The sequence below is a fragment of the Clostridium sp. genome, from assembly GCF_051654825.1.
Taxonomy (GTDB): Bacteria; Bacillota; Clostridia; order Clostridiales; family Clostridiaceae; genus Clostridium.
Genome location: NZ_JBOFYU010000221.1, coordinates 1 through 57,671 on the forward strand (window position 1 = coordinate 1; position 57,671 = coordinate 57,671).

The window sequence follows — 57,671 nt, forward strand, 5'->3', positions numbered from 1 at the left end:
TCTCTTTCAAAATACTTTGGAGTAACAGGTTGGAGATTAGGAACTATTATGCTTCATGAAAAAAATATATTTAATAAGCTCATAGCAGATTTACCAAAGGATAAAAAGGATATAGTAAATGATAGATATAAGCATATGGCATACAATCCTGAAGATATATCTTTTATAGATCGATTAGTCGCAGATAGTAGACAAGTTGCTTTAAACCATACTGCTGGCCTTTCTACACCACAGCAAGTTCAAATGGCATTTTTCTGTGGATTTGCATTAATAGATGAAAAAGATAGCTATAAACATTTAACTATGGATATATGTAAAAAGCGTAAATCTTTACTTTTCGAAGGCTTAAATATGGAGCTTATAGACAATCCTAATGATGCTTCTTACTATACTGAAATAAATATTATAGAATGGGCAAAACATAAATATGGTGAAGACTTTGCAAACTTCATTCACGAAAACTATACCCCATTTGATATAATGTATGATTTAGCTAAAAATTACTCACTAATCCTTCTTAATGGTGATGGATTCGCTTCTTCAAGATGGGCTTTAAGAGTATCTTTAGCTAACTTAAATGACAATGCTTATTATATTATTGGAAGAGTTCTTAATAACATGTTAACAGGCCTTGTAAATGCATGGGAATATTCAACTATAGTAGATATGAAAGTTTCTATTTAAAATATATTAAAATAGAAGCCACTAATAAGTGGCTTCTATTTTTTATACTATTTATATAATCTATTTATTGCACTAAATACAGCTTTTATAGATGCTACAGTAATATTACTATCTACTCCAACACCAAAGGTTTCTATACTATTATCACATCTTGTCATTTGTACATATGCAGCTGCCTTTGCTTCTGATCCTTTTCCTAATGAATGCTCTGCATAATCAATTATATTAGTTTTAACTAACTCGCTTTTTATTAATCCCTTCTTTAAAGAATCTATAGGTCCATTACCACTAGCTTCAAAGTATTTTTGCTCCCCATTATATGAGAAGTTAACTTCAATAACTGTTTCATTATTATCTTCACTATTATCACTGACCTTAAACTTAACTAATTCAAAAGGTCCTTTAGCATTTAAATATTCTTCTTGGAACTTGTCCATTATTATTTTAGGAGATATTTCCCCAACTTTTTCTGTTACACCTTGAATAATTTCACCAAATTCTTTATGCATAGCCTTTGGCATCTTATATCCAAAATGATTTTCTAAAACAAATGCTATTCCACCCTTTCCTGATTGACTGTTTATTCTTACTAATGCTTCATATTCTCTTCCTAAATCACTAGGATCTATTGGTAAATATGGAACTTGCCATATTTGATTTTCTCTTTCTCTATATTTATTCATTCCCTTATTTATAGCATCTTGATGTGACCCAGAAAATGCTGTAAATACAAGCTCCCCTGCATAAGGATGTCTAATATGAACAGGAATCTTACAACATTTTTCATATACACTTATTATTTTATTTACATTATCTAATTTAAGCTCTGGATTAACTCCATGTGAAAACATATTATAAGCTAAATTTAATATATCTACATTACCAGTTCTTTCACCATTACCAAATAATGTTCCCTCAATTCTATCAGCTCCTGCTAATAATGATAACTCTGCTGCTGCTACCCCTGTTCCTCTATCATTATGAGGATGGATACTTACTATAACTCTTTCCCTATCTTTAAAATTTCTTATTACCCACTCTATTTGATCTGCAAATATATTTGGAGTATCCATTTCAACTGTTGAAGGCAAATTAATTATAACCTTATTATTCTTGGATGCTTCCCATGTATCTAATACAGCTTCACAAACCTCTAGAGCATATTCAACTTCAGTACCTGTAAAACTTTCTGGTGAATATTCTAATGTAATTTCTCCTTTAAAATCATCTGCATATCTTTTTACTAACTTTGTTCCTTCAACTGCTATTTCTTTAATTTCATCCTTACTCATATTAAACACAACATCTCTTTGTAAAATAGATGTCGAATTATATATATGAACAACTGCTTTTTCTACACCCTTTAAAGCTTCAAAGGTTCTTTCTATTAAATGGGCTCTAGCTTGAGTAAGTACTTGAACCTTAACATCGCTAGGAATTAACTCCCTTTCAACTAATGTTCTTAAAAAATCAAATTCTATTTGAGATGCTGATGGAAATCCTATTTCAATTTCCTTGAAACCTAATTCTACAAGCATATTGAACATTTCTATTTTTTCTTCTACTGTCATTGGATTTATAAGAGATTGATTTCCATCCCTTAAATCTACACTACACCATAAAGGTGCCTTTTCAATTGTGTTATTTGGCCAAGTTCTATCACTTAACCTAATTGTTTCAAATTTTTTGTACTTCTTATAATTCATTTATGTTGCCCCCTTCTATTAATTCCCCAATTAAATATTTAAGAGTAAAAAAAAACGTAGGTCTGCTCCTTATTGGAGCAAATCTACGCGGTACCATCCAAAACCTTACTTAATTTAAATAACGGAATATTATTATACTCCGGTAAAGCCTACTTAGTTTCGGCAATACGGCTCCTGAGCTAGTTCAAAAGCGATAATCTGCGAGCTTTCACCAAACACTCTACTCTCTTTAAGATCTCATACAATCTAATACTCTCATTCATAGCCTTTCATTATTAACTTATTAGTAATATTACTATATATTACATTTATTGTCAATCGAATTTATAATTAAATTCTTCTATTATTTATATACATAAAAACTAATCAATATGATTAAAATATAAGGTAATATGATTAATATGGAATAGGTGATAAAATGATTAAACTTATAGCTACCGATTTAGATGGAACTTTATTAAAAGAAGACTGTACAATACCTCATGATTTTGGAAATGTTCTTAAGGAATTACTTAAGAAAAATATTAAATTTATAGCTGCATCTGGAAGACCTTATTATACATTAAAAAAGGATTTCGGTTCACTTTCAAACCACATTACCTTTGTTGCTGATAACGGAGCAACTATAGTAGAAAACGAACATATTATTTATTGTGACATAATCGAAAAACCTTTAGTTAAAAGAGTAATTTCACAATATAGAAAGGCTAAGGATGCTCATATAATACTATGCTGCAAGGAATGTGCTTATATTGAAAGTGATGATCCTGAATTTATACAAGAAGTAGATAAATACTATTACAATAAAGAAATTATTTCAAACATAGAGGATGTAGAAGATGATGTAATTAAGGTTACATTATGTCATTTTAAGAACGTAAAAAAACTCTCTGAAGATTTTTTTGAAAACTGCTTTAGTGATGAACTTCAAATAGTAGTTTCAGGGAAAATATGGCTTGATATAATGGATAATGGTATAAATAAAGGTAAGGGACTTCAAAAGATACAAGATAAGTATGCAATAACTAATGGTGAAACCATGGTTTTTGGAGATTATTATAATGATATACCAATGTTTGAAAGAGCTTACTATAGCTATGCTATGGATAATGCCCCTGAAGATATAAAGAAAAAAGCTCATAAAATTGCTCCTAGTAATTCTGAAGAAGGAGTAATTACTATTTTAAAAGAAAAGTTTTGCGAAAAAATTCAAGGGTAATAAACACCCTTGAATTTTTATTATAATTCTACTCTTCCTCTTTTTTCTCTATTATAAAAACCTTTAATATTTTCTATAACTTCTCCAAATAATCTTTCTCTTGCTTCAATACTTGCCCATGCTATATGAGGTGTTAAAATAACCTTTTCCTCTTTTTGAATCTTTGTTATAGGGCTATTTTCTTTTATCGGTTCAACTTCAAATACATCTAATGCTGCTCCAGCTATTATATCTTCATCTATAGCCTTTGCTAAGTCCTCTTCAACCACTATAGGACCTCTTCCCATATTTGCTAATATAGCAGTATTTTTCATTTTCTTTAATGCATCTAAATTTATTAGTCCCATTGTATTTTCATTTAATGGTGCATGTATAGTGATTATATCTGAATATGAAAGTAATTCATCAAAGGTAACTTGCTTATATTCAGAATTATTGTTTTTACCTGATGTTGAATAATAAACTACATTTGTTCCAAAAGCTTCAGCTATTTTAGCTACCTTTCTTCCTATTTCACCTAGTCCTATAATACCCCAAGTTTTCCCATGAAGTTCATTAAAAGGCTTTCCTAAATCAGTAAATAATCCTGATGAAGCATATTCTCCTGATTTAACATAATTATCATAATAAGATAATTTATCGCATAATGTTAAAACCGTTGCAAATGTATGTTGAACTACTGTGTTAGTAGAATATCCAGCTACATTAGTTACTGCAATTCCATTTTCCTTACAATATTTTATATCTATATTATTAAATCCTGTTGCAGTTTCACATATTAATTCTAAATCTTTAGCAACACTTAAATTTTCTTCCTTTAAAACTACCTTATTAGTTAATATAATATTTGCATCTTTTATTCTATCTTTTACTTCATCTGCTGACGTTGTTTCATAAAATTCTACTGTTCCAAACTCATTAAGCTTATTAAATTCTAACTTACCTAAAGTTTTTCCATCTAATACTACTATCTTTTTCATTTTGTATCCCTCCATTAGTCTTAAATTAATAACTATTTAAAAATATTATACCATTTAATAGAAAAACAAAAAAGGCTACCTTAAATAAGGTAACCTTTTATATCTTCTAATGTCCTATTAATCCACTATCATTTAATTTATCTTTAAGCTTTTTAGTAGCTTTATTTATAGGACCCTTTAATAATATTCCTACTACAATAAATACTACAGCATAAATTACAAGAGTTGTAATATCTCTATATAAGTTTTCTACTACAACTCCACCTACAGCTTCTCTCATAGCTGAAATAGCATAAGTAAATGGTAAAAATGGATGAACAAATTGGAAGAATGGACTCATTACTTCCACAGGGAATGTTCCTCCTGCTGCAGCTACTTGTATAACTAAAAGAATTACAGAAATAGCCTTTCCTACATTGCCAAATATAGATACTAGAGTATATACCATTGTAATAAATACTACACTTGTAAATACGCTAATTCCTACAAATAATGCTGGGTTAACCACATAACAATTTAAAATTAGCATATCTCCTATACTAAGTATTAATGCTTGACAAATACCTATAAATGCGAATGTTAAGAACTTTCCAAAATACTGTTCATAAGTCTTAAGCTTCTTACCATCTTCCATAGAATGAGCATTAGTCGTTAATAATGAAACTAAAATTAATGCACCAACCCACAATGAAAGAGTTGAGTAAAATGGTGACATTGCTGAACCATAGTTAGGTATAGGATATAATACTTCCTCATCTATTTTTACTGGGCTTCCTAAGAATGTACTTGTTTCTTCCCAGTTATTTTTTAATAAGCTTAGTAAAGTATTTATTTTTTCTTCATCATCTAATCCTTCAACCTTACCAGCAATGGATGATAATTTTTCCTTAAACTCTGGAAGATCAGCTTTAATTTTTTCTAATTCTTCCTTTCCTAAGTCTACTCCTTTTATTAATTTACTTAATAAATCCGTTGCCTTAGGTATTGAATCTTGAGCTCCTGATACTAATCCTAATGTATTATCAGTAATAGTAGTCATTTGATCTATAGCCTTATTTATTTCAGGAACATATTTAGAATCATAATTATCTAAAATATTAGCTACAACTGCTTTATTTGCTTCGATTAAAGCTTTAATATTTTCTAACTTACTTTTATCTATAGGCTCACCATTTATTATTTTATCTTTAGCATCACCTATTACTGTAATAACATCATCTAACTTATAATTAATATTATTTAATTCTTCTATTAGGTTTCTTATTTCAGGATTTAATTTTCCTAAAGGACCTAATAATTTAACCATACCATCTATTTTACTTTTAATATCTGTTATTTTTATAATAATACCGTCTAAAGCTTCTAGTATTGCATCCTTATTAACATTTACGTCTAAATTTAATAAGTCTCCTATTACAGAATCTGCAAAACCTAATGTTTCATTTACAAATTCTAAATCTCCTTTTACGACAGGTGCTACATCCACAACTCCTTCTTTTGCCTTTTGTAAATATCCACTTACATCTGTTAATAAACTATTGCTAGTATCTAATGTTTCTTGTATTACAGGTATATTAGCATTAATTTTATTAGTAAGATCCTCTGCTGTTATTACTCCATCATAAGCTTGATTTATTAGATTTTCGATTTCTGGCATATTATTATTAATTTCTATAATTCCGTTTACTAATCTTACAAGCTTTGGTCTTACTTCTTCTAAGCTTACACCTGTTTCATTTAGTACTTTAAATAATACTCCATTAACAGTTTCTACTATAGTTGTGTCTATTTCAGTTTTAATAGTACTTACTCCCTTATCAGTTATCTTAGGAGCAATTGCATTACTTTTTTGGTTTACCTTATAAATTAAGGTAGGTCTTTTGATATCATGAGATATTATTGACAATGTTTCCTTAGTGAAATCTTCAGGTATTATAATAGTTGCATAATACTCTCCTGTATTTACCCCTTTATTCCCCTCTTCTTCACTAACAAACTGCCAACCTAAATTAGTATTTTCCTTAAGCTTATCTATTAACTGATCTCCTACATTAATATTTTTATCACCTAAACTATCACCAGAATCCTTATTTACAATTCCAACCTGTATTCCTTTGGTATTTCCATAAGGGTCCCATCCAGCACTAATATTAAACCATGCATATAACGATGGTAAAATCATTAATCCTAGAATTATTACTAGAGCTACCCAATTAGTTACTATACTTTTTAAATCTCTAGTAAATATTCTTAAAATATTTTTCACATTATCGCCTCCATAACTTTAGCCTACTTTATAAAGTTAGTAATCTTTTTCTCTTAATATTCTTATCATTTAATATTAAATTTATTTATAAGGAATCTCGTGATAGCTTAAACGTCAAAAGTAGAGTCAAAACGACTCTACTTTTATATATGTGAATAATTTTACTATATTTTAATCCAATCAAATACATTCTTCAATATCTTTTGAAAAATTTACTAATTGTTCTAAAGATAACGATATCTTTCTAAACTTTATTAAAAAATTGTCCAAGTTATAAAAAATAATAAGGTGAATCTCCTAATTCTCTTCCAATTTTACTTTTTTAAAGGCTAAAAGAGCATTTAAATTATCATAAGAATAAACTTCCATGGTTTTCTCGTTTCCAAAACCCCCATAAATATTAGATTTTTTATTCTTCACTTGGAAGCTAATCATTTTTTTCATTCCCAATGCTTCTAACTCTTTATCACCTATAACCTTTGCTATTTGTACTATAATAGCATATATTGATGTAGATTCTATCTTTCCACCTTTTAATGAATTAATGTCATAAACTGAAGCTATATATCCATCCTTCTTTAGCCTTTCTTTAATCCAATTTATACTTTCCCCTATATCCTCTCCTATTTCAGCCTTATTTAAAATTACGCTCATAGATAATAATGTTTCTATATCATCAAAGCTATACTCATTTTTAGTAGTATAATATGTATTCTTATATAATGGCAATTCCTTTGAAATATATCCATCATTAATAACTTCCAATGTTTTATCAAACTTGGATATCCATCTTGAATCTATTTCAGACAGAACTTTAATAGATTGTAAATCTAAATAGCACAATGTAGAATTATTACTTATTCCATATTCATCTTTAAAATCTATTAAGTAATTATCTTTTAGTAAATTATCGTAAATACCATTTGATATTTTTAAAGCTAATTCCTTATATTTAATATTGCCAAATTCCTTATATCCAAGTAATAATGCCTTTATAATTCTTAAATCATCTATTGTAGCTGATACCTTTGATGGTATATTTTCATCTATTCTCCAACTTATTAATCCATTATCTAAAAGCATATTATCATTTATGTAATTATACATTTCATCAAATAAACTATCCTCTCTAGAATATAAGTAATACATCATCATCATTCCTTGTGATTCTGATAATATACTATGTCCTCTAGTAATATCACCATCACTTTTTTCATCAATTAAATTAGTATATATTCCTTTTTTACTATCCATCATATTATTTTCTATAAACCCTAAAAGAATTTCTTCTTCCTTTAAATATTCTTCACTTTCAACTGCCTCTAAGGTTTGAATAGTTATATTTTCATTACAAGAAATTTGGAAAACAGATAGTCCAATTAAAGAAACCATAATAACTTTTTTTATTTTTCTATTCATTTTACTCCCCTTTATTTTCTTTTGTGTACATTAATTTTATTCCCCAAAATTCTTAATAGTATTATAAATTTAATTATTTTAATGATTTTAATATTTTATAAATCTCATCTATTTCTTCACTAGATAATTCATCGAAATTATCTAACTTATATTTTATATGTTCAATAGTTTCCTGCTTAAATCCTATACTACGCCTTCTCTTCCCACCATTTATTATATATGCTGCAATTGTACTTGTTGTTATCCCTATAAATCCTATTCCAAATATCATTAACAAAACCCCTACTACCCTAGCTAATGGCGTAGTTAATAATACATCTCCATACCCAACTGTAGTAAATGTTACAAAGCTCCACCAAAGTGCATCTCCAAGACTTAACCCTTCTACTTGAGAAATTATTACAGCCCCAATTACAATAACTATAGTTGTTAAAACAAGCATATAATTAAACTTATTAACCCGCCTAGATTCTTTTATCTTCTTTTTAAACTTGAATGATAATAAAATTAATCTGATTATTTTAGACCATATAACTATTAGGTTAAAATGAATTTGAATATTTAAAATTAAAAATATTCTTGTAAATCCCTTTACTGTAATTAAAGATAATAAATCTATTACATTATCTTTTATAAATACTATTTTTTTCTTAGAAAATAAAAGCCTTATTACATAATCAAAAATAAATATAAAATTAACTATTATATTAATATAATAAAATGTTAATTCCACATCATGAGGCAAGCTAATTGTAAGCTCTAAAATCAACATCATTGAAAGCATTAATGCTAACAAACCTATAAAAATCTCATAAAGCATTTTTTTACTCATCTATACCTCCAAAATAAATTGGTATCTATATAGTTTATAAGCTACTTATTAAAATAATGAAGAGTTTATAAAAAATACCTTATTAATTTTATATAAAGCAAAAAGCAATCAGCCATTAGCTGATTGCTCCTTATTATCTAATTGAAAACTTATATATAGTTTCTTGATTATATTCTTCACCCATTTCTAACACTGAGTGATTTATAAATGCATTTCCTCTTCCTATAGGTGGACTTTGTGTTTCTATAGCAATTGAATGTCTTCTTTCACACTTTTTCCCACCTTCTAATAGCTCTTCATCTGGGAAGTTTTGTGAATATAATACTACTGCTTTTTGTGTAGTATATACATCCATAACTCTTCCTGAAGGCTTATGATAAAGCTTTAACTTAATTTGATCTCCACCATTTAATATCCATGGATGGTCATATCCGCATCCAACCTTTAGCTGCTCATCATCCTCTTCAATATCTCTACCTATTGTCTTAGGTGTTGTAAAATCAAATGCTGATCCATTAATATTTAATATCTTTCCAGTAGGAACTTGTGTTGAATCAAGCTGTACTAAAAAGTCACTATCAATATATAAATGATGATTTAATATACTATCATTATAAGAACCACTTAAATTAAAGTAACTATGATTAGTTAAGTTAACTAATGTAGTTTCATCACTTATTCCCTTATAATTTATCTTAAGCTCATTATTTTCCGTTAAGGTATATCTAACTGTTAAATCAAAGTTCCCAGGATATCCTTCTTCGTTGTCAGTGCTTAAGTAACTAAGTTCTACATAAGCTTCATCAGTACCTCTAAATGTCTTTACATCCATAACTTTTTTATCAAACCCAATATCTCCACCATGACCTTGATGTAATCCATAGTTTTTATTAAAAGTTAAAGTCTTTCCATTTAATTCAACTGTTCCTTCACATACTCTACCTGAAGTTCTTCCAATTAAAGCACCATAATACGATGGATTCTCCTTGTACGTATTCATATCATTATATTTCATAACAACATTTTCTAGCTTACCGTCTTTATCAGGAACTATAATATCAGTAATTATGCCGCCATAATTCAATACATTTATTTTTAAGCCATTTGAGTTTTCTAAACTATAGCTTATTATTTCCTTATTATGAAATTCACCTATAATTTTACTTTCAATATTCATGTATTCACCTACAATCCTAAAATAAACTTATCAAAGGCATTTTGGCCTTTTTCATCTCTTTTAAATACTCCTGCATCCTTTAATACTGCTAAAAACTTAAGTCCTACTTCTTCTTGCAGAATTCCTTCTACATTCTCTTCACTAATATCTGTATATTTATCAAGAATTGAAATTACCCATTCTTTATGCTTCTTTAGCTCTTCATTTTTATCTATTTCAAGAACTAATCCAGGAGTTAAAAGATATCTTTCAATTTCTTTAAGCTCTTTCTTTAATCTTGATGGAAGTATAGCTAGTCCCATAACTTCTATTAGACCTATATTCTCCTTTTTTATATGATGTAATTCTTCATGTGGATGGAAAATTCCATATTGGAATTCTTCAGTTGTTCTATTATTTCTTAAAGCTAAATCAACCTCAAAATTTTCTCCCCTTTTTCTAGCTATAGGTGTAACAGTATTATGTTCTGTTCCATCTGTATGAGAAATAATATCAACAGTTTTGTCTGAATATTTTTTCCACTGTTCATATATATATATTGCAGCTTCTAAAATAGATTCCTTATTTTTTCCTTCTAATCTTATTACAGACATAGGCCATTTAACTTTTCCTATTTTAACATCTTTAAACTTATCTAAAGAAAATTCCTTCTCTACTGGTGCCTTTGCCATTGAGAACTCATAATTTCCACCTTGGAAATGATCATGTGATAATATTGATCCACCAACTATAGGTAAATCAGCATTAGTACCAACAAAATAATGTGGGAACTTATCTATAAAATCTAGCAATCTTTTAAATGTCCCATTTGTTATCTTCATTGGGTCATGACTTCCTTTTAAAATAATGCAGTGCTCATTATAATAAACATATGGTGAGTATTGTAAAAACCACTTTTCATTATTTAATTCTAAAGGAATAATTCTATGATTTTCTCTAGCTGGATATCCTATTCTACCTTTATGCCCTTCATTTTCTACACATAATAAACATTTAGGATAATTAGTTGATACAGTATTTTTCTTTGCAGCTATATCTCTAGGATCCTTTTCAGGCTTAGATAAATTTATAGTAATATCTATATCTCCATATTCAGTAGAAGTTTTCCACTTAACATCTTTTTTAACTCTATCAGTTCTTATATAATTTGAAGCCTTACTAACTCCATAATAATAATCAGTAGCCTTTCTTTCATCGTCAGAATATAATTTGTTAAATTCATTTATTATACTTGAAGGTGGCTTAATTAAACACCCCATTAATTGTGTGTCTAATAAGTCTCTTGACTCTACCCCATTACTTTCTAAAATACCATTTTCAAATGCCCAATCAAGAATATTTTCTAGACATGGAGTTGGAGAAACAAGATTTTCTTCTTCAACTTCAACAAATTCTATATCATTTAATTGTAGTACATCCATTATTTTATTTGTAACATAAACCTTATCTAGTTCATCTACTAATCCATTTTTAATACCATATTCTAATAATCTCTCTATTTCATATGAAATGTTTATACTCATAACTATTCCACCCTCGTATCTTTATTTTTAATTAAACTAATTTTCTTGCTCCATCTCCAACGTTAACTACGTAGAAGTCAGCTTTGTGACCTATTTTTTCTTCATATGCTTTTCCTACATTTTCAATAAAGCTATCAATGCAGTCATTTTTAACTAAGCTTACTGTACATCCACCAAATCCAGCTCCTGTCATTCTTGATCCTATTACACCTTCTTGATTCCATGCAAGTTCCACTAGCGTATCAAGCTCTATTCCTGTTACTTCATAATCATCTTTTAATGAAGTATGAGATGCATTCATAAGTTTTCCAAATAAATCTATTTCATTATTTTTTAAAGCTTCAACAGCTTTTAAAGTTCTTCTATTTTCATAAACTGCATGTTTTGCACGCTTAGCATGAGTTTCATTAGCTATTAAATGCTTATTAGCTTCAAATTCCTCTTCACTTAATTCACCTAATGCTTTTATATTAAGTTCTTTTTGTAAATCAGCTAAAGCAGTTTCACATTCACTTCTTCTTTCATTATATTTTGAATCAGCAAGTCCTCTTCTCTTATTAGTATTTGAAATTACTATTGAAGCATTATCAAGTACAACTGGTGCATACTCATACTTTAATGTATTAGTATCTAATAATGTTGCACAGTTTTCCTTACCCATTCCTATAGCAAATTGATCCATTATTCCACAGTTTACACCGATGAATTTATTTTCTGCTAATTGACCAAACTTAACTAAGCTAATCATATCAACATCTAAGTTAAATAAATCTTTTAATACAACTCCTGTAACTAATTCTAATGAAGCTGAAGAAGATAAACCTGCTCCATTTGGAATATTACCATAAACATATCCTTCAAATCCTGAATCAATAGTATGTCCATTTTCTCTTAAAGCACAAATAACACCTTTACAGTAGTTAGTCCAATCATGCGCTTTTTCATTTTTTAAATCATCAACATCAAATTCAATTACTCCAAGACTTTCAAAGTTCTTTGAATATAATCTTACTAACTTATCTTCTCTTTTTCTAGCAATCATATATGTTCCAATTGTTAATGCACAAGGAAAAACATTTCCTCCATTATAATCAGTATGCTCACCTATTAAATTAACTCTACCCGGTGCGAAATATTCTCCATCTGGGTTTCCTCCAAAAATCTCACTAAACTCTCTCACTAATTCCTTTACCATAGTTATCCCTCCACATTTAATTATATACTATTTATATCTATTTTTGTAATCCTTTAACATTATATACTAATATTTTATTAAATCGACCTTTTATTGTCAATTGAATTTAGTAAATATTCTAAATATATTTACTAATTTTATACTATAAAGTTACTAGTATTTTTCATTTCAAAAGGGATATTAGCTCGTATACTAATATCCCCTTATGCAAATTAAATTTAGTTCTTTTTAAGATACTTTCTAATATCAACTGCTACTGCAAATACTATAATTAAACCTTTAATTATAAATTGCATATATGGGCTTACTCCTATAAACGCTAGTCCATAGTTTATTACAGTGAATATTAACACCCCTGTAACTATACCAGGAACAGTTCCTACTCCTCCCCAAGTTGAAACTCCACCAACAACACAGGCTGCGATAGCATCAAGTTCATACATATTACCAGTATTATTAGTTGCACTGGCAACACGCCCTGCTTCTAATACTCCTCCAAATCCATATAATGCTCCTGCTAACATATATATTAAGATTAGATATTTCACTACGTTTACACCTGAAACTTTAGCTGCTTCTGGATTTCCTCCAATTGCATACATGTTCTTTCCGAAACGAGTTTTATTCCATAATATCCATATAAATACTATTGCAATTAATGCATATACTATTAAATATGGAACTGCAAATTTTCCTGTTCCAAAACTACCTTGAACAGCTTTAGTAAATGCTTTATCAAGTCCCCCAATTGGTTGAGCACCATATGGTGGTCTATCAAAGTAAGTTGAACTTAATCCATAAACTATGATCATCATACCTAACGTTGCTATAAAAGGTGGTACCTTTAATATAGACACTACAACCCCATTACAAAGACCAACAATAGCACAAACTGCAACTGCAATTAATATTGGCACTATCATAGGCATTTCTGGAAGGTTAGGGTACATCTTATAAGCATAATCAGTAGCCTGTAGCATTGATGCTGATACAACAGCTGCTAACCCAACTTGACGACCTGCTGAAAGGTCTGTTCCTTGAGCTATAAGAATTCCACCAACCCCTAAAGCTATAATGATACGTGATGATGATTGTGATAATATATTTCTAAAGTTATTTATTGATAAGAAATTAGAGTCTATACTTACAATAACTATTAATAATACTACAAGAACTATATATATAGCATTATTCATTAAAAAGCTACCTAATTTCTTCTTGTCGAATTTTGCTGCACTCTTTTCCATTTTCAATCCCCCTTATAGGTACTTAGCTGACAGTCTCATTATCTCTTCTTGAGATGTAGTCTTTGTATCAACTATTCCTGCTAATTTACCGTTACTCATTACTAAAATTCTGTCTGTTGTACCTAATAATTCAGCCATTTCTGAAGAAACCATTATAATTCCTTTCCCTTCTTTAGCTAAATCATTCATTAATTGATATATTTCATATTTTGCTCCTACATCAATACCTCTAGTAGGCTCATCTAATAAAAGCACTTCTGGTTTCCTAAGTAACCATCTTCCAATAATTACTTTTTGTTGATTTCCTCCTGAAAGGTTACCTATATGAGCTTTTTGATTAGGTGTTTTTACCTTCATTGAATCTATAACCCACTTAGTATCCTTTTCTATTTGCTTATTAGATAAGAACCCAAACTTTGTAACATAGTTATCAATATTTGCAATTACTGAATTAAAATCTATTCCTAGTTTTTCAAATATTCCCGTTACACGTCTTTCTTCAGTTACAAGAGCAAAACCATTTTTCATAGCCTTTTGTGGTGTTGAATTATCAATTTCTTTCCCATGTAATGTCAACGTTCCACGTTCTACTTTTCTCATTCCAAATATAGTTTCAACTAGTTCTGTACGTCTTGCACCAACTAGCCCTGCAACTCCAAGAATCTCACCCTTTCTCAATTCAAAGGTAACTTCCTTAGCATTAGTCTTTCCTTCTCCAGTGAAGTCTTTACATTCAAAAATAACTTCTCCAACTTTATGATCCTTAGGCGGAAAACGATTAGTTAAATCTCTTCCTACCATTAAACTAATAATACTATCTGTAGTTAAGTCCTTTGCTAACTTAGTAGCAATCCATTGTCCATCTCTCATAATAGTAACATCATCAGATATTTGTAATATTTCTTCCATTTTATGAGATATATAAATAATTCCTACGCCTCTTTTTTTAAGCTTCTCTACTATTTTAAATAAATGACTTACTTCTTTTTCTGTTAATGAAGATGTTGGTTCATCTAGAACTAATACCTTTGAGTCATAAGATACTGCTTTCGCTATTTCAACCATCTGCATTTGAGATACAGATAAGTCATCAATTTTCCCTCTTGGATCTACATCAATATCTAGTTCATCAAAGAATTTTTTAGTTTCATCATACATCTTCTTTTCATTAATAAATAAACCTCTTCTTGGATATTTCCCAAGCCAAATGTTGTCCATAACATTTCTTTGTCTAACTTGATTTAACTCTTGATGCACCATGGCAACACCACGGTCTAAAGCTTGCTTAGAGTTTTCAAAATTTATTTCTTCCCCATTTAATTTAATAGTTCCTTCATCCTTACGGTATATACCAAATAAACACTTCATTAAGGTTGATTTTCCAGCTCCATTTTCCCCCATTAGTGCATGAACTGTACCAGGTCTAACTGCTAAATTAACGCCTGCTAAAGCTTTAACTCCAGGGAATTCTTTCACTATATTCGTCATCTCAAGTAAATACTTTTCATTTACTTTATTTTTATTATTACTCATGATACCACCTCCCTGCAAATTTGTAAGAAAATTCTTAATATTTTATAGATAGGTACTTTATTTTGCACAACTGCTCTATACAGCACCTATCTTTTTTCTATTTCTTACTTATAAGCATCTTGCGCTACTGTTATATTGTCCTTTGTTATCTTAACATAAGGTACACGCACAGCTTTTTTATCATCTAACTTCCATTCAGTTCCTTCTAACGGATCATTTCCATTAGCTGCATTAACTGCTACTTGAACTGTTGCTAAACCTTGGTTCTTTGCATCATTTAATATTGATCCTAGCATTTCTCCTGCTTCAATCTTTGTTAATGCTTCTGGTATAGCATCTACTCCTACTAATGGAATATACTTATCTCCACCATTGTTATATCCTTCTTTTTGGATTGAAGCTAAAGCTCCTAATGCCATTGAGTCATTGTTTGATATAATTAACTCAATTCCATCTCCAAATTTAGATATCCATGCATCCATTTTTTCTGTTGCTTTTGCAGTATCCCACATAGCAGCATCCATAGCTAATTCTTCTACTTCTATTCCCTTTTCAGTAATAGTTTGTACTGAATACTTTGTACGAGCTTCTGCATCTGGATGACCAGGTTCACCCTTTATTAAAACATATTGAATTTTTCCATCTTTATTTTTGTCCCATGCATCCTTGTTCTTTTCCCATTGTTCTGCTATTAATTCACCTTGAAGAACTCCTGATTCACTTGAATCTGTTCCTACATACCATGCTTTATCGTATTCATCCATAGCTCCTGCTTCTGGCTCTTTATTAAAGAATACTACTGGTATATCAGCTTGCTTAGCTTTTTCAATTACTGTTGGAGCTGACTTAGGATCAACTAAGTTTACTGCTAAAGCCTTAACTCCTTTTGAAATTAATGTATCTATTTGCTCTATTTGTTTAGCTTGGTCATTTTGTGAATCATTCATATTTACAATTGCATTTCCTTCTGCTGCAGCTGTAATAGCTTGTCTTACGAATGACATAAAGTTATCATCATATTTGTAAATTGTTACCCCTATATTAGGTAAGTTGGCATCAGTTGTACCTCCTTCACCTTCTGTTGATGAGTTTCCACATCCAACGAAAGCTAATGATGATACTGCTAAAACACTAGTAAGTAAAAGTGATAAAACCTTTCTCTTCATAATAAATTCCTCCCAAATAATCTCAAATAAGTATAAACTTCCTAAAAACCTTTACAAGTATTATTTTAGTAAACTTTCTAATTTCTGTCAATTATTTTTTCCAATTTTTTTAATTTATTTTTAATAAAAAAAAGGTTTACAATTCAATAAATCATATAAAAGACCTATTGAACTGCAAACCTTTAACTTATAACTTTTTGCAACTTTCTCTAATTTTTAAATCTGTATCAATTATTATTTTCTTTCTATAATTTCTTTCAGAAGTTAAATTTTCAACCATTAAATCTACAGCTGCCATCCCCATATATTCTGTATAAATCCTAGTTGTAGTTAAAGATGGTACTAAATATCTAGCCGATGGTAAATCATTAAAGGCTACAATACTTATATCTTCTGGTATTTTTAACCCCTTTTCCGCAACTGCCTTATATGCACCTACAGCCATAGTATCACTGGCAATAAAACAAGCTGTTGGAAGCTCTTTATTTTGAAGTATCTTTTTCATTAATTCATATCCACCCCTTAAGGTAAATCTACCTACTTCAACAAAGGCCTCATTAAATATATCCTTTTTCTTCATATATTCAACATAACTTATATATCTAGGATCTATATCATAAGCCTCACCATCTCTACAGTACTCTCTTCCTCCAAGTAAAGCTATCTTTCTATGCCCTAAATTATATATATAATCTAATGAAGCATTCATAGCTCCATTAAAATCAACTACTATAGAATCAAATTCCTTACTATTTGGAGATGAATCAACAAATATTATATTATCTGTTACTTTTTTTATTTTTTCAATTTCATTTCTACTAAATTTACCTATACATATTATTCCATCTATAGATTTTAAATCTTCAATTGCATCTTTAGAATATACTCTTTCAATATTTATAGATCTTTCCGTACATTTCTTTTCTATTGCTAATCTGATTGATAGGTAATACGGATCACCTAACTCTTCTTCTGCTGTATACCAATGTACTATCCCTATTGTTTGAACCTTTCCCTTTTTTCTATTTCTTACTGATACATATTCAAGTTCATCTGCTACTTGAAATATCTTCATCTTTGTTTCATCTGCTACATTTAATGATTCATCAAAGTTTAAAACTCTTGAAACAGTTGATGGAGATACTCCTACTAACTTAGCTATATCTTTTATAGTAGCCATTATACCCTCCTAGATTCCCTTAGTTATTTACTTTATTACTTCTATGATAAACCTTACTTTATATTTTAGTCAATATTTACCAAGAATAAATTTACTATATTTTTAGTAAATTTATACATATTAACAGACTATACTTCATAAAATTCAATTAATTATTAAAAGTTTTAGATAAAAAGAAAAACACTAGGCGTTAACCTAGTGTTTTTCATGGTACGAGATAATCCATAAGCGGAGTTCTGTATTAAGCAATCATCTATCTAGGCTTATTGTTGCCAATAAGCTCAAGCGACACACCCGGAAGCGGGACGGGCAATCCCATAATGCTTCACTCTCGGTCTTGCTCCAAGTGGGGTTTACATAGCCATGATGTCACCACCATGCTGGTAAGCTCTTACCTCACCTTTCCACCCTTACCTAGTAAACTAGGCGGTATCTCTCTGTTGCACTTTCCTTCAAGTCACCTTGACTGGACGTTATCCAGCACCCTGCCCTGTGGAGCTCCGACTTTCCTCTCCTAGATCTAGTCTAGCAGCGATTGCATGTATTACTCGCAAGACTTATATTAACATAAAGATACATATAATTCAACATATTTTTTATTTAAATAAATTGTAAAATTATTATTAGCATACCTAATATAATCCATGTATAAAAACCTATTCCTGAAAAAAGTAAAGTAATCAATATTAATCCATATACTACTAACCTAGCGATTGGGTTAAAAAAAACTGGCACACAGTTATTACAATTTCTTTTAAAGTTATTTATGATAGTTTCACTTGCATCCCTAAAAGTTTCTTGGAAAACCTTACTCCAATTACTACTCTTTTTTTTATGGTATTTATTTCCCACTTAAACCTCCACCTTAATTAATTGCTATTATCCTATATAATTAATATGATTTTATTTTTTAAATATACATACTTTGACAAAAAAAATAAGTATAGCAAATACTATACTTATTTTTATTAAACAAAATCATAAGGATCCTTCATTGATTTAGATATAATAAATTCTACATTATCTATTTCCTTTGTAACTTTTTCCATAACTTTTAAAAATACTAACCATTCTGAAGAAAAATGTCCAACATCAATTATTGTTATACCCATTTCTTTATAATCTAAGGCAAAGTGGTAAGTAGTATCTCCAGTTATAATGCAATCTGCTCCCTTAGAAACAGCTTTGCTTATAAAATCTTGCCCACTACCATTTATAACAGCAATATTCTTTATAGTGCTATTACCTTCTACAACTCTTATCTTTTCCACACTTAATTTTTTCTTTACTAGACTTACAAATTCATCAAGATTTATTTCACTGTCTAATCTTATTATTCTCCCTAAACCATCATTCCCCTTAGAAGTCTTTTTATTAACTTCTAAAAGTTCATCTGATTTATATCCTAGTAATTCTACAATAGTTTGGTTTAATCCATTTTCTACTGAATCTAAATTAGTATGACTTGAATATAAACTAATATCATTTTTTATTAGCTCTATAATCTTTTTACCTTGTAAAGTATCTGTAGTAATACTATTTGGCTTTCTAAATATAAGAGGATGATGTGTAATAATTAAATCTACCTCTTCATTTTTAGCTTCTTCTAGAGCCTCTAAAGTGCAATCTAAAGCAATTAGTACTTTTCTAACACCTTTTTCTCTATCTCCTACCATTAACCCTACATTATCAAAATCCTCTTTTAAATATGTTGGAGCCATATTTTCCATTGTTTTAATAATATCTTTAACTTTTTTCACTATTTTTCACCCTTATAAAAAATTAAGCATATTATTCATTACTTCCAGCTTTTCTTTAATTTCTTTTCTTCTTTCAGTAGCTGAAACTGTGCTTTCTGTAATAAATGATACTATCTTATTATAATTATCAACCTTATAAGTTAAATATTCCTTCATTAATGGATGTTTACCCATTAATAATTGAGGACTTACTTCATAATATATAGAATCTAATATCGTATTTTCGCCCTCTTTTCTTCTTACTTTAAATAATTCGTAATACTTATCTTCATCTAAACACAAATCTTCTTTTATTATTTCATAGTCGTTGTTATATAAATATTCTCTTAACACTTCAGGGTTTTGAGCTGGAAGAAGAATTAAATAATCTAAATTATTTACTATTTCTATTTTTTCTTCTAGTATGTCTCTTATTAAATTCCCTCCCATACCAGCTATTACAACAGCTTGAACTTCTTTATTCTTTATTGTTTTAAGTCCATCACCTAATCTAAACTCTAATTCATCACCCATCCCCTCAAGAATAGCATTTAATCTCGCTTTATCAAGAGGATCTTTATTTATATCTGATGCTATAGCTTTTTCACATAGTGAATTTTTTAATAAGTAAAGCGGAATATATCCATGATCTGTACCTATATCTGCTATTACTGATACCTTGTCTACGTTATCTACTATTAGCTTTAATCTTTTGCTTAATTCCATATATTTCACTCCTTATATAAAGTAAAATTAGCACCATGTGGTGCTAATCTAAGTAATCCTTAAGTTTTTTACTTCTTGATGGATGTCTAAGTTTTCTAAGAGCCTTGGCTTCTATTTGTCTTATTCTTTCTCTTGTTACGTTGAATTCTTTACCAACTTCTTCAAGAGTTCTTGCTCTCCCATCATCTAATCCAAATCTTAATCTTAACACCTTTTCTTCTCTTGGTGTTAATGTATCTAAAACATTTATAAGTTGTTCTTTTAACATTGTAAATGCAGCAGCTTCTGCTGGTGCTGGAGCATCATCATCTGGTATGAAATCTCCTAAATGTGAATCTTCTTCTTCACCTATAGGTGTTTCTAAAGATACCGGCTCTTGAGCAATTTTTTGTATTTCTCTTACTTTATCAACAGGTAAATCCATAACTTTTGATATTTCTTCAGGGAATGGATCTCTACCTAATTCTTGTAATAATTGTCTTTGAACTCTTATAAGCTTATTTATAGTTTCAACCATGTGAACAGGAATTCTAATAGTTCTAGCTTGGTCTGCGATAGCTCTTGTAATCGCCTGTCTTATCCACCATGTAGCATAAGTTGAGAACTTAAATCCTTTTCTATAATCAAACTTTTCTACAGCCTTTATTAATCCTAAATTCCCCTCTTGTATAAGATCTAAGAATAACATACCTCTTCCAACATATCTTTTTGCAATACTTACAACAAGTCTTAAGTTTGCTTCCGCTAACTTCTTCTTTGCATATTTATCACCATTTTCAATTCTTAAAGCTAATGCTATCTCATCTTCTGAAGATAATAGTGGTACCTTACCAATTTCCTTAAGGTACATTCTTACAGGGTCATCAATTGCAATTCCTTCTGGAACTGAAAGATCTACTTCAACTTCTTCTTCCACAACTCCAGTACCTGTAACTTCACCAAGAACCTCTATCCCCATTGATTCTAGTACTTCATATATTTTTTCTATTTGTTCTGGACCTAAATCTATATGTTCTATTTCATCCATTATTTCTTTATATGTTAAAGTACCATTTTTCTTCCCTTTGTCTATCAGGTTCTTTACCACTGTCATTTTACTACTTTTATCTTCATTTTCTTTTTTTGCTTGCTTAACTTTTGTTTTTTCATCTGCCATGCTATTACTACCTCCCTTCGCTATTACCACTTACTCTCTCACACCTCTTTTCAGCTTTCCCGCTACCTTCGTTAGTTCAATAGCGATTTGTATTGACTCTTCTATCTTCCCTTGTTTTTCTAAAAACTTTTGTTTTTTCTTTAGCTCTTCCAATCTTTGATTTAACTTATAAGTTTCTAGTTGCTTTATAAAATCCATTATCAATTTCTTTACATCATTTGGGACAAATACATGGTGTTCTTTTACTTTAACCAATTCTTCCATAACATTAATATCTTGACACCTTGAATCTAAGTATGTGATTATGTTATTTATTTTGCCCGTTTTACCTTCTTTAATGATGGAGAATATTTCTTTATGTTCCGGAAGAATTAGGTCCTCTTCTTTTAAAACCTCATCTATGTAGCTAAAATAATCATCTTGTAACATAAGATTTATCAAGGATCTTTCAGCTTTTAAAAAGCCAGGCTCTACATATAATTTTGTTCCATTTTCTTCCTTGTTATTCATAAAGTTATTATCTTTTATATTTTTTGTCATTTCTCTTGATAATAAATCATAAATAGACTGTTCTCTAATACCTGTATTTTCAGATATTTTTTTAACATATACGTCTTTTTCAACTGGATTTAATTCTGCCAAAATATGTGTTACCCTTTTACCATATTTAATAAGAGAATCACTTTCTCTAAAGTCAATACCTTCTTCGGCTCTCTTTAACCTATAATCAATTAAAGGTTGTGCTGTATTTATCAGCTTTATAAAAGCTTCTCTTCCATTACTTCTAACAAATTCATCTGGATCCTTTCCTTGAGGAATATTTAACACTCTAACATCAAAGCCTGCATCTCTAAGTATTTCTAATCCTCTTACTGTTGCTGCTTGACCTGCAACATCAGCATCATAGGATATTATAACCTTCTCGGCATACCTTTTTAATAATCTTGCTTGATTAGATGTTAATGCTGTACCTAATGAGGCAACAACATTTGTTATTCCATACTGATGTAAGGTTATTAAATCCATATAACCTTCTACTATTATGAAATATCTCTCTTGTATTTTGCTTTTAACAGCAAAATTTAATCCATATAAATTTGTTCCCTTCTGGAAAACTAATGTTTCAGGTGAATTTAGGTACTTAGGTTTAGAATCATCTAAAACTCTTCCTCCAAAACCAATAACCTTTCCTCTATAATCAAATACTGGAAATATTACTCTATTTCTAAATCTATCATATTTATTCCCTGTTTTTTCTGATATAGAAACTAATCCTGCTTCTAATAAAACTTCATCCTTAAATCCTTTTTGCCTCAAATAAAAAAGAAGATTATTCCAACTTTCTTTAGCAAATCCTAAGCCAAACTTTTTCATTGTTTCTTCTTTTATTCCTCTGTTTAAAAAATAATCCTTTGCTTCTGAAGTTGTCATTAAGTTCTTAAAGAAAAATCTAGCAGCTTCCACATTTACGTTATAAAGTATATCCTTTTTCTTCGCCAAAGGACTTTTCCCCTTATTTCCTTCATCTAAGCTAATGTTTACTCTTTCTCCTAAATACTTAACAGCATCTACAAAAGGTAAATTTTTATTTTTCATAACAAAAGTAATTACATTTCCAGCTTCTCCACATCCAAAACATTTATAAATTTGTTTATCCTGTGATACTGAAAACGAAGGCGACTTTTCATTATGAAACGGACAAAGTCCTGAAAAATTTCTACCTGACCTTTTTAGTCTTACAGATTCTGATATAACATCTACTATATCATTTTGTTCTTTTATCTTTTCTAAAATTTCCTCAGAAATCTGCAAGGAGATCCCCCTCCTTACTTTTATTTTTCTTCAACTCATTAAATATTCGACATTTTTTATTTAATTCCTTCTTTAAAATGCAATTTTTTTTATTTTTTAAGAATTCATCTTTATTTATATTCTTTTCCAATCTCAAAATTCCTTTTTTTCGCCATAAAATATTTCAAATTTATAAAAATCTTATTTATAAGTTAATAAATAACAAATTTAGGTACAAATATTGAGTTAAATTTATTTAAGCAATAATCATCACTCATTCCTGCTATATAATCAGAAACAGCTCTTTCCAAACCTTCTTCCTCTAATATTTCTTTATACCTAATAGGTAATTCATTAGGATTTTTACAATAATATTCTATAAGGTGAGTTAAAATAAATTTCGCCTTATCTCTCTCTACTTTTAAAATATCCCCTAAATATATATTATTAAACATAAATCTCCTTAATTCAGTCATAGCCTCCCAAACTTCATTACTTAAAGCTATGTCATTATTACCATTTTCAATATTTAAGGTAGTGTTTTTAATCATATCTAAAACTAAGGTTTCTATTCTTTCTGAGTGAGTTTTTCCTAAAATATTAATTGGAACTTTAGGCAATTCATCCTCCTTTAAAAGCCCTGCTCTAATAGAGTCGTCAATATCATGATTTAAATAAGCTATTTTATCACTGACTTTAACTACTCTCCCTTCCAAAGTAATTGCCTTATTCCCTTCTATTCCTAACCCACTATGATTTAAAATTCCATCAATAACCTCTTTAGTTAAATTTAATCCCAAACCATTTCTTTCAAGTTTTTTAACTACTCTTACGCTTTGTTCATTATGTCTAAATCCACTATCTAAAAACTCATTTAATACTTCTTCACCATTGTGAGCAAATGCTACATGACCTAAATCATGACCTAAGGCGATTGCTTCTACTAAATTTTCATTTAATCCTATTCCAACACCTATAGTTCTAGCTATTTGAGATACTTCTAAAGTATGAGTTAACCTAGTTCTATAATGATCACCAAAGGTTTTAATATATACCTGGGTTTTATGTTTTAAGCGCCTAAAAGATTTACAATGAATAATTCTATCTCTATCCACCATAAAACAAGTTCTAATAGGATCTTGATCTTCATACTTTTCTCTACCTAAACTATTTTTGCTAAGTGTAGCTTGAGGAATTAATGTCAACCGTTCGAAGTCCTCTATTTTTTCCCTTACATCCATCTATCTCACCTCTATATTACATATTCTATATTTTTCTCAAAAATCCTTTATTTAAACATATATTCAAATAATATATTTATTATTTATTAGTATATTTCATAAATTTTTTTAATATCTTATAATAAGCAAATTTATAAGGAGAGAATTATGAAGGTTAATAGTATTGAAAACACTAATGAGTTCATGTCTATAAGTGATTTACAGTCACTAATTTTATCTAACTATAATTTAAAAAATGCCAAGATTATACCTATTAAATTCAAAGATACCGACAAGCAAAGGGCAGTTTATAAGGTTGAATCTTCTGAAGGTACCTTTTGTTTAAAAAAGGTTTATTATAATGAAAAGAGTCTTTTATATGTATATTCAGCTATGGAGTGGTTATCTAGAAATAATTTAGATGTTCCTAAACTCCTTCCTACTACAACTAATAATAGATATACTAATTATTCTGATATGCTTTTTATCTTAACACCATGGATAGAAGGTGAAAAATGCAATTTTGATAATATAGACCATGTTAGGCTATCTTCTAAAAATCTTGCTAAACTACATAAGGTTTCTAAAAACTTTTTCCCTATTAAAGGAAGTGAACAAAGGCAAGGTTTAGCTGATTATAATTCTTCAGTTAATAAACATTTTACTCAATTACTAAATGCCATAAATAATGGTCATAGATATGATGATGATTTTTCTAAGATATTTTTAAATTCTTTAGATGAAAATTTACAGCTTGCTAAGCTTTCTCTAGAAATTTCCTCATCTATCAATAACGAAAACTTATCTCGCTCATTATGCCATGGAGACTATGTAAATAAAAATATATTAATTAAAAGTGATGATACTATCTCTCTTATTGATTTTGATAAATGCAAGTATGATTATTGTGCTCACGATATTTCCTATTTTTTAAGACGGTATTTAAAGAGAGAGGGAACTAATTGGGATACTGAACTTACTTTAGATATGTTAAATAATTATATGAGTATTTCTGAGTTAACTCCTGATGACTTAAAATATATTTTAGCTTATCTGGCCTTCCCTCAAAAATATTGGAAGCTTTCTAGAGATTACTATAAAAATATTAGAAAGTGTAATAAAAACTCTTTTGTTAATTTACTACAAAAAGGTTTAGATAGAACTAGTAATCAACTTACTTTTGTCTATGAAATGATTAATATTTTTGAAAAACAATATAATATAACCTTTTAAGTTAATTAAAAAAGGAGGCATATGCCTCCTTTTAATTATCTCTTATTTTTTACTTGTGCTTGTGCTGCTGCAAGTCTTGCAAGTGGAACTCTAAATGGTGAACATGAAACATAGTCTAATCCTATATTATGACAGAATTCAACTGATGAAGGATCTCCTCCATGCTCTCCACAAATTCCAAGTTTAATGTCAGGTCTTACTGATCTACCCTTTTCTACTGCTAATTTAACTAAAGCACCAACTCCAGTTTGGTCTAACTTAGCAAATGGATCTTGTTCGTAAACCTTCTTTTCATAGTAATCACTTAAGAATTTAGCAGCGTCATCTCTTGAGAATCCAAATGTCATTTGAGTTAAGTCATTTGTTCCAAATGAGAAGAATTCAGCTTCTTTAGCTATTGCATCTGCAGTTAACGCAGCTCTTGGTATTTCTATCATTGTACCAACTTTATAGTCTAATTTAACTCCCTTTTCTCCCATTACTTCTTCAGCAGTTCTAACAACTACATCTTTAACATATTTTAATTCTTTTATTTCTCCTACTAAAGGAATCATTATTTCTGGAACTACATCATAGCCCTTGCTTTCTTTTACAGTTATAGCAGCTTCTATTACAGCTCTTGTTTGCATTTCAGCTATTTCAGGATATGATACAGCTAATCTACATCCTCTATGACCCATCATTGGGTTAAATTCATGTAAGCTTTCTACAGTAGCTTTTAAATCTTCAAATGTTAATCCCATTTCATTAGCTAATGAGTGTATATCCTCTTCTGAATGAGGTAAGAACTCATGTAGTGGTGGATCTAAGAATCTGATTGTAGCTGGCATTCCTTCTAAAGCTTCATAAATTCCTATAAAGTCTTCTCTTTGCATTGGAAGTAATTTTTCTAATGCAACTCTTCTTTGCTCTTCATTTTTAGCAACTATCATTTCTCTAACTGCCATTATTCTATCTTCAGCAAAGAACATATGCTCTGTTCTACATAATCCAATACCTTCTGCTCCAAATTCAACTGCTTGCTTAGTATCTCTTGGAGTATCAGCATTAGTTCTAACTTTTAATTTTCTTATTTCATCTGCCCATCCCATAAATGTAGCAAAATGTCCTGATATTTCTGGTGTAACTGTTTCAACAGCTTCTCCATAGATATTACCTGATGTACCATCTATTGAAATAAAGTCTTCACCAGTATAAACCTTGCCTCCAACTTCTAAAGTTCTAGCTTCTTCATCTACTTTTAATTCTCCACATCCTGCAACACAGCAAGTTCCCATTCCTCTTGCAACAACTGCAGCATGAGAAGTCATACCACCTCTTACAGTTAATATACCTTCAGCAGCTATCATACCTTCGATATCTTCTGGTGAAGTTTCAAGTCTTACTAAAACAACACTTTCACCCTTTTCCTTTCTTTCCTTAGCTTCTTCAGCTGTGAAAGCAATCTTACCACATGCAGCTCCTGGAGATGCTGGAAGACCCTTAGCAATTGGTGTAGCTTTCTTTAACTCTTCAGTATGGAAAGCTGGGTGAAGTAATGTATCTAATTGGTTTGGCTCAACCTTTAATATTGCTTGTTCCTTAGTTAACATTCCTTCTTCAACTAAGTCAACAGCAATTTTTAAAGCTGCTTGTGCAGTTCTCTTACCATTTCTAGTTTGTAAGAAATATAACTTTCCTTCTTCTATAGTCATTTCCATATCTTGCATATCTTTATAGTGATTTTCTAAAGTATTAACTATATCAATAAATTGCTTATATATTTCTGGGTTTTGCTCTTCTAACTTTGCAATTGGAAGTGGTGTTCTAATACCAGCAACAACGTCTTCACCTTGTGCATTCATTAGATATTCTCCATATATTACGTTATCTCCATTAGCAGGGTCTCTTGAGAATACAACTCCTGTTCCTGAAGTTTCTCCTTTATTACCAAATACCATTTCTTGAACATTTACTGCTGTTCCCCATTCCCCTGGAATATCATTTAATCTTCTATAAACTATAGCTCTTGGGTTATCCCATGATCTAAATACAGCTGTAATAGATTCAATTAATTGTTGCTTTGGATCTTGAAGGAAATCCTCCCCTCTTTCTCTCTTATATAAAGCTTTATATCTTACAACTAATTCTTTTAAGTCATCAGCAGTTAAGTCTGTATCAACTTCAACTCCTCTTTCTTCCTTTAACCCATCTATTAAATCTTCAAATAATCTTTTTTCTATTCCCATAACAACATCTGAGAACATTTGAATAAATCTTCTATATGAGTCGTATGCAAATCTTGGATTATTAGTTAATTGAGCCATTGCCTCTACAGCTTCATCATTTAACCCTAGATTTAATACTGTATCCATCATTCCTGGCATTGATACTCTTGCCCCTGATCTTACTGATACTAATAACGGATTTGTTAAACTACCAAATTCCTTACCAGTAATCTTTTCTAATTGACCAATTCTCTCATGGATTTCTGCAATGATTTGTTCTGATATTACTTTTCCATCTTCATAATATTTGTTACAAGCCTCAGTAGTAACTGTGAATCCTTGTGGAACAGGAATTCCTAGTGAAATCATTTCTGATAAATTTGCTCCTTTACCCCCTAGAAGGTTCTTCATTGACCCATTGCCCTCGCTAAAAAGGTAAACGTACTTCTTTGTTTCCATCTCAATACTCCTCCGTTCAATCAAATTATATATACTAACAAGATTTACTCTTGTAGCTACCCTATTAAAATACCATTTCTACCCTTTTTCTATACATAATTTTATCATTAATTTCCTTCACCTAACTTAACAAAAAGCTTTGTTATGTTAGTTTTAGATATTTTACCTATTATTCGTAACTTCTCCTTTTCTTCTCCCTGAACAACTACTTTTTCAACTATAGGAATACTATCAATTTCATGTTCTATGATTTTTTTAGCTAGACTATATGCGCTATCATCTGCATATCCACATATAATATTAGGCATTCTTGTCATTATTACTCCAACTGGAACCCTTTGAATATCAGTTCCTCCAATAGCAATCTTTAGAAAATCTTTTCTAGATATTGCTCCTACTAGAATCCCTTCACTTTCAACAAATAATGTACCAACATCATTTAAAAAGATATACACAATTGCATCATAAACGGTAGTACTAACGTTTACTGTTGATGCCTTAGACATAATTTCCCCAACCATAACCTTAGAAATGTTTTCTAAAACACTTGTGTTATGACACTCACCTAAATAAACATAACCAACCTTAGGTCTCGCATCTAACACACCAATCATAGTAAGTATTGCTAAATCAGCTCTTAATGCAGCTCTTGTAACACCTAGCTTTTCAGCTAAAGCCTCACTTGTAACAGGCTGTCCTTCTTTCACTATCCTAGTGATTTCTTCTTGTCTATCTGATAACTTCAATTCTATCCCTCTTTCCAATTAAAAAGGAATATTCAGATAATTTTGACTAGTGAAACATTTATAATCTAATTATAACATGTTATCCACTTTTGACTATACCCATTTTATGTAAAATATAGTCATTTTTACCGAATATCCCTTTCCTATTTGAATTACTTCCTTTTTTTACCTATTTACTTTATTTTTCTTCTTCTTCATCAAAATTTATAGTATAACTGTAAACTTTTTCTTCTTCATTTACTATCTTCGACTTAACTTTATTGATATTCTTATTTTCTGACTTTGTTTCGCCTATTTTATCTTTAACTTTAATAGCCATATCACTAGCCGCATCCTTAACTTCTTCTACAGCTTTATTTATATACTTATTAACTACTTCAACACTACCATCTGCTCTTGTAATTTCAATAGTTATTTGAGTTACTACTGCTGCTATTACTCCAAATGCTAATATTGCTGGAATTATTACCGCAATTACACCTGCTGCTATTCCTGCATTAACAGGAACATCTACTATTTCTTTTCCATCCTTGCTTACTCTTATTCTGCTTACATTACCTTTTTTTATTAAGTTTTTAAGCCATAACTTAAGTTGCTCAATAGTTTCATATTTTCCACAGTTAGGCAATTCAGATGCTATTCCATTTAATTGCTCAATATATATTATTGCCTCTAAAACATCTCCATTTTTTTCTTCTAATGCATGCTTTGCTTCAGCATAGCTTACACCTGTTCTTTCAATAACCTTATCTACATTTTCTAATGTAATTTCCATAACTTATCACTCCCTTATATAATTTAACATTTCTAAACTTTTTGGCTTTTTTGATGAATTTGAAGAAATAATAAAAGTTGTTACCTTGCCTATATCTTTTTTTACTTCATCATTTATATTAAGTCTATATACCTTATCCATTGGTGTACTATTTAAAAACTTTAATGCATTATACGCAGGCTTTGAAATATATAAACCATGCTCTCTTTTACACTCTTCACATACACCACCATAATGAGATAATGAAATATAATTAGATATACCTATTTTCTTTTTACAAATAGAGCAACTATCTAAGGTTAAACCATATCCTGTTGCTCTTAATATCTTTAGTTCAAAACTTCTTATTAATAATTCATAATCTAAAGCATCTGTATTTAACAAATACATACAAGTTAAAAATTCTCTAAATAACCCCTGATTAACTTCCCCTTCTTCTACACATATATCTATAAGTTCACAAATATATGATGAATAAGTAAGCTTATCAAAGTTATTTAACAATCCTTGAAAAGAATTTATTATTTTCCCCTCTTGCATATTATACAAGCTTTTTCCTTTGAAAATTACATATTCACCATAACATAAAGGTAAAGTAAGAGATAAAAACTTACTCTTACTTTTTCTTGAACCTTTTGCTATAGTAGTTATTTTTCCTAAGTTATCAGTATATAACCATACTAATTTATCATTTTCCTTAAACTCTTTTGTTTTAATTACTACTGCATTTGTCTTATGTAGTGACAGAAAAACCATCCCCTTGGTCTATTTCATTTTTTTATATCCTAATTCTTTTAATAAGTTTTGATTATCTCTCCACTCTTTTCTAACTTTTACCCAGATTTTTAAGTTAACCTTTGCACGTAAAAATCTTTCTATTTCATATCTAGCAGTTTCACCTATTTTTTTAAGTGATTGCCCATTTTTACCTATAATTATACCTTTATGCGAATCCTTTTCGCATAGCATATCTACTTCTATATGATATGTACCATTATCACTTTGCTTCATTTGTAATATGTCAACTGCTATTCCATGAGGAATTTCATCTCTTAAGCATCTTAACGCTTTTTCTCTTACTATTTCTGAAACTACAAATCTTTCCTGAACATCTGTAATCATATCTTCTGGATAATACTTAGGTCCTTCTGGCATAGCTTCTACCATTAACTCTATTAGTTTATCTACATTTTTACCTTTTAATGCAGATATAGGTATAATTTCTTTAAAATCAAATTCCTTTGCATACATTTCTAAAGTTTTAGCTACTCTTTCTTGTGTAAATTCATCTACTTTATTTAAAACTAAGAATACAGGAGCATTTTGATTCTTTAAAGTTTCTATTATAAACTTATCTCCTCTACCTACTTCTACATCAGGATTAATTAAAAATAAAACTAAATCTACTTCTTTTATTGAATCCTTTGCTGAATTTACCATGTACTCTCCTAATTTATGTTTAGGCTTATGTATTCCTGGCGTATCAACAAAGACTAATTGATGATCATCACCTGTTAATATTGTTTGTATATTATTTCTTGTTGTTTGTGGCTTATTTGATACAATAGAAAGTTTTTCACCCATTATTTCATTTAAAAGTGTTGACTTTCCTACATTTGGTCTACCTACTATAGTAACGAATCCTGATTTAAACATATTTCCTCCTAATTATTCTAAATCCTTTTTAGTAAATGCACCTGGCATTATTTCTGCAAAAGTTTTAGAAATATACTCATCCTTATTTTTTATTAATATAATAACTGTATCTTCTGATTCTACGAATTCACCAATAACCTGCCTACATATTCCACAAGGATATGTATGTGTTTTAGTATCACCTATTAAAGCTAATGCTTTTAAAGTTCTATTCCCTTCTGATATTCCTTTAAATATAGCTGTTCTTTCTGCACAATTAGTTCCTCCAAAAGATGCATTTTCTATATTACATCCAGTGTATATTTTCCCATCTTCAAATAATGCAGCTGCACCTACTTTAAAATTTGAATAAGGACAATATGCTAATTCACGAGCTTCTATTGCCTTTTCTATAAGATCTTTATAATTCATATTTTGCCTCCATACTTGTTATTAGTATTGCATTCCATTATAACACCTATTATCTACTATTGACAATTAAGTATATCTATGAAACATAAATATTGTAAAATAATATACGCTTTAGTATAAAACTAATACTACAAATTATTTTATAATCTAAAAATAGTAAATACTAGTAATGTTAATAATGCACCAAACACTCCACCTACTATTACTTCTAAAATTGAATGAACATTAGAATCTACTCTGCTTTGAGCTGTAATAAAAGCCATTAAATAACTTAACATAATGCAAGTAGGCTCTTCTGTAATTAAAGAAATTGCAGTTGCTATTGAAAATGATAATGCACTATGCCCACTAGGCATTCCACCCTTTAATGGTGTTCCTTCTCCAAATATAGCCTTTACTATTAAAGTGGCTATTGTAACAAAAACTAATGCTATAAGAATCATATATGGCTCCGAGCTTTTTACCTTATGTATTACTGTATAAGAAAACTCTGATATCTTATCACCAAATATTATATACCCAACAATTAATGCATTTATTGCTGTTACTAAAACAGCTCCTGCCGCTGCATTTTTCGCAACTTTTGCAAGAGGATGATAATAGTTTGTTGTTAAGTCTATAGTTGCCTCTATAGCCGTATTTACAATTTCAGCAGCTACTACCATTGTTATAGTAATTGCGAGAATTAAAAACTCTACCTTTGATATATCAAAAAAGAAGCATGCTAATAATACACATAATGCTGCTAATAAATGAATCTTCATATTTCTTTGAGTTCTTACTGTATCAATAATTCCCTCAATTGCATAATTAAAGCTTTCTAGCATTTTTTTAAGCTTCATATAGTCACCCCTTACAAATATTATTCTCTTCTTATATTTAATTTATTAAGTATTTCTTCCTCTCTTTTTCTCATTCTAACTTTTTCTTCCTCTTCCATATGGTCGTATCCTAATAAATGAAGTATTGAATGAACTACCAAATAACTTACTTCCCTTTGGAATGAATGATTATATTCCTTACTTTGCTCTAATGCCTTTTCTAAAGATAAAACCATATCTCCTAAAACTAATTCCTCTCCATCCATATATGTTTCATCAAATTCATAACCTATATACATATCTTTAAAAACTTTATCCTTTTCATAATCTATCATAGGAAATGATAATACATCTGTTTCCTTATCAATACTTCTTGTTTCTGCGTTTATTTCTTTTATTTCTTCATTATCAACAAATAAAAGTGAAATTTGATAATTTACATCTACCTTTTCTTCTTTTAATGTAAAACTACATACTTCTTCGATATTTTTTATAAACTCTTCTGAAACCTCGATTTTATCTTGTCTATCATCTGTATATAACATATTTTTCTCCTTTATTTAAAATTAATGGGAAAGGCTTTTACCCCCTTCCCATACTAATTATTGATTTCTAATTTTTTTCTCAGTTGGATATTCTATTCTTTGATGATATATCCCTGTAAGAACTTTTAAGAAGCATTTTCTTATTACTTCTAAATCCTTTAATGTTAAATCACAATTAACTAGCTGGTCTGAATATAATTTATCTTTAATTATATTATTAACCATTTCTTCAATTTTACCCTTAGTTGGCTCACTAATAGATCTAACTGCAGCCTCAACACTATCTGCAAGCATTATAATTCCTGCCTCTTTACTAGTTGGTGTTGGACCTGGATATCTAAAATCCTCTTCCTTTATTTCCTCAGGCTTATCTGATGAATTTTTTAATGTATAATAAAAATATTTAACAAGAGTTGTTCCATGATGTTGCTCTATTATATCTTGTATAACCTTTGGAATTTTATGTTCCCTTGCAAGCTCTACCCCATCTTTTGTATGAGAAATTATTATTAATGTACTTAAATTTGGTGTAATCTTATCATGAGGATTTTCCTTAAACTTTTGATTTTCACCAAAGAAATAAGGTCTTTTTATTTTTCCAATATCATGATAATAAGCACCTATTCTAGCAACTACGGCATTTCCACCAACTTCTTCTGCTGCTACTTCAGCTAAGTTTGCAACCATCATACTATGATGATAAGTACCGGGTGCCTCCATTAATAATCTTTTCATAATAGGATGATTAGGATTTGAAAGTTCTAAAAGTTTAATATTGGTTACAACATCAAAGCTTGATTCAAAGAATGGTAAAATACCCAGTGCAAGTATTCCTGACATTATAGCTCCAAGGACAGCACATCCTGTATTAATTAATATCCCATTTATGTTATTTGAAATCAACATACTTGTAGTAAATGTTACAATGGCAGTTATTAATGCCATGTATATTGTTGCATATAATATATCATTTCTTTGTTGTATCTTTTTTAATGATGTTGATCCTATTATTACATTTACTATTGCTAAAATCAAAATTTGAGGTGTAAAGTCTATAACTACACCCATAAGTAATATATTTAAAGTATTTATAACTAACGAAATCTTATAATCGATTAGAACAGTTAAAATTATAGGGGCACATGCAATTGGTATTAAATAAGGAGATATTATACTTACTCCCCTTGCTAATATTAATCCTATTATACTTACTATAGATATCATTAATATCATTTTAGAGTCCTTAAATAATTCCTTTCTTTCCTTTGATATATATGAGTATTGAAGTCCTAAAACTAATGCTACAAATATACCAAGAACAAAGTAAATATTAAAATTATTCTTCCCAACCCCAGTATCTAACAATCCTAATTCCTTAAGAATTTCAATTTGTCTTTCAGTTATAGGCTCCCCTTCTTTAACTATTATTTGATTTTTCTTTATAATTTGCTTTGGTGCTTCCTTTAAAGCTTCTCTAATTTTCTCATCAGTTTTTTCCTTATCATAAAGCAAATTAGGCTTTATTTCTGAGTAGCAAATATACCTTATAATCTCTTCAAGATTTCTCTCAAAGCCTTTTTTATCAATTTCTTCATCAATTACATTTTTAGCACGTTGAATATGTTCCGGCTTATCTTCATCTATTGCATCCTCATAAGCCAAATTAAGTGTATCTTGTATAAACCAGTTGACTTCAGATAATTTTTCATTAGGCAGTGAAAATAAAAGTTTATATTCATCGTCATTTAAATTGTATAAATCCAATTTTTTAATAGATGATAATTTATCCTTTTCTTCTGTAACAGTGCTATTTATATTACTCATCTTATCAAATAACTTTATTACATTTTCTTGCGCCTTTATCTTTATATCTCCATTTAAAGTTTTTTCTGGAGTTACTTTTTCAGTTATTTCTTTTTCTTTTTCTTTAGTTGCTAGTTCATCAACAGTATCTCTAGTTGCCTTTATATCAACACTTGCAATATCTCCAATTGCTAAATCATACCTTTTCGGAGTTATTGAAGTAACCAAGATACTATAAGTTATAAAAACTATTAATCCTAGCAACAATCCACGCTTATACTTTTTCTTTCGCTCTTCTATATTATTTTTCTCACTCACGCCTCTCACCTTCTAATCTTAAATAGTTATTAATCATCAACGGACACATTATAATCTATCGGAACATTATTAACTATATTTTGTTCTACAACAAAAACAACATTTACCATTAAATTTCCTTCAGAATCTTTTTCAGTACTAACTAATTTATCTACAATTCTAGCTTCTCTAGTTAATTGATTTAATAAAGACTCCTCTAACTCATTAACAGAATTATTTACTGCTTCATCTTCTGTTAAAGTAACAGGAACCTCTTCTCTTTCAAAATATACCACTTTATTTAATATTTTTCCACTCTCTTCTATTTTATCATACTCTTTGAAATCTTTTATAGCTTTTTTAAGATAAATTTTCTTTCCAAATATATTCATATATAAATCACTATCTTTCCTTCCGCTACGTTCTAGTATAGCTCCATCAACCTTAACACGCATACTTTTTTCATAAAAGGTACTAGCCATAACAACTCCATTAGGTGAGACTTCAAATGGTTGCTCTTCCTTTCCACTTATACCTTCTATAATTACATCTCCTTCTTTTACCATAGTGCCTAACGGAATAGCTGCTCTTCCTGAAAATGCATATATTCTTTCAACTTTACCATCCATTTTAGCTACTAAATTACCAAGTTTTTTTTCAGTTTCCATTGGTGGATTTACTTTTTCCTCTATTGCTACCTTTAAAGTTGCTCCTTCAATTCTTACTCTTAACCATAATACATCTGAATTAACATCTTCTATTTTCTTTTCTAATTCCTTTACCCTTATACTATTCTTTTTTATTCCAGGCTTTATTCCTATATCATAAAGCTGTTGTCTAATTTCATAAGGTGGTACATTTTTAACCGTATTTATTTCTATTCTCCAAATAAATGTAGATAAATATAATATTATTGCTATAAATAAAAATCCACCTACTACTAAAGAAGCCTTTTTCTTAAGTCTACCCAAAAAGAATAAAAAACCACTACTTCCTACTATATTTAACTTTCCACCTAATCTAATTACTATGTCCTTAATAATTTCGTAATCATCATACTCTGCAGTTATTATAACTGTTGCTATGTCCACTCTTTTTACATTTAAAATTTTAACTCTATTAGACCATAATATGTTTAAAAGTCTTTCAGGATTTAACATATTTACTTTAATTTTTATCTTTCCTACATTAAAAAAATCATTACTCATAAATATTACCCCTCATAAATTATTGACTTAAATTTCCCACTAATAGTTATTGTTGTATTACCTATATATAATATTTCAAAATTTTCTCCATTTATTATTATAGGACTAACTCTAGTGTTTATCTTAATCATATTTCTTTCAAAGGTAGCAATTCCTTTATGATTTTCAACTGTTATTTCCCCATCACCTAAAACTACTATCTTAGGCATATCTAAAATTACATCCTTAGGAAAATCTAATTTTTCTACTAAAATTTCTCTACTTTTATTAAGCTTATCTTTCATCTTCTTCTCTCCTCATAAATAATTCCTCATTGTACTTTATGATTAAAATAAAAAGAAAATTACTTTTTTAACAAAAGAAAAGGAACCCATAAATATGAGTTCCTTAAATTTATAAATTAATTTATTAATTTACTCCATAAATTAAAGTTTAAAATATTATAACTTTAATTTTATAATGTTATTAGCTTTATAGTGTAGCTGTACACTTAATAATTTACAAAATCCTTAATCTATTGCTGAGGAAGATACTCTATAAAAATTTTCAAATCCGTATCCTCACGCCTAATATTTTAAACATTAAATTTAAAATAATGTAGACTTAATTGAAGTTTATATAATCAATTTCAATTTACTGAAGTCCACTTGTACATTTACTAAAAAAATAATTCTATTTGAACTTTCTCTTTCTAGCCGCTTCTGATTTTTTCTTTCTCTTAACGCTTGGCTTTTCATAGTGCTCTCTCTTTCTAACTTCTGAAAGAACTCCAGCTCTCGCGCACTTTCTCTTAAATCTTCTTAAAGCACTCTCAAGTGTTTCGTTTTCTCCAACTTTAATTTCTGACATCCATTATCCCTCCCTCCGCTAGCTCAAATTAATAATTAACTCAGCTACGGGCTTAATAACACAGGCTATATTATACAATAGCTAGATTTTAATTGTCAATAACTTGGAAAAAGCATTTTAGCCTGGTGGCCACTTTAATTCTCTATTCCCCAATACATGAAAATGAATATGGTTAACAGTTTGCCCCCCATCTCTTCCACAGTTATTAATAATTCTATACCCTGACTGATCTATATTTAATTCTCTTACTAGTTTATTAATAACTAGGAAAATGTGTGAAATAATATTTGAATTTTCTTCATTAATATCATTTGCACCTTCAATATGAGCTTTAGGAATTACTAAAAAATGAACTGGTGCCTCTGGGCTGATGTCATTAAAAGCTATTACCTTTTCATCTTCATAAATTTTTGTACTTGGAATTTCTCCATTGATTATCTTACAAAATATACAATCCATAAATTCACCCCTTTATCTTTTTATTCAAAAAACATAAAATTATACTAATTCTGCAATTGCAATTTCACCATTAGTTTCTTTTATATTAACCTCTACTATTTTACCAGTTATATCTGAACATGTACAAGGAACATGAACCTTTATATAGTTTCTTGTATATCCCTCATACACATTTTCTTTTCCCTTAACTTCTTGCTCAATTAATACATCCATTTTTTCGCCAATAAACTTTTCAGTAAACTCTCTTTCATTTTTATCATTAAGTTCTATTAAAAGTTTACTTCTTTGCTCTTTTATGCTTCCATCTAATTGATTCGGCATATCAGCAGCTTTAGTTCCTTTTCTTTGGCTGTATTTAAATACATGAGTCTTAGTTAATTTTATTCTTTTTAAGAACTCGTATGTTTCATTAAACTCCTCATCCGTTTCCCCAGGGAATCCAACTATAACATCTGTACTTATTGAAACAGTAGGCATAGTTTCTCTTAAAAGCTCTACAGCCTCTTCATATTCTTTAGCTGAATATCTTCTATTCATTCTCTTTAATGTAGCATCTGCTCCACTTTGAAGTGATAAATGGAAGTGAGGACATAGCTTTTTAAAACCTTTCATTTTTTCTATTACTTCTTCAGTAAAGAAAGCAGGCTCTATTGAACCAATTCTAATTCTTTCTATTCCATTTACCTTTTCTATTTCTTCTATTAAATCTACTAGAGTAATAGTTCCTTCTAGGTCTAATCCATAAGAAGCTGTATGAATTCCTGAAAGTATTATTTCCTTAAATCCGTGTTCAGCTAATTTTGTAACTTCTTCTATTACCTTTTTAGGGTCTTTTGAACAAACTGATCCTCTAGTATAAGGAATTATGCAGTATGTACAAAATCTATTACACCCATCTTGTATCTTTAAGAAAGCTCTAGTTTTATCTTGATATTCTTCTATATTTAAGTCCTCAAACTTTTTATTTTTTAGAACTCCTTCTACATAAACTTGTGACTTTCCTTCATCTCTAGCCTTATTTACATAATAAACTACGTCACCTTTATTTCTAGTTCCTAAAACTACATCTACACCTGGTATTTCTGAAACTTCCTTTGGTGCAATTTGTGAATAGCATCCAACCGCTGCTATTACAGCATCTTCATTTAATCTTCTAGCTCTGCTTATTATTTGTCTAGATTTTTTATCTCCCATGTTAGTTACTGTACAAGTATTTATTACATATACATCTGCAACTTCACTAAAATCTACAACTTCATAACCTTCTCTTAAGAACTTTTCAGCCATAGCTTCTGATTCATATACGTTAACTCTACAACCTAATGTAGAAAATGCTACCTTCATTAAATATTTCCTCCTAAATCACCTAACTCATATTGAATTAAAGAAGTAGCTACAAAACCAGCCGTTTCAGTTCTTAATATTCTACTTCCTAATGTAATAATATAAGCTTCATTTTCTTTAAGCATATCTATTTCCTCTTGTTCGAATCCACCTTCTGGTCCAACTAAAATACCTATACTTTTTATAGTACTTAAATCTTTATTTTCTTTTTTCATTTGTTCAAACAATGTTTTTATTCCAAAGTTTTCTGCATTTTCATAAGGTATAAGCATTAAATCTAATTCTTTCATTTTAGTTAAAACATCATTAAATGATATTGGTTCAACTACCTTTGGAATGATACTTCTTTTACTTTGCTTTGCTGCTTCTAAAGCTATTCTATTTAACCTATCAAGCTTTTTAAAGTCTCCCTTTAACTTTATATCTACACGTTCTGTTAAAGTTGGAATAAATTCAGTTATTCCAAGTTCCGTCCCTTTTTGAACTATTAAATCCATCTTTTGAGATTTTGGTAATCCTTGAAATAAATATATTTTTACATCACTTTCATTATTTATATCTAATTTTTCAATTATAGATACTAAAACTTCTTGCTTGCTTACAGATTTTATTTCTCCTAAAAATTCATCACCTATACAATTGTTTAAAACAACCTTTTCACCTTCATCAAGTCTTAAAACTCTATATATGTGTTTTACATCATCTCCAACAATTTTAGCTTCTTCTTGAGTAAAATTTTCTGCAGGAGTAAAAAATTTATGCATTATACTCTCTCCTTAAAATTAGATTACTTTAATTTAGCTACTATACAGTTCCATTCTCCATCCTTGTTTACTTCAAGAACTTCAAATCCTGTTTCTTCTAATTTATTAGTAACCATTTCTACTCTGTCATGAATTATACCTGATGTAATAAAGTATCCGCCTTCTTTTATAACTCTCTTAACATCTTCAGTTAAAATGCAAACTATTTCAGCTATTATGTTAGCTACAACTATGTCTGCCTTACCATTTATTACTTCTACTAAATTACCATATAAAACTTCTATATTATCTAAGTTATTAAAACCTACATTTTCCTTAGCTGATTCTACTGCTACTGGATCTAAGTCAACTCCTACTGCTAATTTTGAACCTAATTTAGCTGCTGCTATAGCAAGTATTCCTGAACCACACCCTACATCAAAAACTGTACTTTCAGGCTGTACATATCTTTCTAAAGCTTGAATACACATTCTAGTTGTTTCATGTGTACCAGTACCAAATGCCATTCCTGGATCTAACTCTATAACTAATTCATCATTAATAGGCTCATAGTTTTCCCAAGTTGGTTTTACTACTATCTTTTCTCCTACCTTTGTTGGCTTGTAATATTTTTTCCAATTGTTTGCCCAATCTTCTTCAAACATTTTTTCATCTTCTACTCTACCTTCACCAACATCTATTCCCATATCTCTTAATTCAGTTACTTTTTCATTTACATATGTAATAATTTCTTCAATATTATCTTCTTCTGAGAAATACGCCTTAACTACTGCAACTTCTCCCTTATGTTCTAATACATTTATATCTGCAAAATCCCAAGTTAAAGGTCCTTGCTCTCTTCCTAAAATATCATTTGGATCTTCTATTGCAACACCTTTACAATCTAACCCATAAAATATTCCTGAAATAGGCTCTAGAGCCTCACTTTTTGTTATTATTCTAATTTCTATCCATGTTCCTTGCATAAAACACCTGTCCTTTCAAACATACTTCGACTAATTCTATATTTTACACTTATGTTAACTCTATGTCTAGCTTTAACATAAATAATCACTATACAAACTACACTTTATATTTTTTATTTTACATATATTATTATTATCAAAATATTCTTTTTTTAGTAAGCAATTATTCATTATAAAGAAAAAGATACCTAAAGACTAATATCCTTAACCTAGTTAACGGATATTACCCTAAAGGTATCTTTAATATTATACTAAATATTTATTTACTATTTCTTCAAACTTAGGTGTTTTTACATATTCATCAAATTTCATATTTGCTGAGTCTACATCTACTGCTAATTCATATAAGAATTCTGGAATTTTAGCTGATAAAATTTCTCCATAACCCTTTCCTAGCCTAGCATTATCTATAGAATATGCCCCATCAACAAATAATGTAAAGCATTCTTGAACAGATTCATCTACTCTCTTTTTCTTTCCTGTAAATCCTATTGAACCTATTTGATGAACTCCACAAGAGTTTCCACATCCTGAGATATAAACTCTTGGTAATACATCCTTTTCAAATCCTTTTTCTTTAAAATAATTCATAATAGATTCTAAAAGCCCTTGACTATTGCATAAACCAACTTGACAAGTCGGAACTCCTATACATGCTACACTTTGCTCAAAGACAGTTTTCCCACCCATATCTTCTGTTAATGCTAATAATTCTTCTGCTTCTTTTCCAGTAAGATTTCTAAAGTAAACTCCCTCTGTCATAGCTAATCTTATTTCTACATCTTCGATTTTTTCTATATTATTAATTATTTCCTTTAAATCGTTTAATTCTAATTGTCCACCAACTGGATGTAAGTAAACGCTATATAATCCTTCTTGATTTTGTTTAAATAATCTTGCAGATTTTACTTCAGTTGAAATTCCATTCTTTTTATACGCTTTATGCTCAATATTAAGGTCTAATCCACCTTCATTCATAGCTTCATCTACATATTTTTTATATTGTGCTAAGAATTCTTCTTCACCCATTCTATCTAAAATATATCTTACTCTTGCTTTATTTCTATTTTCATAATCACCTTCAGCCATAAAGAACTTTGTCATTGCTTCTATATGATATAAAACATCCTTTGCTTCAATAAGCTCTGGGTACTTAACTGCCATTTTAGGATTTTGCCCTAATCCTCCACCTAAGTAAACTCTAAAGCATTCTTTATCTCCATCTTTTATAGCTAAGAAACCTAAATCTTGAACTGTACAATGCGCTCCATCAGCATTACTGCTTGAGAAAGATACCTTTAACTTTCTTGGTAGTTTATAAGTATATATTTTTTCTAAGAAGTGATTTCCAACAGCTAATGCATAAGGTGTAGCATCAAATGCTTCTTCTGTATTAACCCCAGATAATGGTGAAAGAGCAACATTTCTTGGGAAATTACCTCCTGCACCTCTTGTATATATATCATTATCTAATGCTTCTTTCATTAAGTCACATACATCATCAATTGATAATCCATGTAATTGTATTGCTTGACGAGTAGTTAGATGTATCCTCTTCATTCCATACTTTTCAGCTAAATCATAAACCTTTTTAATTTCATTTACATCAGTTACCCCTGAAGGAATTCTTAATCTAATCATAAATTCCTTTCCTCCACGATGAGCATAAATTCCAAACCCACCTGAGGCATGCTTAAATTGCATTACGTTTAGTTCCCCATTTAAGAATTTATGTCCCTTTTCTCTAAAAGCTTCTATTTCACTATATAAAACTTTCTTTAATTCTTCCATAATTTCCACCTCTACTCTTTATTTATCATTTTTATTATATCACTAATATTTACTAGTCTTTATTGGATTTTATTATATTCATAATTAGCATATACCTATATACAATTTATCTTTTGAGTTTTGTTAGATAATTATACTTTAAGTAAAAAAAATAAAGGTTTGATTTCTCAAACCTTTAAAAGTCTATTTTTTACTAAATAAATCTTTAAATCCTTTTTTATGCATTGAAGATTCATCAAAGCTTTCACCTGATGCCTCCATAAACATTCTTAATGCTTCCTTTTGCTTATCATTTAAACTCTTAGGAATATCAACAACTACCTTAACGTATTGATCTCCTCTTCCTGAAGAATTTACCTTTGGAACTCCCTTACCCTTTAATCTAAATAAAGTTCCTGATTGAGTTCCTGATGGTACGTTATATTTAACATCCCCATCAACAGTAGCAACTGTAATTTCAGTTCCAAGAGCAGCCTTTGCCATTGATATATGTGCATCTATATATATATCGTTACCTTTTCTAACAAATTTCTTTGATGGAGTAACATTAATTCTTATATATAAATCTCCTGGAGGTCCATCATTTTTGCCATGCTCTCCTTGACCTCTTAATGGCATTACATTACCCGTATCAACACCAGCTGGTACATTAACAGTAATTTTTCTATTCTTTCTTGTTTGACCTCTTCCGCTACATGATGTACATGGTTCTTCTATAACGCTACCTTTTCCACCACATTTATCACAAGTAGATGTACTTACAAAGCTTCCTAATGGAGTTTGTCTTTGAACTCTTACTTGACCACTTCCATTACAAGTAGGACAAGTTTTAGGACTAGTTCCCGGCTTTGCCCCTGAACCCCTACAAGCTTCACAATTTTCACTTCTGTTAATAGCAATTTCCTTTTCAGCTCCAAAAACTGCTTCTTCAAAAGTTAATGTTAAATTATATTCTAAATCGTCACCTCTTTGAGGCCCATTTCTTCTTCTACCGCCGCCACCGCCGCCGCCAAAGAAGCTATCAAATATATCACCAAAGCCTCCCATATCTGAGAAGTCAAAGCCACCAAAACCACCTGCTCCAAATCCACTTCCATCAAAGTCAGCAGTTCCATATTGGTCATATCTTGCTTTCTTCTCTGGATCTGAAAGCACTTGATAAGCTTCATTTATTTCCTTAAACTTATCTTCTGCTTCTTTATTACCTTGATTTTTATCAGGATGATATTTTATAGCTAGCTTTCTAAAGGCTTTCTTTATTTCATCATCTGAAGCTCCCTTCTCTATACCAAGGGATGCGTAATAGTCTTTATTTGCCATCTATTCTTTCACCACCAAATTATTTTTACTTATTAAAGAGGGAAGACGAACTTTATCTTCCCTCATTCATATATTATAGCTATTTTACCTTATGGTTACAACTATTTATCTTCTTTTACTTCAAAGTCAGCATCTACTACATTGTCATCATTAGCTGCACCTGCATTAGCTCCACCCATGTTGCTTGGATCGAATCCAGCATCTTGAGCTCCACCATTAGCATTTGCATCAGCATAAATCTTTGATGATACTGCATAGAATTCTTGAGTTAATTCTTCCATAGTTTTCTTTATAGCTTCTAAATCTTCGCCATCTTTAATCTTGTTTAACTCTTCTAATTTAGCTTCTATCTTAGCTTTATCTTCTGCTGATACCTTATCTCCAAGTTCTTCTAAAGTCTTTTGAGTTTGGTAAGCTACTTGATCAGCGTTATTTTTAACTTCTATTTTTTCTTTTCTCTTTTTATCTTCTTCAGCAAACTTTTCTGCTTCTTTAACTGCTGCTTCTACTTCATCATCTGATAAGTTAGTTGAAGCAGTAATTGTTATATTAGCTTCCTTGTTAGTTGCTTTATCTACAGCTGATACTTTTACTAATCCATTAGCATCTATATCAAATGTAACTTCGATTTGAGGAATTCCTCTTGGAGCTGGAGCAATACCTGATAAAGTAAATCTACCTAAAGTCTTGTTGTCAGCTGCCATTTGTCTTTCACCTTGAACAACGTGGATTTCAACTGATGTTTGCCCATCTGCTGCTGTTGAGAAAGTTTGGCTCTTTTTAGCTGGTATAGTTGTATTTCTTTCTATAAGTGCAGTAGCAACTCCACCTAAAGTTTCAATTCCTAATGTTAATGGTGTAACGTCTAATAATAATACGTCCTTAACTTCTCCAGTTAATACACCTGCTTGTATAGCTGCACCTACAGCAACACATTCATCTGGGTTAACTCCCTTTGATGGATCTTTTCCAGTAAAGTTTTTAACTGCTTCTTGAACAGCTGGAATTCTTGTTGATCCACCAACTAATATTACCTTATCTATATCACTTAATGAAAGATTAGCATCTGCTAAAGCTTTTTTCATTGGTTCAATAGATCTTTGAACTAGGTCATGAGTTATTTCGTTAAATTTAGCTCTTGTTAAGTTAAGATCAATATGCTTTGGACCAGTTGCATCAGCAGTGATGAATGGTAAGTTTATGTTTGTTTGCATTGATGATGATAACTCTATCTTAGCTTTTTCAGCAGCTTCTTTTAATCTTTGAAGTGCCATTTTATCATTTCTTAAATCTATTCCGTTTTCTGCTTTAAATGTATCTGCAATGAAGTTCATGATTTTTTCATCAAAATCATCTCCACCTAATTTTGTATCTCCATTAGTTGATAATACTTCAAATACACCATCTCCTAATTCAAGGATTGATACGTCGAAAGTACCTCCACCTAAGTCATAAACAAATATCTTTTGGTTTGTATCCATTTTATCTAAACCATATGCTAAAGCTGCAGCTGTTGGTTCGTTTATTATTCTTAATACTTCTAATCCTGCTATTTTACCAGCATCTTTAGTCGCTTGTCTTTCTGAGTCATTGAAGTAAGCTGGAACTGTTATAACAGCTTGAGTAACTGGTTCACCTAAGTAAGCTTCTGCATCAGCTTTAATTTTTTGAAGTACCATTGCTGATATTTCTTGTGGTGAATGATCTTTTCCATCTATAGTAACTTTATAGTTAGTTCCCATATGTCTTTTAATTGATATTATTGTTTTATCTGGGTTTGTAATCGCTTGTCTTTTAGCAACTTGCCCTACTAATCTTTCTCCGTTAGCTTGGAATGAAACTACTGAAGGAGTTGTTCTTGCACCTTCTGCATTACTGATTACTACTGGTTCTCCACCTTCCATAACTGCAACACATGAGTTAGTTGTTCCTAAGTCAATTCCTATAATTTTTCCCATAATATATTCCTCCTAAAAATCTATTAGATTTCATTTTTTAAATTTAATTTTTCTAAAATATATTTTACTAATTTGCTACTTTAACCATTGTATATCTTATAACCTTATCTCCTCTTTTATATCCCTTTTGGAATACTTCAGCTACTACATTAGCATCAAGATTTTCATCTTGAATATGCATAACAGCTTGATGAAGATTTGGGTCAAAGCTTCCTGTTGCATCTATTTCTTCAACCCCTAGCTTTTCAAATGATCCTGAAACACCTTTTATAGTCATTTCAATTCCCTTTTTAAAGTCTTCTATACTTCCATCAGCTTGAAGAGCTCTTTCTAGGTTATCTAAAACAGGTAACATTTCTTTTAATACATCTGTACAAGCATCTGTATAAATACCTTCTTTTTCTTTAGCTGTTCTTTTTCTATAATTTTCGTATTCAGCACTAATTCTTAATAATCTTTCTTTTAATGCTTCTACTTCATTTGTAAGCTTTTTATTTTCTTCCTTTAAATTTTTAACTGTTTTTAAAGGATTCCAGCTATCTTTTGGCTCTTCCTTTGCTTCTGAAGTTTCTTCTTCAACTTTTTCAGTTTCTTCAGCTTCAATTTCTTCTACATTTTCAATATTTTCTTCTTCAACTTCTATATCTTCTATAGTTTCATCTATGATTTCTTCATTAAACTCCTTGTTATTTTCCATAACAACACCTCGTTTCTCTCTTATTCAATACTTTGATTTCTTAAACTTTTATTTAATTCCTTCATTACTTGACCCATAATAGCTATAACCTTTGAATAATTTATCCGCCTCGGACCAATTAATCCTATAGTTCCTATTGGGCGTCCATCTAAAGAATATTCAGCTGAAATTACAGAGCATTCTTTTGCCTCAGGGAAATAATTTTCTTCACCAATTTTTATTGATATTTCGCCTTGAGGCTCTAAAAGTTCTATTACACAATCTTTATCATTTATTAGAGAAAGTATTTCTTTAGCCCTTTCTATATCATTGTACTCGGGATAATTAAATATATTTGTTGTACCTTCTACTAATATATCTGAATTATTTGATTCCTTAAGAGTTTCATATAAAGCTGGTAAAATAGCATTAAATAACTCGTCAAACCCTTTTAATTCACCTTTCAAATTGTTAATTACCTCTAGATTAATTTCTTCTATAGTCAGATTCTTAAGGTTTCTATTTAAAACCTTATTTATCCTTTGAAGTGTATCTGTCTCTGGCATATCAGTAACTCTTATTCTATGGTTTTTTATTACTCCACTATCTGCAACTATAACAGAAACTAAATTATAGTTATCTATCATAAGTAGCTGAATTGATTTTATATAACTTCTTTTAACTGATGGTGTTTGTACCATACATGTTAAATTAGTAAGTTCTGAAAGTAGTGTACAAGCTTGTTTAACAATTTTGTCTACTTCATACATGGCAGAATTAATAATATATTCTTTAATTTTAAGCTCTTCTTCTTTACTTAAGCTTTCATTACACATTAATTGGTCAACATACAATCTATATCCCTTACTTGAAGGTATTCTTCCTGAAGAAGTATGAGGTTGTTCTAAATATCCCATTTCTTCAAGATCTGCCATTTCATTTCTAATTGTAGCTGATCCAACTCCTAAATCATGCCTTTTTGCTATTGTTCTAGAACCTACTGGTTCTCCTGTCATGATATAGTCATTAATAATAGCTTGAAGTATTTTAATTTTTCTTTCATCAATAGCCATGACATCACCTCTAACTGTTAGCACTCATTAATGTCGAGTGCTAATGACTACAATATCAATATATTCCTTATTGGGTTTTTTGTCAATAATCTAAATATTTAAATTCATTTATCTTAGCTAATAAATTTAAATTAAATTAATATTTCTTATTATTTCTAATTATTTCTTCAATTTACTATATAACTCATTATTATTTTTCTAATATAAATTCGCTCATAACACTATTAGACAGCTCTATACCCTTTTCAGTTAACCTTATATTTTCATTATCTTCTTCTAGTAACTTTCTCTCTTTATTTTTTTCTATAACCTCTCCATATATACTCTTAATATCTATACCAAATCTAGTAATAAATTCTCTTTTACTTATTCCATTAATTAGCCTAAGTCCCATAAACATAAATTCTTCTATACTATCTTCTTTTAAGTTTTTAACTTTTTCTTCCCTTGTATCTTCATTATTTTTTATTTTTTTTATATATTCTTTTACGTTATTTATATTTTTAAATCTATATCCATCTATAAATGAACTTGATGATGATCCAACTCCTAGATATTCATCACATTCCCAATAAATTTTATTATGTAAACACTCATACCCCTCTTTAGAGTAATTAGATATTTCATATTGATTATATCCTTTGCCCTTTAACACCTTTTTAGTTAATAAATACATTTCTCTTTCATCATCTTCTGATGGTAAATTTAACTTATCATTATTCCATAAACCATAAAATTTAGTTCCCTCTTCAATAATTAAGCTATATGCTGAAATATGCTCTGGATTTAAATCTGCAATAACTTCTAATGATTCTATCCAATCACTAACCTTTTGATTTGGAAGACCAAACATTAAATCAACATTTATATTTTCTAAACCTACTTTTCTAGCTAATTTGAAATTTTCCTTAAACTCATCATATGTATGAATTCTTCCTAACTTTTTAAGCAATTCATCTTGCACAGCTTGAAGTCCCATACTTATTCTATTTACACCACCTGATTTCATAGCATTAAGCTTATCTTCCTCTAATGCTCCTGGATTACACTCCATAGAAAACTCCATATTTTCCATTAAGTTAAGCTTATTTATAGAAATAAGTAATTTTTCTATTTGATTTTTATTTAAATATGAGGGAGTTCCTCCTCCTATAAAAATACTCCTAATAGAGTACTTTGATGCCTTTTCTTCAATTTCCTTTGTTAATGCTTCTATATACTCATCCATTAGAGGCTCTAAAGAAGAGTATGATGGAAAATCACAGTAAAAACATTTTTGTTTACAAAATGGTATATGTATATATAATGCTATTTCTTTTAATTTATTCATTTTTTCACTTCCTAATTTTTATTAAACATTAAAGGCTACTAAACTATGTCAGTAACCCTTAATTTTATTAAATTTACTAAAGTATATTACATATCTATACTTCTAGCAATTCTATATTCATTATATTATGACTAAGCACATCTCTTTTTAAAACTGAAACCTTAGATACTACTCTTTCTCCTATTAAATTTAATTCTATTTCGTCCTTTGCTCCATACCTTGATACATAAGTATCTAACTTATATGATGGTATAGAAATATAAACTACCTCTCCACTTTTCTTTTTTAATAATCCTGTAGTATATCCAGAGTTTCTAATTTTCTTTCCCTTTACTTTAACATCTCTTAAAATTGCTTCTAACATAATATATCCCATCCCTCTAAAAATATTTACAATAATATATATTTATTAAGTTTGTAAATAATTACACTTTATATTTAATTCTTTATATTTACTTTTACTCAATATATTCACTATCATAATTTTAAATTCTGAATATCTTAATTAATATAAATTATTAGGAGATTAACTATGAAGAGTTTTAAAATATTAGCCTTTGATGGTGGAGGTGTAAGAGGAGCCTTATCTGTTAGAATACTGAAAAAGCTATGTGAAAAACACCCTAATTTATTAAATGAAATTGATTTATTTGCAGGAACTTCTACTGGTTCAATAATAGCACTTGCTTTAGCATACGGAATTTCTATAGATAATTTAGATAATTTATATAGCTATGAAGTAACTAAGAAAATCTTTTCACCCTCTAGATTTAACCTTTTTAAACCTAAATTTAGTAATAAAAATTTAAAAATTGAGCTATCAAAATACTTTCCAGATGATTTAACTATAGGAGACTTAAAAAAACATGTCTATGTTCCAACCTTTAATGTTAAAGGTCTTACTAATGATTCTTGGGAGGCTGTTTTTATTAATAATTTAACTCCTAATGAAACCTCTAGCTTCACTGTTATCGATGCTGCTTTAGCTAGTTCTGCTGCACCTACATATTTTCCATCTCATAATAATTTTATTGATGGTGGTGTAGTTGCAAATTCTCCAACTGCTGCCTGTATTTTTTCTTCCTTAAATGCCATTAGATATAGAGGATATTCACGTGAAATAAAGCTTTTATCTATTGGTACTGGCGATAGTTCCGAAAGAATACATGGAAATACAGAAAAATGGGGAATTTTTCAATGGTCATTTCATCCCTTTACTAAAATGCATTCTCCCTTAGTTTCTCTTTTAATGGATGGAATGTGTGATTTAGAGGATATCTATTGTAGAGAGTTTTTGAAAAGCAATTATTTTAGAATAAACCCTCCTGTTTCTAAATTTATTGAAATGGATAATTATAAATTTGTACCTTACTTAAAGGCTCTAGCTGAAAATGTTGATTTGACACCTACATGTAGCTTTATAGAAAATATATTCCTAAAAAACTAATCTCTTTCATATTTTTTTACTTTTAGCAAATAAAAAAATGCTATGCTTTTATATAAAAGCATAGCATTTGCTAACTTATAAATTAATCTACTTTTAAAACTGACATGAATGCTTCTTGTGGTATTTCTACTGATCCCACTTGTCTCATTCTCTTCTTTCCTTCTTTTTGCTTTTCTAATAGCTTTTTCTTTCTTGAAATATCTCCACCGTAACATTTTGCAAGTACGTCTTTTCTCATAGCCTTAACTGTTTCTCTAGCTATAATTTTTGAACCTATTGCAGCTTGAATTGGAACTTCAAACATTTGTCTTGGTATTATTTCCTTAAGCTTTTCAGCTATTCCTCTTCCCTTATCGTAAGCTCTTTCCTTTGGAACTATCATAGATAAAGCATCTACTACATCTCCATTTAACATAATATCAAGCTTAACTAGCTCAGTTCTTATATATCCTTTAAATTCATAATCTAAAGATGCATAACCTCTAGTTCTTGATTTTAAAGTGTCAAAGAAATCATAAACTATTTCATTTAGAGGTATATCATAGTTTATTGCAACTCTTGTTTCCTCTAAGTATTGCATATCTATAAATGTTCCTCTTCTTTCTTGACATAGCTCCATTACAGCTCCAACATAATCTGATGGTGCTATTATGCTTCCCTTAACTACTGGTTCTTCCATATAATCTATTTCTGTAGGTTCTGGAAGGTTTGTAGGATTTGTAAGTTCAATTACTTCACCATTAGTTTTTATAACTTTGTATATAACTGATGGCGCTGTAGTTATGATGTCAAGGTTAAATTCTCTTTCTATTCTTTCTTGGATTATTTCCATATGTAATAACCCTAAGAATCCACATCTAAATCCAAAACCTAATGCTATAGATGTTTCTGGTTCAAAGTTTAAGGCAGCATCATTTATTTGTAACTTTTCTAATGCATCCTTTAATTCTTGATATTTAGCTCCATCTACTGGATAAATACCTGAGTAAACCATAGGTATAGCAGGCTTATATCCTTCTAATGCAGATTCTGTTGGTCTATCAGCTTCTGTAATAGTATCTCCAACTCTTGCATCTCTAACATTTTTAATTGATGCAGCAATATATCCAACATCTCCAGCTCTTAATTCAGGTATTGGTAATGTTTTAGGTGTAAATACACCTACTTCAGTTACTTCATAAACCTTGTTAGTTGCCATTAACTTAATCTTAGTTCCAGGCTTAACTACTCCATCAATAACTCTTACATATGATACGACACCTTTATAACTATCATAATATGAGTCAAATATTAATGCCTTTAAAGGAGCTTCTTCATCTCCCGTTGGAGCTGGTATCTTTTCAACTACAGCTTCTAAAACATCACCAATATTTAAACCAGTTTTTGCTGATATCATTGGTGCATCATGAGCTTCTATACCTATTATATCTTCAATTTCTTGTTTTATTTCATCTGGTCTTGCTGATTGTAAATCAACTTTATTTATTACTGGAGCAATTTCTAAATCATTATTTAATGCTAAATAACAGTTTGCTAAAGTTTGAGCTTGAACCCCTTGTGTAGCATCTACTACTAAAATAGCTCCTTCACATGCTGCTAAACTTCTTGATACTTCATATGTAAAGTCTACATGTCCTGGAGTATCTATAAGATTTAATATGTACTCCTCACCATCAGCTCTTCTATATATAAGTCTTGCTGCCTGTGATTTTATTGTAATTCCTCTTTCTTTTTCAATTTCCATATTATCAAGGATTTGTTCTTCCATTTCTCTTTGAGTAAGAGTTCCTGTTGCTTCTAATAATCTATCTGCTAGGGTTGACTTACCATGGTCTATATGTGCAACTATTGAAAAATTTCTAATACGTTCTTGTCTATTGTTTTTCATATATCTAAACTATTTACCTCTTGGGCTAATAGTTACTTCACCCCCATTATAATTAAATCAAGCTAAATTATATCATAAATTACATAGTTTATGTCAATATAAAAAATATCTACTAAATTTATTAGGGAATTAGTCCTCTTATGTACTTTAAAATCATACTTTTATCACTCTTTTACTCTAACTCCTTATTAGAGTTATCATTCCTTTGTAAATCTTCATTTGTATTTTGGTTGCTATTTTCCCTTTCATTAATAAAATCATCAACTATGTTATTTAATTTATCATCTTTAACTTCAATGTTTACTTCTTTTTCATTATTAGTATTTTCTTTTATTTTTCCATCAAATTTATTCTTTATACCATTAAAGGTGTCTTTTACTTTAGAAGTCATTATAGAAAATCCCTTTATAAACGGATTTTCCTTTTTTATTCTTACTTCCTTATCTTTTATCTTTATGGTTGTATTTTCATTTTCTTCATCTACTGTATATATCTTTACTGCTGCATTATCCTTTATAAATTCTTTAAAATCATCTCCAAACTCTTCACTTACCATATTATAATTATCTTCACCATTTCCTATAGGCGATAAAGCTTTTGTATTAATTATATTTATAGTTGTAAATCCAACTAAAATGATTAATGTAAAAATTATCATACCTATAATTAAATTTTTTTTAAACAAAAATAAGCACCCCCTAAAATTTATATCTATCTGATGGGCAGCCGTTGTAACACTCCCTCCTCTTCAGGATGGAGCTAACAAGGTCCACGCCCCTAGATAATCAATTTCTAACCTCCAGAGTGAGTTAAAACTCCATCTGAAACTAAGAATTCTGTTTATAAGGATGCTCATATTTTCTATATTTATTCAATTATTATCTATTTAAATATTCAGCTAAAAGTCTAGCAATATATTTTGCTGTTAATTTAGCTTCTTGTGCATTATTGCTATTTGATCCACATTCTATAAGTAATGAATTATCACTTAAGTCTTGGTTAAAGTGATTTTTACCACCATCATATACTGTTGGCTGCTTTAAAAGACCTGGAAATAACGTATCTGATATTGATGTTAATTTATCTGTCATGGCCTTTTGCGCATCATATCTACCACTTAATGAGTCTTGTACAAACATCATTCTCGCTATTGTTTCACCATTTATTTCAGTTACAACTGCATTTCTTGGTGCTGAATCTCTATGAAGATCTATTATTAATTTGAAATCACCATAAGTATTTAAATAAGATTGTACTGTTTCTCCTGATCTTAAGTAACTATCATTATACCCACCTAAACTATGGACTGTTTTATCATGTATAACTGAAATTCCATATCCTTCTTCTAATTCCTTTGCAAGTATTTCTCCAACTCCTATAACATTAAAGTTATTATCTGTAGTATCTTTATCTGCTTCAGCATAATTTTCTGTAGCATGTGTATGATATATTAAAACCTCTGGCTTTGAATTATCTAATGTTTTCTTTAATGATGGGTCATATGCACTGCTTACTTTATTTAATTCTGCAATTTGTTCTGGGGTAAGCTTTGCAACGCTATTATCCTTTAAGCTAAAAGGCTTTAATCCTGCTATCTCTTTATTTGAAACACCACTACCTGACATAACTTCATTACTTCCAACATTAAATAAGCTTAATTCCTTTCCCATAATAGAAAAGGCATTTATATCTCCTAATCCTAAAGCTTCTGAAATTACTGTTTTTACTGATAAGCGATTTTCTTGAAAATCCTCTTCATTATAAGCTTGATTTTCAACTATTGGCATTCCAAAGTTTAAAAGCTGAACATATGCAAATGCTCCTCTTTCATTATTTTCACTTATTATGATAACAGACCTAATAAGCAATATTATTATAAATGCTATTATTACTATATATTCCATACTTATCTTAGAGGTACTTTTAGAGTTATTTCCTTTTGGAGTATACCTACTACTTGATTTTATATTCCTTCTCGATTTTAATTCATACAATTCCATTCCCCCTTTCTTTATATGTATATTTTTATATTTACATAATTATTTATGTCTTAATTAATATTTAATAATTATGTTTCCAAGTAAAAAAAACCCTCACATACTTTAATATATATGAGGGATTTAACATAATTATTAATACTTTTTTATTCTATTTTAAAAATTTTAGTTCATAAATTTATTTATGTCTTCCATATCTAAGTTAGGTTGAATAGCCATATTAATACCATTAGAAATTATCTTAGATAATGATTCTATTACAGCATCTACGTCCTTTGGCGTTACCATTAAATCTCCTATAAAAGGATTTAACACCTCTTTAATTAAAGCATTTTTTTCAACTCTATCAACACTTTTTAACATATTATAAAACTCTTTTCCGGTTTCTGCCTTTCCAATAAGTCCATCCAATAAAAGATCCATTGTATCATTAGCTATAGTTGCTGCATCCACAACTGTTGGTACTCCAACTGCTATAACCTTAACACCTACAGTTTCTTCATTTATTTTCATTCTATGATTTCCAACACCTGCACCTGGTGATATACCAGTATCACTTATTTGAATAGTTCTATTTACTCTTTCTAGCTTTCTTGATCCTAAAGCATCTATACAAATAACAAAATCCGGCTTTATTCTATCTACTATTGATTTTATTATTTCTCCTGTTTCCATTCCTGTAATACCTAAAACTCCAGGAGCTATACAACAAACTGGTCTAACTGAATCATCTATTGCATCTGGCATAACTTCTTTTAAATGTCTTGTTACCATTATTTTTTCTGTTACCTTTGGTCCTAATGCATCTGGTGTTACCTTCCAGTTTCCTAATCCTACCACAAGAGCAGTCTTATCCTCTGGTAAATCAACTAATCTTCCTAATACATTACCTACTACTTTAGACACTTTATCCATAGATTCTCCATCATAATGTGTAAATTCAGGAAAATCTATAGTTATGTAATTTCCGGCAGGTTTACCAAGTTCTTTTCCTGCTTCGTCAGTTTCAATTGTCACTGTTGTTATCTTTATATCCTCTTCAGTTTCCTCGTCAACTATTACTCCGTCTAGCTCTCGCTTGTTTTCTTCCGTGTACATTACCTTAGCTTCAATGGCCAAATCCGTTCTTACACTTATCATAAAATACCTCCAATTTTTCATTTTTCTTTTTATTTTTTCATATATCCTTTTTATTTTTCCTTAATGTTTTAATTTAATACTTGAACTTATAAAGTTTCAGTGTTATAATCTAGTATGTTAAAAACGAACTCGAACGCAGATTTCCCCAAAACTGCAAAAGAGACCCTACAAAATTTTTAAGGGGGTGAATTAGATATGGCAAACATTAAATCAGCAAAAAAGAGAATCAAAGTTACAGAAGCTAAAACTGCTCAAAACAGAATGATAAAATCAGCTTTAAAAACTGCTATAAAGAAGTTTGAAACTGCTGTTACTGCTAACAACGCAGAAGAGGCTAACGTTCTTTTCCCTAAGGCTGTTAAAGCTTTAGACATGGCTGCTCAAAAAGGAGTATGTCACAAGAACATGGTAGCTAGAAAGAAATCAAGATTAGCTGCAAAGTTAAACGCTATGGCGTAATCAAATAAGAAGCCGGTCCATTTGGACCGGCTATTATTTTACATAATTTTACTTAATCATAAAAGATTTAAATAACATAAGCTCCATTTCTGTTTGCTTATCTACTCCAGAAGATTTAAGTTTTTTTTCAGTTTCAATACAAAGTTTCATTAATTCCTGTAATTGCTTTAAAGAAAACTTACTACATTGTGCTGATAATTTTTCTACTACATAAGGATGAAATTTTAACTTTGATGCTATTTCATCGCCTCTTTTTCCCTTAGCTAGTAAAACCTTAATTTTATAAAGCTTATCGTAATTACTTTGTATATTAGAAATTATAAGCATATGCTGATCTGCCTTAAATAATAATTCATCCATTAAATCTAAAGCCTTTTCCACTTTTCTTTGTGATATAAAATCAATTAAATCAAATATATCATCTTCACTTTTGTTTGGAACTAACTTATCTATATCAGCTCTCTTTATTTCTCTTCCATTTGTATAACAAATTATTTTTTCTGCATCCCTCTTTATAATGTCAAAGTTATTTTGTACTTTATCTGCAAAATATCTAACTTCTATCTTACCTATATTAGCTCCTTTTTCTTTAAAAACATCTTCTATTTTCTTATAATATCTATCTCTTTTTAACTTATCACAATAAACTACCTTAGATACTTTTCCTAATGCAGTTAACTTTTTACACTTTTTAGGATTTTCTCTTTTATCGTTAAATACGTAATACATAACAAGTATTGTATATGGTGGTAAATCCTTTAAATATTTAAGTAATTCATTATATGTCTTAGTTCCACTAGCATCAGTTTTTTCCTTTAAAAAGTTTGTTCTATATACTTCTACAACTTTTCTTTCACCCATAAATGGCATAGTCTCGCAAGCATTAACTATCTCTTCAAAGGTAGCTGTCATTCCATCTAACCTTATATAATTTAATTCTTCAAAGTTTGGATCTATTGATTTTTTTACAATTAACCTAATTCCCTCTTTTATTAGTTCTTCGTCTAATCCACAAAATATATATGAGTTATTTAAACTTCCTTTTTTCACTTCTACTTCTAACGCATCAAAATTTATCAAGATAATCTACCTTTCTTTAATCTAATTTTAAAACCTTTTTATCTAAAATAATTATTTCACTAAAGGTTCCTTCGTTGAAATTTATTATATCATATTCAGAGGTTCTTTTGTCTCCAGTAACCACTATTAAAAACTTTCTGCCTTTATTATTTAAAATAATATCTTTATCTAAAAAATCTAAACTAACATCACCTTTTATTTTTAGTGCTTT

Annotated in this window: 51 protein-coding genes, 1 other RNA gene and 1 pseudogene (1 of these 53 running past the window's edge); 5 read left to right on the forward strand and 48 right to left on the reverse strand. The window is 29.6% G+C overall.

Annotation, left to right across the window (positions count from 1 at the left end):
- Positions 1-684: pseudogene (locus ACRDBA_RS12840) on the forward strand (aspartate 4-decarboxylase); the annotation flags it as partial.
- A 47-nt stretch (positions 685-731) separates the two neighbouring features.
- On the opposite strand, the gene leuA reads toward ACRDBA_RS12840, so the two are convergent.
- Positions 732-2,390, reverse strand: a complete 1,659-nt coding sequence (gene leuA / locus ACRDBA_RS12845; protein WP_438573323.1) for a 2-isopropylmalate synthase — start codon at positions 2,388-2,390, stop codon at positions 732-734.
- Positions 2,391-2,808: 418 nt separating this feature from the next.
- Here leuA and ACRDBA_RS12850 point away from each other — a divergent pair, with 418 nt between their 5' ends.
- Positions 2,809-3,609, forward strand: coding sequence for a Cof-type HAD-IIB family hydrolase (locus ACRDBA_RS12850; protein WP_438573324.1), 801 nt, complete (start codon positions 2,809-2,811; stop codon positions 3,607-3,609).
- 20 nt (positions 3,610-3,629) lie between these two features.
- On the opposite strand, the gene ACRDBA_RS12855 is transcribed toward ACRDBA_RS12850, so the two are convergent.
- From ACRDBA_RS12855 to ACRDBA_RS12940, 18 genes are all read right to left on the reverse strand, one after another.
- Entirely contained in the window at positions 3,630-4,589 is a 960-nt protein-coding gene (locus tag ACRDBA_RS12855) for a D-2-hydroxyacid dehydrogenase (RefSeq protein ID WP_438573325.1), read from the reverse strand.
- 106 nt (positions 4,590-4,695) lie between these two features.
- Positions 4,696-6,855, reverse strand: coding sequence for a YhgE/Pip family protein (locus ACRDBA_RS12860; protein ID WP_438573326.1), 2,160 nt, complete (start codon positions 6,853-6,855; stop codon positions 4,696-4,698).
- A gap of 297 nt (positions 6,856-7,152) precedes the next feature.
- The gene (locus ACRDBA_RS12865) at positions 7,153-8,274 is read right to left on the reverse strand and encodes a glycosyl hydrolase family 8 (RefSeq protein WP_438573327.1); all 1,122 of its coding nucleotides are present in this window, start codon (positions 8,272-8,274) and stop codon (positions 7,153-7,155) included.
- A 73-nt stretch (positions 8,275-8,347) separates the two neighbouring features.
- Positions 8,348-9,106: a potassium channel family protein gene (locus tag ACRDBA_RS12870; protein ID WP_438573328.1), complete on the reverse strand. Its 759-nt coding sequence runs from the start codon at positions 9,104-9,106 to the stop codon at positions 8,348-8,350.
- 133 nt (positions 9,107-9,239) lie between these two features.
- A complete protein-coding gene (locus tag ACRDBA_RS12875; protein WP_438573329.1) occupies positions 9,240-10,283 on the reverse strand; it encodes an aldose epimerase family protein in 1,044 nt (347 codons plus the stop codon).
- An 8-nt stretch (positions 10,284-10,291) separates the two neighbouring features.
- Positions 10,292-11,806: a UDP-glucose--hexose-1-phosphate uridylyltransferase gene (galT, locus tag ACRDBA_RS12880; RefSeq protein ID WP_438573330.1), complete on the reverse strand. Its 1,515-nt coding sequence runs from the start codon at positions 11,804-11,806 to the stop codon at positions 10,292-10,294.
- 31 nt (positions 11,807-11,837) lie between these two features.
- Positions 11,838-13,007 carry a galactokinase gene (locus tag ACRDBA_RS12885; protein ID WP_438573429.1) on the reverse strand — a complete coding sequence of 390 codons (1,170 nt, stop codon included), beginning with the start codon at positions 13,005-13,007 and terminating at the stop codon, positions 11,838-11,840.
- A 212-nt stretch (positions 13,008-13,219) separates the two neighbouring features.
- A complete protein-coding gene (mglC, locus tag ACRDBA_RS12890; RefSeq protein WP_438573331.1) occupies positions 13,220-14,248 on the reverse strand; it encodes a galactose/methyl galactoside ABC transporter permease MglC in 1,029 nt (342 codons plus the stop codon).
- Positions 14,249-14,260: 12 nt separating this feature from the next.
- On the reverse strand, positions 14,261-15,781 hold the full coding sequence (mglA, locus tag ACRDBA_RS12895) for a galactose/methyl galactoside ABC transporter ATP-binding protein MglA (protein ID WP_438573332.1): 1,521 nt from the start codon (positions 15,779-15,781) through the stop codon (positions 14,261-14,263).
- A 104-nt stretch (positions 15,782-15,885) separates the two neighbouring features.
- On the reverse strand, positions 15,886-16,947 hold the full coding sequence (mglB, locus tag ACRDBA_RS12900; protein WP_438573333.1) for a galactose/glucose ABC transporter substrate-binding protein MglB: 1,062 nt from the start codon (positions 16,945-16,947) through the stop codon (positions 15,886-15,888).
- Positions 16,948-17,134: 187 nt separating this feature from the next.
- Positions 17,135-18,127, reverse strand: coding sequence for a LacI family DNA-binding transcriptional regulator (locus tag ACRDBA_RS12905; protein ID WP_438573334.1), 993 nt, complete (start codon positions 18,125-18,127; stop codon positions 17,135-17,137).
- A 209-nt stretch (positions 18,128-18,336) separates the two neighbouring features.
- An RNA gene (rnpB, locus tag ACRDBA_RS12910) (RNase P RNA component class A) lies at positions 18,337-18,678 on the reverse strand.
- A gap of 49 nt (positions 18,679-18,727) precedes the next feature.
- Entirely contained in the window at positions 18,728-18,979 is a 252-nt protein-coding gene (locus ACRDBA_RS12915) for a hypothetical protein (RefSeq protein WP_438573335.1), read from the reverse strand.
- A 116-nt stretch (positions 18,980-19,095) separates the two neighbouring features.
- Positions 19,096-19,887, reverse strand: a complete 792-nt coding sequence (locus ACRDBA_RS12920; protein ID WP_438573336.1) for a Nif3-like dinuclear metal center hexameric protein — start codon at positions 19,885-19,887, stop codon at positions 19,096-19,098.
- Positions 19,888-19,899: 12 nt separating this feature from the next.
- The gene (locus tag ACRDBA_RS12925; protein ID WP_438573337.1) at positions 19,900-20,592 is read right to left on the reverse strand and encodes a tRNA (adenine(22)-N(1))-methyltransferase; all 693 of its coding nucleotides are present in this window, start codon (positions 20,590-20,592) and stop codon (positions 19,900-19,902) included.
- 43 nt (positions 20,593-20,635) lie between these two features.
- Positions 20,636-21,748 (reverse strand): RNA polymerase sigma factor RpoD, encoded by a 1,113-nt coding sequence (gene rpoD / locus ACRDBA_RS12930; RefSeq protein ID WP_438573338.1) that lies wholly within the window; start codon positions 21,746-21,748, stop codon positions 20,636-20,638.
- Positions 21,749-21,778: 30 nt separating this feature from the next.
- Entirely contained in the window at positions 21,779-23,560 is a 1,782-nt protein-coding gene (dnaG, locus tag ACRDBA_RS12935; protein WP_438573339.1) for a DNA primase, read from the reverse strand.
- A 191-nt stretch (positions 23,561-23,751) separates the two neighbouring features.
- Positions 23,752-24,780, reverse strand: coding sequence for a deoxyguanosinetriphosphate triphosphohydrolase (locus ACRDBA_RS12940; RefSeq protein WP_438573340.1), 1,029 nt, complete (start codon positions 24,778-24,780; stop codon positions 23,752-23,754).
- A gap of 147 nt (positions 24,781-24,927) precedes the next feature.
- Here ACRDBA_RS12940 and ACRDBA_RS12945 point away from each other — a divergent pair, with 147 nt between their 5' ends.
- Positions 24,928-25,992 (forward strand): CotS family spore coat protein, encoded by a 1,065-nt coding sequence (locus ACRDBA_RS12945; RefSeq protein WP_438573341.1) that lies wholly within the window; start codon positions 24,928-24,930, stop codon positions 25,990-25,992.
- Between the two features lie 35 nt (positions 25,993-26,027).
- Here the strand turns inward: ACRDBA_RS12945 and ppdK are convergent, their stop codons facing one another.
- The 23 genes from ppdK to ACRDBA_RS13060 all read right to left on the reverse strand — a co-directional run bounded on the left by ppdK (position 26,028) and on the right by ACRDBA_RS13060 (position 49,813).
- Positions 26,028-28,658, reverse strand: coding sequence for a pyruvate, phosphate dikinase (gene ppdK / locus ACRDBA_RS12950; RefSeq protein ID WP_438573342.1), 2,631 nt, complete (start codon positions 28,656-28,658; stop codon positions 26,028-26,030).
- Positions 28,659-28,765: 107 nt separating this feature from the next.
- The gene (locus tag ACRDBA_RS12955) at positions 28,766-29,404 is read right to left on the reverse strand and encodes a helix-turn-helix transcriptional regulator (RefSeq protein ID WP_438573343.1); all 639 of its coding nucleotides are present in this window, start codon (positions 29,402-29,404) and stop codon (positions 28,766-28,768) included.
- A gap of 178 nt (positions 29,405-29,582) precedes the next feature.
- Positions 29,583-30,179, reverse strand: a complete 597-nt coding sequence (locus tag ACRDBA_RS12960; RefSeq protein WP_438573344.1) for a DUF4342 domain-containing protein — start codon at positions 30,177-30,179, stop codon at positions 29,583-29,585.
- Positions 30,180-30,185: 6 nt separating this feature from the next.
- Entirely contained in the window at positions 30,186-30,935 is a 750-nt protein-coding gene (recO, locus tag ACRDBA_RS12965) for a DNA repair protein RecO (protein WP_438573345.1), read from the reverse strand.
- A gap of 9 nt (positions 30,936-30,944) precedes the next feature.
- Entirely contained in the window at positions 30,945-31,835 is an 891-nt protein-coding gene (era, locus tag ACRDBA_RS12970; RefSeq protein ID WP_438573346.1) for a GTPase Era, read from the reverse strand.
- 12 nt (positions 31,836-31,847) lie between these two features.
- The gene (locus tag ACRDBA_RS12975) at positions 31,848-32,246 is read right to left on the reverse strand and encodes a cytidine deaminase (RefSeq protein WP_438573347.1); all 399 of its coding nucleotides are present in this window, start codon (positions 32,244-32,246) and stop codon (positions 31,848-31,850) included.
- 140 nt (positions 32,247-32,386) lie between these two features.
- Complete coding sequence (locus tag ACRDBA_RS12980; RefSeq protein WP_438573348.1) at positions 32,387-33,088, reverse strand: diacylglycerol kinase; 702 nt, start codon at positions 33,086-33,088, stop codon at positions 32,387-32,389.
- A 20-nt stretch (positions 33,089-33,108) separates the two neighbouring features.
- Positions 33,109-33,612, reverse strand: coding sequence for an rRNA maturation RNase YbeY (ybeY, locus tag ACRDBA_RS12985; protein WP_438573349.1), 504 nt, complete (start codon positions 33,610-33,612; stop codon positions 33,109-33,111).
- 57 nt (positions 33,613-33,669) lie between these two features.
- Entirely contained in the window at positions 33,670-35,733 is a 2,064-nt protein-coding gene (locus tag ACRDBA_RS12990) for an HD family phosphohydrolase (protein WP_438573350.1), read from the reverse strand.
- A 29-nt stretch (positions 35,734-35,762) separates the two neighbouring features.
- The gene (gene yqfD, locus ACRDBA_RS12995) at positions 35,763-36,920 is read right to left on the reverse strand and encodes a sporulation protein YqfD (protein ID WP_438573351.1); all 1,158 of its coding nucleotides are present in this window, start codon (positions 36,918-36,920) and stop codon (positions 35,763-35,765) included.
- 5 nt (positions 36,921-36,925) lie between these two features.
- Positions 36,926-37,204 carry a sporulation protein YqfC gene (gene yqfC / locus ACRDBA_RS13000; protein ID WP_438573352.1) on the reverse strand — a complete coding sequence of 93 codons (279 nt, stop codon included), beginning with the start codon at positions 37,202-37,204 and terminating at the stop codon, positions 36,926-36,928.
- Positions 37,205-37,592: 388 nt separating this feature from the next.
- Positions 37,593-37,769 carry a 30S ribosomal protein S21 gene (gene rpsU / locus ACRDBA_RS13005; protein ID WP_003441547.1) on the reverse strand — a complete coding sequence of 59 codons (177 nt, stop codon included), beginning with the start codon at positions 37,767-37,769 and terminating at the stop codon, positions 37,593-37,595.
- Positions 37,770-37,886: 117 nt separating this feature from the next.
- The gene (locus ACRDBA_RS13010) at positions 37,887-38,228 is read right to left on the reverse strand and encodes a histidine triad nucleotide-binding protein (RefSeq protein WP_438573353.1); all 342 of its coding nucleotides are present in this window, start codon (positions 38,226-38,228) and stop codon (positions 37,887-37,889) included.
- Between the two features lie 39 nt (positions 38,229-38,267).
- Positions 38,268-39,572, reverse strand: a complete 1,305-nt coding sequence (gene mtaB, locus ACRDBA_RS13015) for a tRNA (N(6)-L-threonylcarbamoyladenosine(37)-C(2))-methylthiotransferase MtaB (RefSeq protein ID WP_438573354.1) — start codon at positions 39,570-39,572, stop codon at positions 38,268-38,270.
- Positions 39,572-40,336, reverse strand: a complete 765-nt coding sequence (locus ACRDBA_RS13020) for an RsmE family RNA methyltransferase (RefSeq protein WP_438573355.1) — start codon at positions 40,334-40,336, stop codon at positions 39,572-39,574. The genes mtaB and ACRDBA_RS13020 overlap by 1 nt, the downstream gene beginning before the upstream one ends.
- Before the next feature lie 23 nt (positions 40,337-40,359).
- Positions 40,360-41,301, reverse strand: coding sequence for a 50S ribosomal protein L11 methyltransferase (prmA, locus tag ACRDBA_RS13025; protein WP_438573356.1), 942 nt, complete (start codon positions 41,299-41,301; stop codon positions 40,360-40,362).
- A gap of 246 nt (positions 41,302-41,547) precedes the next feature.
- Positions 41,548-43,092, reverse strand: coding sequence for a nitrite/sulfite reductase (locus ACRDBA_RS13030; protein WP_438573357.1), 1,545 nt, complete (start codon positions 43,090-43,092; stop codon positions 41,548-41,550).
- 183 nt (positions 43,093-43,275) lie between these two features.
- Positions 43,276-44,412, reverse strand: coding sequence for a molecular chaperone DnaJ (gene dnaJ / locus ACRDBA_RS13035; protein ID WP_438573358.1), 1,137 nt, complete (start codon positions 44,410-44,412; stop codon positions 43,276-43,278).
- A gap of 101 nt (positions 44,413-44,513) precedes the next feature.
- Entirely contained in the window at positions 44,514-46,370 is a 1,857-nt protein-coding gene (gene dnaK, locus ACRDBA_RS13040) for a molecular chaperone DnaK (protein WP_438573359.1), read from the reverse strand.
- Between the two features lie 67 nt (positions 46,371-46,437).
- A complete protein-coding gene (grpE, locus tag ACRDBA_RS13045; protein ID WP_438573360.1) occupies positions 46,438-47,067 on the reverse strand; it encodes a nucleotide exchange factor GrpE in 630 nt (209 codons plus the stop codon).
- A gap of 20 nt (positions 47,068-47,087) precedes the next feature.
- Positions 47,088-48,119 carry a heat-inducible transcriptional repressor HrcA gene (gene hrcA / locus ACRDBA_RS13050; protein WP_438573361.1) on the reverse strand — a complete coding sequence of 344 codons (1,032 nt, stop codon included), beginning with the start codon at positions 48,117-48,119 and terminating at the stop codon, positions 47,088-47,090.
- Between the two features lie 190 nt (positions 48,120-48,309).
- Positions 48,310-49,449, reverse strand: a complete 1,140-nt coding sequence (hemW, locus tag ACRDBA_RS13055; RefSeq protein ID WP_438573362.1) for a radical SAM family heme chaperone HemW — start codon at positions 49,447-49,449, stop codon at positions 48,310-48,312.
- Between the two features lie 94 nt (positions 49,450-49,543).
- Entirely contained in the window at positions 49,544-49,813 is a 270-nt protein-coding gene (locus ACRDBA_RS13060) for a hypothetical protein (protein WP_438573363.1), read from the reverse strand.
- Positions 49,814-49,981: 168 nt separating this feature from the next.
- Here ACRDBA_RS13060 and ACRDBA_RS13065 point away from each other — a divergent pair, with 168 nt between their 5' ends.
- Positions 49,982-50,896: a patatin-like phospholipase family protein gene (locus ACRDBA_RS13065; RefSeq protein ID WP_438573364.1), complete on the forward strand. Its 915-nt coding sequence runs from the start codon at positions 49,982-49,984 to the stop codon at positions 50,894-50,896.
- Positions 50,897-50,978: 82 nt separating this feature from the next.
- Here ACRDBA_RS13065 and lepA read toward each other — a convergent pair whose 3' ends face one another.
- The 4 genes from lepA to gpr all read right to left on the reverse strand — a co-directional run bounded on the left by lepA (position 50,979) and on the right by gpr (position 55,921).
- Positions 50,979-52,784, reverse strand: a complete 1,806-nt coding sequence (gene lepA / locus ACRDBA_RS13070; protein ID WP_438573365.1) for a translation elongation factor 4 — start codon at positions 52,782-52,784, stop codon at positions 50,979-50,981.
- Between the two features lie 172 nt (positions 52,785-52,956).
- Positions 52,957-53,469 carry a hypothetical protein gene (locus ACRDBA_RS13075; RefSeq protein WP_438573366.1) on the reverse strand — a complete coding sequence of 171 codons (513 nt, stop codon included), beginning with the start codon at positions 53,467-53,469 and terminating at the stop codon, positions 52,957-52,959.
- A gap of 193 nt (positions 53,470-53,662) precedes the next feature.
- Positions 53,663-54,784, reverse strand: coding sequence for a stage II sporulation protein P (locus ACRDBA_RS13080; protein ID WP_438573367.1), 1,122 nt, complete (start codon positions 54,782-54,784; stop codon positions 53,663-53,665).
- 162 nt (positions 54,785-54,946) lie between these two features.
- On the reverse strand, positions 54,947-55,921 hold the full coding sequence (gpr, locus tag ACRDBA_RS13085; protein WP_438573368.1) for a GPR endopeptidase: 975 nt from the start codon (positions 55,919-55,921) through the stop codon (positions 54,947-54,949).
- Between the two features lie 195 nt (positions 55,922-56,116).
- Here gpr and rpsT point away from each other — a divergent pair, with 195 nt between their 5' ends.
- Entirely contained in the window at positions 56,117-56,380 is a 264-nt protein-coding gene (gene rpsT, locus ACRDBA_RS13090) for a 30S ribosomal protein S20 (RefSeq protein WP_438573369.1), read from the forward strand.
- A 48-nt stretch (positions 56,381-56,428) separates the two neighbouring features.
- On the opposite strand, the gene holA is transcribed toward rpsT, so the two are convergent.
- Positions 56,429-57,460 (reverse strand): DNA polymerase III subunit delta, encoded by a 1,032-nt coding sequence (gene holA / locus ACRDBA_RS13095; RefSeq protein ID WP_438573370.1) that lies wholly within the window; start codon positions 57,458-57,460, stop codon positions 56,429-56,431.
- 16 nt (positions 57,461-57,476) lie between these two features.
- Positions 57,477-57,671, reverse strand: the end of a protein-coding gene (locus tag ACRDBA_RS13100) for a ComEC/Rec2 family competence protein (protein WP_438573371.1). It continues 1,503 nt past the right edge of the window; 195 of the gene's 1,698 nt are visible here — the last part of the coding sequence; its start codon lies beyond the right edge, outside the window; the stop codon is at positions 57,477-57,479.

Excerpts from the sequence above, each read along its gene's own strand:
- leuA (WP_438573323.1), bottom strand. The coding sequence starts at position 2,390 with ATGAATTATAAGAAGTACAAAAAATTTGAAACAATTAGGTTAAGTGAT.
- ACRDBA_RS12850 (WP_438573324.1), top strand. The coding sequence starts at position 2,809 with ATGATTAAACTTATAGCTACCGATTTAGATGGAACTTTATTAAAAGAA.
- ACRDBA_RS12855 (WP_438573325.1), bottom strand. The coding sequence starts at position 4,589 with ATGAAAAAGATAGTAGTATTAGATGGAAAAACTTTAGGTAAGTTAGAA.
- ACRDBA_RS12865 (WP_438573327.1), bottom strand. The coding sequence starts at position 8,274 with ATGAATAGAAAAATAAAAAAAGTTATTATGGTTTCTTTAATTGGACTA.
- ACRDBA_RS12870 (WP_438573328.1), bottom strand. The coding sequence starts at position 9,106 with ATGAGTAAAAAAATGCTTTATGAGATTTTTATAGGTTTGTTAGCATTA.
- ACRDBA_RS12875 (WP_438573329.1), bottom strand. The coding sequence starts at position 10,283 with ATGAATATTGAAAGTAAAATTATAGGTGAATTTCATAATAAGGAAATA.
- galT (WP_438573330.1), bottom strand. The coding sequence starts at position 11,806 with ATGAGTATAAACATTTCATATGAAATAGAGAGATTATTAGAATATGGT.
- mglC (WP_438573331.1), bottom strand. The coding sequence starts at position 14,248 with ATGGAAAAGAGTGCAGCAAAATTCGACAAGAAGAAATTAGGTAGCTTT.
- mglA (WP_438573332.1), bottom strand. The coding sequence starts at position 15,781 with ATGAGTAATAATAAAAATAAAGTAAATGAAAAGTATTTACTTGAGATG.
- mglB (WP_438573333.1), bottom strand. The coding sequence starts at position 16,947 with ATGAAGAGAAAGGTTTTATCACTTTTACTTACTAGTGTTTTAGCAGTA.
- ACRDBA_RS12905 (WP_438573334.1), bottom strand. The coding sequence starts at position 18,127 with ATGGCTACTATAAAAGATATAGCTAAGTTAGTAGGAGTATCTCCATCA.
- ACRDBA_RS12925 (WP_438573337.1), bottom strand. The coding sequence starts at position 20,592 with ATGGAATTAAGCAAAAGATTAAAGCTAATAGTAGATAACGTAGACAAG.
- rpoD (WP_438573338.1), bottom strand. The coding sequence starts at position 21,748 with ATGGCAGATGAAAAAACAAAAGTTAAGCAAGCAAAAAAAGAAAATGAA.
- ACRDBA_RS12940 (WP_438573340.1), bottom strand. The coding sequence starts at position 24,780 with ATGGATGTAAGGGAAAAAATAGAGGACTTCGAACGGTTGACATTAATT.
- ACRDBA_RS12945 (WP_438573341.1), top strand. The coding sequence starts at position 24,928 with ATGAAGGTTAATAGTATTGAAAACACTAATGAGTTCATGTCTATAAGT.
- ppdK (WP_438573342.1), bottom strand. The coding sequence starts at position 28,658 with ATGGAAACAAAGAAGTACGTTTACCTTTTTAGCGAGGGCAATGGGTCA.
- ACRDBA_RS12960 (WP_438573344.1), bottom strand. The coding sequence starts at position 30,179 with ATGGAAATTACATTAGAAAATGTAGATAAGGTTATTGAAAGAACAGGT.
- recO (WP_438573345.1), bottom strand. The coding sequence starts at position 30,935 with ATGGTTTTTCTGTCACTACATAAGACAAATGCAGTAGTAATTAAAACA.
- era (WP_438573346.1), bottom strand. The coding sequence starts at position 31,835 with ATGTTTAAATCAGGATTCGTTACTATAGTAGGTAGACCAAATGTAGGA.
- ACRDBA_RS12975 (WP_438573347.1), bottom strand. The coding sequence starts at position 32,246 with ATGAATTATAAAGATCTTATAGAAAAGGCAATAGAAGCTCGTGAATTA.
- ACRDBA_RS12980 (WP_438573348.1), bottom strand. The coding sequence starts at position 33,088 with ATGAAGCTTAAAAAAATGCTAGAAAGCTTTAATTATGCAATTGAGGGA.
- ybeY (WP_438573349.1), bottom strand. The coding sequence starts at position 33,612 with ATGTTATATACAGATGATAGACAAGATAAAATCGAGGTTTCAGAAGAG.
- yqfD (WP_438573351.1), bottom strand. The coding sequence starts at position 36,920 with ATGAGTAATGATTTTTTTAATGTAGGAAAGATAAAAATTAAAGTAAAT.
- yqfC (WP_438573352.1), bottom strand. The coding sequence starts at position 37,204 with ATGAAAGATAAGCTTAATAAAAGTAGAGAAATTTTAGTAGAAAAATTA.
- rpsU (WP_003441547.1), bottom strand. The coding sequence starts at position 37,769 with ATGTCAGAAATTAAAGTTGGAGAAAACGAAACACTTGAGAGTGCTTTA.
- ACRDBA_RS13010 (WP_438573353.1), bottom strand. The coding sequence starts at position 38,228 with ATGGATTGTATATTTTGTAAGATAATCAATGGAGAAATTCCAAGTACA.
- mtaB (WP_438573354.1), bottom strand. The coding sequence starts at position 39,572 with ATGAAGGTAGCATTTTCTACATTAGGTTGTAGAGTTAACGTATATGAA.
- ACRDBA_RS13020 (WP_438573355.1), bottom strand. The coding sequence starts at position 40,336 with ATGCATAAATTTTTTACTCCTGCAGAAAATTTTACTCAAGAAGAAGCT.
- prmA (WP_438573356.1), bottom strand. The coding sequence starts at position 41,301 with ATGCAAGGAACATGGATAGAAATTAGAATAATAACAAAAAGTGAGGCT.
- ACRDBA_RS13030 (WP_438573357.1), bottom strand. The coding sequence starts at position 43,092 with ATGGAAGAATTAAAGAAAGTTTTATATAGTGAAATAGAAGCTTTTAGA.
- dnaJ (WP_438573358.1), bottom strand. The coding sequence starts at position 44,412 with ATGGCAAATAAAGACTATTACGCATCCCTTGGTATAGAGAAGGGAGCT.
- dnaK (WP_438573359.1), bottom strand. The coding sequence starts at position 46,370 with ATGGGAAAAATTATAGGAATTGACTTAGGAACAACTAACTCATGTGTT.
- grpE (WP_438573360.1), bottom strand. The coding sequence starts at position 47,067 with ATGGAAAATAACAAGGAGTTTAATGAAGAAATCATAGATGAAACTATA.
- hrcA (WP_438573361.1), bottom strand. The coding sequence starts at position 48,119 with ATGGCTATTGATGAAAGAAAAATTAAAATACTTCAAGCTATTATTAAT.
- hemW (WP_438573362.1), bottom strand. The coding sequence starts at position 49,449 with ATGAATAAATTAAAAGAAATAGCATTATATATACATATACCATTTTGT.
- ACRDBA_RS13060 (WP_438573363.1), bottom strand. The coding sequence starts at position 49,813 with ATGTTAGAAGCAATTTTAAGAGATGTTAAAGTAAAGGGAAAGAAAATT.
- ACRDBA_RS13065 (WP_438573364.1), top strand. The coding sequence starts at position 49,982 with ATGAAGAGTTTTAAAATATTAGCCTTTGATGGTGGAGGTGTAAGAGGA.
- lepA (WP_438573365.1), bottom strand. The coding sequence starts at position 52,784 with ATGAAAAACAATAGACAAGAACGTATTAGAAATTTTTCAATAGTTGCA.
- ACRDBA_RS13080 (WP_438573367.1), bottom strand. The coding sequence starts at position 54,784 with ATGGAATTGTATGAATTAAAATCGAGAAGGAATATAAAATCAAGTAGT.
- gpr (WP_438573368.1), bottom strand. The coding sequence starts at position 55,921 with ATGATAAGTGTAAGAACGGATTTGGCCATTGAAGCTAAGGTAATGTAC.
- rpsT (WP_438573369.1), top strand. The coding sequence starts at position 56,117 with ATGGCAAACATTAAATCAGCAAAAAAGAGAATCAAAGTTACAGAAGCT.